Annotated in this window: 49 protein-coding genes and 1 riboswitch (2 of these 50 running past the window's edge); of the genes, 11 read left to right on the forward strand and 38 right to left on the reverse strand. The window is 73.2% G+C overall.

The genetic code is table 11. The features are described 5' to 3' along the window. On the reverse strand, positions 1-1,214 hold the 5' portion of the coding sequence (locus ACW69E_RS17610; RefSeq protein ID WP_457499198.1) for an acyl-CoA dehydrogenase family protein. The gene continues 703 nt to the left of window position 1, outside the view; the window shows 1,214 of its 1,917 coding nt (coding positions 1-1,214); the start codon lies at positions 1,212-1,214; its stop codon lies off the left edge, out of view. A gap of 261 nt (positions 1,215-1,475) precedes the next feature. Here ACW69E_RS17610 and ACW69E_RS17615 point away from each other — a divergent pair, with 261 nt between their 5' ends. Together ACW69E_RS17615 and ACW69E_RS17620 are read left to right on the forward strand one after the other, a co-directional pair. Further along, on the forward strand, positions 1,476-2,489 hold the full coding sequence (locus ACW69E_RS17615) for a LacI family DNA-binding transcriptional regulator (RefSeq protein ID WP_457499199.1): 1,014 nt from the start codon (positions 1,476-1,478) through the stop codon (positions 2,487-2,489). Between the two features lie 96 nt (positions 2,490-2,585). Beyond that, on the forward strand, positions 2,586-4,634 hold the full coding sequence (locus tag ACW69E_RS17620) for a glycoside hydrolase family 31 protein (RefSeq protein WP_457499200.1): 2,049 nt from the start codon (positions 2,586-2,588) through the stop codon (positions 4,632-4,634). Positions 4,635-4,730: 96 nt separating this feature from the next. Here the strand turns inward: ACW69E_RS17620 and ACW69E_RS17625 are convergent, their stop codons facing one another. From ACW69E_RS17625 to ACW69E_RS17640, 4 genes are all read right to left on the reverse strand, one after another. Beyond that, complete coding sequence (locus tag ACW69E_RS17625; RefSeq protein ID WP_457499201.1) at positions 4,731-6,791, reverse strand: beta-galactosidase; 2,061 nt, start codon at positions 6,789-6,791, stop codon at positions 4,731-4,733. A gap of 114 nt (positions 6,792-6,905) precedes the next feature. Continuing rightward, positions 6,906-7,787: a carbohydrate ABC transporter permease gene (locus ACW69E_RS17630; RefSeq protein WP_457499254.1), complete on the reverse strand. Its 882-nt coding sequence runs from the start codon at positions 7,785-7,787 to the stop codon at positions 6,906-6,908. Between the two features lie 44 nt (positions 7,788-7,831). Beyond that, positions 7,832-8,926 (reverse strand): ABC transporter permease, encoded by a 1,095-nt coding sequence (locus tag ACW69E_RS17635; RefSeq protein ID WP_457499202.1) that lies wholly within the window; start codon positions 8,924-8,926, stop codon positions 7,832-7,834. Positions 8,927-9,027: 101 nt separating this feature from the next. Beyond that, entirely contained in the window at positions 9,028-10,695 is a 1,668-nt protein-coding gene (locus ACW69E_RS17640; protein ID WP_457499203.1) for an extracellular solute-binding protein, read from the reverse strand. Positions 10,696-11,058: 363 nt separating this feature from the next. On the opposite strand from ACW69E_RS17640, the gene ACW69E_RS17645 reads away from it, so the two are divergent. Continuing rightward, positions 11,059-13,977, forward strand: a complete 2,919-nt coding sequence (locus tag ACW69E_RS17645) for a glycoside hydrolase family 3 C-terminal domain-containing protein (RefSeq protein WP_457499204.1) — start codon at positions 11,059-11,061, stop codon at positions 13,975-13,977. 103 nt (positions 13,978-14,080) lie between these two features. On the opposite strand, the gene ACW69E_RS17650 is transcribed toward ACW69E_RS17645, so the two are convergent. Then, a complete protein-coding gene (locus ACW69E_RS17650; RefSeq protein ID WP_457499205.1) occupies positions 14,081-15,535 on the reverse strand; it encodes an aldehyde dehydrogenase family protein in 1,455 nt (484 codons plus the stop codon). Positions 15,536-15,791: 256 nt separating this feature from the next. On the opposite strand from ACW69E_RS17650, the gene ACW69E_RS17655 reads away from it, so the two are divergent. Then, positions 15,792-17,123 (forward strand): M14 family metallopeptidase, encoded by a 1,332-nt coding sequence (locus ACW69E_RS17655; protein WP_457499206.1) that lies wholly within the window; start codon positions 15,792-15,794, stop codon positions 17,121-17,123. Between the two features lie 104 nt (positions 17,124-17,227). Here the strand turns inward: ACW69E_RS17655 and ACW69E_RS17660 are convergent, their stop codons facing one another. Together ACW69E_RS17660 and ACW69E_RS17665 are read right to left on the reverse strand one after the other, a co-directional pair. Next, positions 17,228-18,937, reverse strand: a complete 1,710-nt coding sequence (locus ACW69E_RS17660; RefSeq protein WP_457499207.1) for a PucR family transcriptional regulator — start codon at positions 18,935-18,937, stop codon at positions 17,228-17,230. Positions 18,938-19,127: 190 nt separating this feature from the next. After that, positions 19,128-21,242: an ATP-binding protein gene (locus tag ACW69E_RS17665; protein ID WP_457499208.1), complete on the reverse strand. Its 2,115-nt coding sequence runs from the start codon at positions 21,240-21,242 to the stop codon at positions 19,128-19,130. A 317-nt stretch (positions 21,243-21,559) separates the two neighbouring features. Between ACW69E_RS17665 and gabT the strand changes: the two genes are divergently transcribed. Both gabT and ACW69E_RS17675 read left to right on the forward strand, forming a co-directional pair. Beyond that, positions 21,560-22,912, forward strand: a complete 1,353-nt coding sequence (gabT, locus tag ACW69E_RS17670; protein ID WP_457499209.1) for a 4-aminobutyrate--2-oxoglutarate transaminase — start codon at positions 21,560-21,562, stop codon at positions 22,910-22,912. 363 nt (positions 22,913-23,275) lie between these two features. After that, on the forward strand, positions 23,276-23,911 hold the full coding sequence (locus tag ACW69E_RS17675; RefSeq protein WP_457499210.1) for a phosphatase PAP2 family protein: 636 nt from the start codon (positions 23,276-23,278) through the stop codon (positions 23,909-23,911). Here the strand turns inward: ACW69E_RS17675 and ACW69E_RS17680 are convergent. Further along, on the reverse strand, positions 23,908-24,558 hold the full coding sequence (locus ACW69E_RS17680; protein ID WP_457499211.1) for a DUF4190 domain-containing protein: 651 nt from the start codon (positions 24,556-24,558) through the stop codon (positions 23,908-23,910). The two genes, ACW69E_RS17675 and ACW69E_RS17680, sit on opposite strands and share 4 nt — an antisense overlap. On the opposite strand from ACW69E_RS17680, the gene ACW69E_RS17685 reads away from it, so the two are divergent. Next, positions 24,557-25,693 (forward strand): adenosine deaminase, encoded by a 1,137-nt coding sequence (locus tag ACW69E_RS17685; protein ID WP_457499212.1) that lies wholly within the window; start codon positions 24,557-24,559, stop codon positions 25,691-25,693. The genes ACW69E_RS17680 and ACW69E_RS17685 overlap by 2 nt on opposite strands. Positions 25,694-25,751: 58 nt before the next feature. On the opposite strand, the gene ACW69E_RS17690 is transcribed toward ACW69E_RS17685, so the two are convergent. Beyond that, a complete protein-coding gene (locus ACW69E_RS17690) occupies positions 25,752-26,354 on the reverse strand; it encodes a hypothetical protein (protein ID WP_457499213.1) in 603 nt (200 codons plus the stop codon). Positions 26,355-26,812: 458 nt separating this feature from the next. Then, positions 26,813-28,261, reverse strand: a complete 1,449-nt coding sequence (locus tag ACW69E_RS17695; protein WP_457499214.1) for a gamma-aminobutyraldehyde dehydrogenase — start codon at positions 28,259-28,261, stop codon at positions 26,813-26,815. A 297-nt stretch (positions 28,262-28,558) separates the two neighbouring features. Between ACW69E_RS17695 and ACW69E_RS17700 the strand changes: the two genes are divergently transcribed. Both ACW69E_RS17700 and ACW69E_RS17705 read left to right on the forward strand, forming a co-directional pair. Then, entirely contained in the window at positions 28,559-29,308 is a 750-nt protein-coding gene (locus ACW69E_RS17700; RefSeq protein ID WP_457499215.1) for an ABC transporter ATP-binding protein, read from the forward strand. Next, on the forward strand, positions 29,290-30,534 hold the full coding sequence (locus ACW69E_RS17705; RefSeq protein WP_457499216.1) for a hypothetical protein: 1,245 nt from the start codon (positions 29,290-29,292) through the stop codon (positions 30,532-30,534). The genes ACW69E_RS17700 and ACW69E_RS17705 overlap by 19 nt, the downstream gene beginning before the upstream one ends. Positions 30,535-30,602: 68 nt before the next feature. Here the strand turns inward: ACW69E_RS17705 and ACW69E_RS17710 are convergent, their stop codons facing one another. The 9 genes from ACW69E_RS17710 to rpsB all read right to left on the reverse strand — a co-directional run bounded on the left by ACW69E_RS17710 (position 30,603) and on the right by rpsB (position 40,582). Then, positions 30,603-31,640, reverse strand: a complete 1,038-nt coding sequence (locus tag ACW69E_RS17710) for an ABC transporter ATP-binding protein (protein ID WP_457499217.1) — start codon at positions 31,638-31,640, stop codon at positions 30,603-30,605. A gap of 2 nt (positions 31,641-31,642) precedes the next feature. Then, positions 31,643-33,337, reverse strand: a complete 1,695-nt coding sequence (locus ACW69E_RS17715; RefSeq protein ID WP_457499218.1) for an ABC transporter permease — start codon at positions 33,335-33,337, stop codon at positions 31,643-31,645. Beyond that, positions 33,313-34,407, reverse strand: a complete 1,095-nt coding sequence (locus ACW69E_RS17720) for a thiamine ABC transporter substrate-binding protein (RefSeq protein ID WP_457499219.1) — start codon at positions 34,405-34,407, stop codon at positions 33,313-33,315. The genes ACW69E_RS17715 and ACW69E_RS17720 overlap by 25 nt, the downstream gene beginning before the upstream one ends. After that, positions 34,402-34,535: riboswitch (TPP riboswitch) on the reverse strand. (Overlaps the previous gene by 6 nt.) A gap of 88 nt (positions 34,536-34,623) precedes the next feature. Beyond that, positions 34,624-35,730, reverse strand: a complete 1,107-nt coding sequence (gene rlmN, locus ACW69E_RS17725; protein WP_457499220.1) for a 23S rRNA (adenine(2503)-C(2))-methyltransferase RlmN — start codon at positions 35,728-35,730, stop codon at positions 34,624-34,626. A 115-nt stretch (positions 35,731-35,845) separates the two neighbouring features. Beyond that, on the reverse strand, positions 35,846-37,027 hold the full coding sequence (locus tag ACW69E_RS17730; RefSeq protein WP_457499221.1) for a phosphatidate cytidylyltransferase: 1,182 nt from the start codon (positions 37,025-37,027) through the stop codon (positions 35,846-35,848). Positions 37,028-37,048: 21 nt separating this feature from the next. Further along, entirely contained in the window at positions 37,049-37,606 is a 558-nt protein-coding gene (frr, locus tag ACW69E_RS17735) for a ribosome recycling factor (RefSeq protein WP_237876588.1), read from the reverse strand. 172 nt (positions 37,607-37,778) lie between these two features. Continuing rightward, positions 37,779-38,549 carry a UMP kinase gene (gene pyrH, locus ACW69E_RS17740; protein WP_206349040.1) on the reverse strand — a complete coding sequence of 257 codons (771 nt, stop codon included), beginning with the start codon at positions 38,547-38,549 and terminating at the stop codon, positions 37,779-37,781. 181 nt (positions 38,550-38,730) lie between these two features. Further along, positions 38,731-39,567: a translation elongation factor Ts gene (gene tsf / locus ACW69E_RS17745; RefSeq protein WP_457499222.1), complete on the reverse strand. Its 837-nt coding sequence runs from the start codon at positions 39,565-39,567 to the stop codon at positions 38,731-38,733. Positions 39,568-39,682: 115 nt separating this feature from the next. Beyond that, positions 39,683-40,582 (reverse strand): 30S ribosomal protein S2, encoded by a 900-nt coding sequence (gene rpsB, locus ACW69E_RS17750; RefSeq protein WP_457499223.1) that lies wholly within the window; start codon positions 40,580-40,582, stop codon positions 39,683-39,685. Between the two features lie 352 nt (positions 40,583-40,934). On the opposite strand from rpsB, the gene ACW69E_RS17755 reads away from it, so the two are divergent. After that, a complete protein-coding gene (locus ACW69E_RS17755) occupies positions 40,935-41,780 on the forward strand; it encodes a murein hydrolase activator EnvC family protein (protein WP_457499224.1) in 846 nt (281 codons plus the stop codon). Here the strand turns inward: ACW69E_RS17755 and ACW69E_RS17760 are convergent. The 17 genes from ACW69E_RS17760 to proS all read right to left on the reverse strand — a co-directional run bounded on the left by ACW69E_RS17760 (position 41,734) and on the right by proS (position 55,766). Beyond that, entirely contained in the window at positions 41,734-42,291 is a 558-nt protein-coding gene (locus tag ACW69E_RS17760; RefSeq protein WP_457499255.1) for a TetR/AcrR family transcriptional regulator, read from the reverse strand. The genes ACW69E_RS17755 and ACW69E_RS17760 overlap by 47 nt on opposite strands. Before the next feature lie 54 nt (positions 42,292-42,345). Then, a complete protein-coding gene (gene whiG, locus ACW69E_RS17765; RefSeq protein ID WP_457499225.1) occupies positions 42,346-43,188 on the reverse strand; it encodes an RNA polymerase sigma factor WhiG in 843 nt (280 codons plus the stop codon). Positions 43,189-43,457: 269 nt separating this feature from the next. After that, positions 43,458-44,588, reverse strand: a complete 1,131-nt coding sequence (gene dprA, locus ACW69E_RS17770) for a DNA-processing protein DprA (RefSeq protein ID WP_457499226.1) — start codon at positions 44,586-44,588, stop codon at positions 43,458-43,460. Further along, complete coding sequence (locus ACW69E_RS17775) at positions 44,585-46,195, reverse strand: YifB family Mg chelatase-like AAA ATPase (protein WP_457499227.1); 1,611 nt, start codon at positions 46,193-46,195, stop codon at positions 44,585-44,587. The genes dprA and ACW69E_RS17775 overlap by 4 nt, the downstream gene beginning before the upstream one ends. Before the next feature lies 1 nt (position 46,196). After that, on the reverse strand, positions 46,197-46,571 hold the full coding sequence (locus ACW69E_RS17780; RefSeq protein WP_457499228.1) for a YraN family protein: 375 nt from the start codon (positions 46,569-46,571) through the stop codon (positions 46,197-46,199). Positions 46,572-46,738: 167 nt separating this feature from the next. Beyond that, on the reverse strand, positions 46,739-47,062 hold the full coding sequence (locus ACW69E_RS17785; RefSeq protein WP_093662147.1) for a DUF2469 domain-containing protein: 324 nt from the start codon (positions 47,060-47,062) through the stop codon (positions 46,739-46,741). 13 nt (positions 47,063-47,075) lie between these two features. After that, complete coding sequence (lepB, locus tag ACW69E_RS17790) at positions 47,076-47,825, reverse strand: signal peptidase I (protein WP_457499229.1); 750 nt, start codon at positions 47,823-47,825, stop codon at positions 47,076-47,078. 71 nt (positions 47,826-47,896) lie between these two features. Further along, on the reverse strand, positions 47,897-48,835 hold the full coding sequence (lepB, locus tag ACW69E_RS17795; RefSeq protein WP_457499256.1) for a signal peptidase I: 939 nt from the start codon (positions 48,833-48,835) through the stop codon (positions 47,897-47,899). Continuing rightward, positions 48,762-49,829, reverse strand: a complete 1,068-nt coding sequence (gene lepB, locus ACW69E_RS17800) for a signal peptidase I (protein WP_457499230.1) — start codon at positions 49,827-49,829, stop codon at positions 48,762-48,764. Before lepB (ACW69E_RS17800) ends, lepB (ACW69E_RS17795) begins: the two co-directional genes overlap by 74 nt. After that, positions 49,822-50,463 (reverse strand): signal peptidase I, encoded by a 642-nt coding sequence (gene lepB, locus ACW69E_RS17805; protein ID WP_457499231.1) that lies wholly within the window; start codon positions 50,461-50,463, stop codon positions 49,822-49,824. The genes lepB (ACW69E_RS17800) and lepB (ACW69E_RS17805) overlap by 8 nt, the downstream gene beginning before the upstream one ends. Before the next feature lie 122 nt (positions 50,464-50,585). Further along, a complete protein-coding gene (gene rplS, locus ACW69E_RS17810) occupies positions 50,586-50,933 on the reverse strand; it encodes a 50S ribosomal protein L19 (protein WP_093850660.1) in 348 nt (115 codons plus the stop codon). Between the two features lie 129 nt (positions 50,934-51,062). Continuing rightward, positions 51,063-51,890, reverse strand: coding sequence for a tRNA (guanosine(37)-N1)-methyltransferase TrmD (gene trmD, locus ACW69E_RS17815; RefSeq protein ID WP_457499232.1), 828 nt, complete (start codon positions 51,888-51,890; stop codon positions 51,063-51,065). Beyond that, the gene (gene rimM, locus ACW69E_RS17820; RefSeq protein ID WP_457499233.1) at positions 51,890-52,495 is read right to left on the reverse strand and encodes a ribosome maturation factor RimM; all 606 of its coding nucleotides are present in this window, start codon (positions 52,493-52,495) and stop codon (positions 51,890-51,892) included. Before rimM ends, trmD begins: the two co-directional genes overlap by 1 nt. A 115-nt stretch (positions 52,496-52,610) precedes the next feature. After that, positions 52,611-52,850, reverse strand: coding sequence for an RNA-binding protein (locus ACW69E_RS17825; RefSeq protein WP_093850657.1), 240 nt, complete (start codon positions 52,848-52,850; stop codon positions 52,611-52,613). A gap of 2 nt (positions 52,851-52,852) precedes the next feature. Further along, positions 52,853-53,287 carry a 30S ribosomal protein S16 gene (rpsP, locus tag ACW69E_RS17830; protein ID WP_093662131.1) on the reverse strand — a complete coding sequence of 145 codons (435 nt, stop codon included), beginning with the start codon at positions 53,285-53,287 and terminating at the stop codon, positions 52,853-52,855. Positions 53,288-53,512: 225 nt separating this feature from the next. After that, a complete protein-coding gene (locus ACW69E_RS17835; RefSeq protein ID WP_237877732.1) occupies positions 53,513-54,163 on the reverse strand; it encodes a hypothetical protein in 651 nt (216 codons plus the stop codon). A gap of 187 nt (positions 54,164-54,350) precedes the next feature. Continuing rightward, complete coding sequence (gene proS / locus ACW69E_RS17840) at positions 54,351-55,766, reverse strand: proline--tRNA ligase (RefSeq protein WP_457499234.1); 1,416 nt, start codon at positions 55,764-55,766, stop codon at positions 54,351-54,353. 220 nt (positions 55,767-55,986) lie between these two features. Here proS and ACW69E_RS17845 point away from each other — a divergent pair, with 220 nt between their 5' ends. Beyond that, on the forward strand, positions 55,987-56,808 hold the full coding sequence (locus ACW69E_RS17845) for a methyltransferase domain-containing protein (RefSeq protein WP_457499235.1): 822 nt from the start codon (positions 55,987-55,989) through the stop codon (positions 56,806-56,808). Positions 56,809-56,859: 51 nt separating this feature from the next. Here ACW69E_RS17845 and ffh read toward each other — a convergent pair whose 3' ends face one another. Then, positions 56,860-57,089, reverse strand: the final stretch of a protein-coding gene (gene ffh, locus ACW69E_RS17850) for a signal recognition particle protein (protein ID WP_457499236.1). It continues 1,324 nt past the right edge of the window; only the last 230 of its 1,554 coding nucleotides appear in the window; its start codon lies beyond the right edge, outside the window; it ends in the stop codon at positions 56,860-56,862.

Here is a 57,089-nt window from a genome sequence, read left to right on the forward strand (position 1 = left end):
TGCTCGGCCGGTACGCCGCGCTCGCCGCGGGCGGCGAGGGAGTCGGCGGTCTCGAAGCCGCGCCCGCCGCGGATCTGGACCAGTTCGTCGGCCATCCGGTAGGCCGTCTCGGAGCCGTAGAGCTTGGCGAGGGCGGCCTCGATGCGGATGTCGTTGCGGTCGTCGTCGGCCATCTGGGAGGCGAGGTCGAGGACGGCCTCCAGGGCGAAGGTGGTGGCTGCGATGAAGGAGACCTTGCTGCCGACGGCCTCGTGGTGGGCGATCGGCTTGCCCCACTGCTCGCGGGCCGCGGACCACTCGCGGGCGACCTTCAGGCACCACTTGCCCGCCCCGGCGCACATCGCGGGCAGGGAGAGGCGGCCGGTGTTGAGGGTGGTCAGCGCGATCTTCAGTCCGGCGCCCTCGGGGCCGATCCGGTTGGCGGCCGGGACGCGGACGCGGTGGAAGCGGGTGACGCCGTTCTCGATGCCGCGCAGACCCATGAAGGCGTTGCGGTTCTCCACGGTGATGCCCTCGGAGTCGGCCTCGACGACGAAGGCGGTGATGCCGCCCCGGTGGCCCTCCGAGGCCGGTACGCGCGCCATGACCACCAGCAGGTCGGCGACGACGCCGTTGGTGGTCCACAGCTTCACGCCGTCCAGGATGTAGCTGTCGCCGTCGGGTACGGCGGTGGTGGCCAGGCGGGCCGGGTCGGACCCGACGTCCGGTTCGGTGAGCAGGAAGGCCGAGATGTCGCCCCGGGCGCAGCGCGGCAGGAACGCCTTCCTCTGCTCCTCGGTGCCGAACATCTTCAGCGGCTGGGGCACACCGATCGACTGGTGTGCCGACAGCAGCGCGCCGACGGCGGGGCTGGCCGATCCGGCCAGGGCCAGGGCGCGGTTGTAGTGGAGCTGGCTCAGGCCCAGGCCGCCGTACTCGGGGTCGATCTTCATGCCGAGCGCGCCGAGTTCCTTGAGTCCCTTGACCACCTCGTCGGGGACCAGGCCCTCGCGGTCGATGCGCGGGCCGTCGATCTCCGTCTCGCAGAAGGCCCGGAGCCTGGCGAGGAACTCCTCACCGCGCCGGGCGTCGGCGTCCGCGGGCCGGGGGTGGGGGTGGATCAGGTCGAGGCGGAAGCGGCCGAGGAACATTTCCCTGGCGAAGCTCGGCTTGCGCCAGTCCTGCTCCCTCGCGGCCTCGGCCACCTGTCGTGCTTCGCGTTCGGAGACTGCCATCGCGGTTCACCTCGCACTGCCGGGTACTGCGGAGGACTGCCGGGACTGCGCAACGGGTGCTGCGCGATGCGTGTACCCGTTGCGCACGGTACGTACCGTTTCCGGGGTGCGGTGCACTCGTATGCGGCTACTTGTTGAAGCGCTTCGACAACCCTTCGCGGAGCATCTGGACAGGCGGTCAGGTCGGGTTTAGGGTCGGTCCGCAGATCCTCTGTCGAAGCGCTTCACCTCAGCCGCTTCCCGCACCGCCCTGGAGAGCCCATGGTCACCCTCGCCGAGGTCGCCCGGCACGCCGGAGTCTCCGCCAGCACCGTGAGCTACGTCCTCAGCGGAAAGCGCTCCATCTCCGCCGCCACCCGCGAACGCGTCGAGCAGAGCATCCGCGAGCTGGGCTACCACCCCAACGCCGGTGCGCGGGCGCTGGCCAGCAGCAGGTCCAACATCATCGCCCTGATGATGCCGCTGCGCACCGACATGTACGTGCCGGTGATGATGGAGATCGCCCTGGCCGTCGCCACCACCGCCCGTGCCCACGACCACGACGTGCTGCTGCTGACCGGCGAGGAGGGCCCGGAGGCGGTACGGCGGGTGGTGGGCAGCGGGCTGGCCGACGCGATGATCCTGATGGACGTCGAGCTGGACGACGCCCGTCTGCCGCTGCTGCGCGACACCGGCCGCCCCGCCGTGCTCATCGGCATCCCCGCCGACCCGTCCGGGCTGAACTGCGTCGATCTGGACTTCACCGCCACCGGCGCGCTGTGCGTGGAGCACCTGGCCGAGCTGGGGCACCGCGACATCGCGGTGGTCGGCGAGGCGGCCGCCGTCTACGAGCGGCACACCGGTTTCGCCGAGCGCACCCGCGACGGGCTGCGCGCCCGCGCCGCCGAACTGGGCGTGCGGCTGCTGCACCGGCCCTGCGAGGGCAGCTACGCGGCGATGGCCGGGACGCTCTCGCGCATCCTCGACGAGCGCCCCGGCACCACCGGCTTCGTCGTGCAGAACGAGGCGGCCATCGACCCGCTGCTGAGCCTGCTGCGCCAGCAGGGCCGGGCCGTGCCCGAGGACGTCTCGGTGGTCGCCATCTGCCCCGACCAGGTGGCCGTCCAGGCGTCCGTGCGCCTGACCTCGGTGGCCATACCCGCCCACGAGATGGGGCGCCGCGCGGTGGAGCTGGTGATGGCCAGGGTGCGCGGCGAGCGCGGGGAGCACCTGGAACTGCTGCCTCCGCGGCTGACGGTGCGGGCCAGCTCCGGCCCGGCCCCCGTCGCCCGCTGACCCCCGCCCCGCCCGCAGTTCGCCCGCCGTCTCCCCGCCGCTCCCCGCTCTTCCCGCCCGACCGGTCCGCACACCGACGAGCCCCTCAGGAGCCCCGTGTCCACACCCGCCTTCTCCCCGCCCCCCTCCTCCCTGGCCCAGTCCTCCCCCACCCGCGGCACCTTCCGCGACCGCGACGGCGCGCTGGAGTGGCGCGGTCGGCAGGAGACCGTACGCGTCGAGCCCTGGGGGCCGGACGCCGTACGGGTGCGCGCCCGGCTGGGCGGCCCGGTCCTGGGCGAACTGCCCGGCGCCCTCCTGGCCGACCCACCGCCCGCCGGGTCCGGGCCGGACATCCGGATCGAGGACGACCACGCGCGGGTGACCTGCGGCGCGATCACCGCCGTGATGAGCGCCGACGGCATGCTCCGCTTCGTGCGCACCGGCGACGGCGCCGAGCTGCTGTCCGAGGACCGCGCGCACTTCTGGTGGCCCGGCTCCCGGCTGCACACCGCCACCGGCAACGGCTACCACCGCCTGGAGCAGCGCTTCGCCGCCTACTCCGGCGAGCGGCTGTACGGGCTGGGCCAGCACCAGCACGGGCTGCTGGACCACAAGGGCACGGTGGTCGACCTCGTCCAGCGCAACGCCGAGGTCTCCATCCCCGTGCTGACCTCCAGCCGCGGCTACACCCTGCTGTGGAACAACCCGGCCGTCGGACGGGTGGAGCTGGCGCACAACGGCACCCGCTGGGTGGCCGACTCCGCCCGCCAGATCGACTACTGGATCACCGCCGGCGACCCGGCCGACGCCCAGCGCCGCTACTCGGCCGCCACCGGCCGCAGCCCGATGCTGCCCGAGTGGGCGGCCGGTTTCTGGCAGTGCAAGCTGCGCTACCGCACCCAGGAGGAACTGCTGTCGGTCGCCCGGGAGTACAAGCGGCGCGGGCTGCCGCTGTCGGCGATCGTCTGCGACTTCTTCCACTGGACGCACCTGGGCGAGTGGAGGTTCGACCCGGCCGAGTGGCCCGATCCGGCCGCCATGGTCAAGGAGCTGGACGAGCTGGGCGTGAAGCTGGTGGTCTCGGTGTGGCCGTCGGTCTCGCCGCTGAGCGAGAACCACCGGCCCATGGAGCAGCAGGGCCTGTTCATCGGCACCGAGTACGGGCCGATGGCGCACGCGGACTGGCCGGACAAGGGGGTGGCCGAGCCCGTCCAGGTCGCCTTCTACGACGCCACCAACCCCGACGCCCGCGACTTCGTGTGGTCCCGCATCCGGGAGAACTACCTGTCGTACGGCATCACGGCATTCTGGCTGGACGCGGGCGAGCCGGAGCTCAAGCCCGGTTTCGCGGCCAATCTGCGCTACCACGCGGGCCCCGGGCTGGAGGTGTCCAACCTCTACCCGCGCGAGAACGCCCGTACCGTCCACGACGGTCTGGCCGCCGAGGGCGTCACCGAGATCGTCTCGCTGAACCGGTCGGCCTGGGCGGGCTCCCAGCGCTACGGCGCCGCCCTGTGGTCCGGGGACATCGGCACCGACTTCGCCACCCTGCGCCGCCAGATCGCGGCCGGGCTCAACACCGCGCTGTCGGGCATCCCGTGGTGGAACACCGACATCGGCGGCTTCCACGGCGGCGATCCGGACGATGCGGCCTACCGCGAGGTGATGGTGCGCTGGTTCCAGTTCGGCGCGCTCTCCCCGCTGATGCGGTTGCACGGCTTCCGCGACCCGGGGATGCCGCTGGGCCCGGACATGACCGGCGGGCCCAACGAGGTGTGGTCCTACGGCGAGGAGGCCGGGGAGGTCCTGGAGGCTTATCTGCGGCTGCGCGAGCGGCTGCGGCCTTACGTGCTGGAGCAGATGCGCACCGCCCACACCGAGGGACTGCCGCCGATGCGGCCGCTGTTCCTGGAGTTCCCCGGCGACCCGGCCGCCTGGGAGGTGGACGACGCCTATCTGTTCGGGCCGGATCTGCTAGTGGCGCCCGTGCTGGAGGCCGGTGCCCGGGAGCGCACCGTGCACCTGCCGGCCGGGGCGGAGTGGACGGACGCCTGGACGGGCGAGAGGTACCCCGGCGGCGGGCCGGTCACCGTGCCCGCGCCGCTGGAGCGGATCCCGCTGTTCCTGCGCGACGGCGCCCGGCTGCCGGTCCGCGAGGACTGAGGCGGCGGGCGGTACCCACCGCGCGGACGGCGCCGGCGGACGCGATCCGCCGGCGCCGTTCGCGCTGCCCGCTGCGTGCGGGGCCCGCCCGCCGTCCTATGCGGGCGGGTCCTCGCGCAGGACGGCGGCGCCGTGGCGGCCGAGGGTGATCGCGTGCTCGTGCCGCCGCCCGGTGAGCTCGTCGGTCGCCGGGACGGGCAGGGGGACGGTGGCCGGATCGCGCCGGTGGTTGAGGAGGAACAGCCGGGCGCCGCGGCGTACGGCCTCCACTCCCGTGGGCAGTCCGGGAAGCGGAGGCCGCAGCCCGGCCTCGCCGGCCGCGCGGGACAGCAGGGCGCGCAGCGCGGCGGGATCGGGGAGGGTGGACAGGTACCAGGCGGTGCCGTCGCCGAAGGGGTGACGGGTGATCGCGGGGCGGCCGTCGAGTTCGCCGCCCCGGTAGGCGGCGACGGTCTCGGCGCCGGGCAGGGGCTCGAAGTCCTCGCGCCACAGGGTGCCGGCGGGACCGGTGGCACCTTCCGCGCCGGCGTCCGCGCCGAGGACGTCCCCGCGGGCGGCGAGCGGCTGGGCCTCGCCCTCGTCCAGCGGCCACCACTCGTGCACGGTGCCGATGCCCAGCACCTCGCGCAGCCGGGCGTCCACACCGCCCTCGCGCACCCGGTCGTCGGCGTCGGCGACACCGGTGAAGAAGCCGCACACCAGGGTGCCGCCGCCGCGCACGTAGGAGGCGAGACCGTCCAGGGCGGTGTCGGTGAGCAGGTACAGATGGGGGACGGCGACCAGGGCGTAGCCGTCCAACTCGCTCTCGGGGTGGGCGAGGTCGCAGGTCAGATGGGACTCCCACAGGGCGCGGTGCCAGGCGCGCAGCGGCCGCTCGTAGGTGAGGAGGTCCGAGGGGCGGCCGGCGGACAGGGTGGCCCACCAGGCGTTCCAGTCGTGCAGTACGGCCGCCCGCGCGGTCACGGGCGAGCCGGTGACCGCCCCCAGGCGGCCCAGGTCGGCGCCCAGTTCGCGCACCTGCCGGAAGGTGCGGCCGTGCGGACCGGCGTGGGAGACCATCCCGGAGTGGAACTTCTCGCTGCCCTGCCGCGACTGGCGCCACTGGAAGAAGCAGATCCCGTCCGCGCCGCGCGCCACGGCCTGCAGTGACCACAGCCGCGTCAGGCCCTCGGGCCTGGGATGGTTGACGCCGCGCCAGTTGACCGGCCCCGCGGCCTGTTCCATCAGCAGCCAGGGGCCGCGTGCCTGGGAGCGGGTGAGGTCCTGCACCAGTGCTCCCCATGCCGCCCCGTCGTCTCCCTCCGGGTCGGCGGGGTCGGGATAGAGGTCGACGGAGACGACGTCCTCGCGCCTGGCCCACTTCCAGCCGTCCTGGCCGACGAACAGGGGCATGAAGTTGGTGGTGACGGGGATGTGCGGGGTGCGCTCCACCAGGGCGTCGCGTTCGGCGGTGAAGCACTCCAGCAGGGCGTCGCTGGTGAAGCGGCGGAAGTCCAGCTCCTGGGTGGGGTTGACCATGTACTGGGCGCGGCGCGGCGGGATGATCTCGCCCCAGTCGCCGTAGCGCTGGCTCCAGAAGGCCGTGCCCCAGGCGTCGTTGAGGGCGTCCAGGCTTTCGTAGCGGTCGCGCAGCCAGCGGCGGAAGTGGGCGGCGGTGGCATCGCACCAGCAGGCGGTGCCGTACTCGTTGTTCACGTGCCACAGCCGCAGGGCGGGGTGGCCGCCGTAGCGGTCGGCGAGGTCGGCGGTGATGCGCAGGGCGCGGTCGCGGTAGACGGGCGAGGAGGCGCAGAAGTGGTTGCGCGAGCCGTACCAGATGACCGCACCCGTCTCGTCGCGCGGCAGGGTCTCGGGGTGGCGGGCGCCCATCCAGGGGGGCGGCGAAGCGGTCGGGGTGGCCAGGCAGACCCCGATCCCGCCCGCGTGGAGCAGGTCCAGGACGCGGTCGAGCCAGCCGAAGTCGCGCTCGCCGGGACGGGGTTCGAGGCGAGCCCAGGAGAAGACGCCGACGGTGGCGAGGTTGACGCCCGCCTCGCGCATCAGCGCGACGTCCTCGTGCCAGACGGACTCGGGCCACTGCTCGGGGTTGTAGTCGCCGCCGTAGAGGATCCGGCCGCGGGTGACGTCGGCGAGGGTGGGTCTGGGCGGGGTTGTCACAGGGTGCCTTCCGTAGCGGGCGCCGCGGCCGCCCGTGTGCTGTGGCCGGTGGCCGGTGACCGGATCGGTCCGGGGGTGGCGGTGGCGGAGGTGGTGAGACGGCGGCGGGTGCGGTCAGCCCTTGACCGCGCCGATGAGCATGCCCTTCTTGAAGTGCTTCTGGACGAAGGGCGAGAGCACGGCGACCGGCACCAGGGCCAGCACCATCACGGCCATCTGCACCGAGAGGGTGTGGATCTGGCCGGTGTTGATGATCTGGGACATGCCCGCGGGCCGCTCGCCCTTGAGGACGATCTGGTTGAGCACCACCTGGAGCGGCATCTTGGTCTGGTCGTTGAGGTAGATGGAGGCGTTGAACCAGGCGCTCCAGTAGCCGACCGCGTAGAACAGCGAGATGACGGCCAGCACCGGTTTCGACAGCGGCATCACGATCTGCCACAGGATGCGGAACTCGCCGGCGCCGTCGATGCGGGCGCTGTCGATCAGCTCCGGCGCGGTGTTCATGAAGAAGGCCCGCAGCACCAGGATGTTGAACACGCTCACCGCGCTTGGCAGGATCAGCGAGGCATAGGTGTCGATCAGGCCGAGGGACTGCACCAGCAGATAGGTGGGGATCAGTCCGGCGCCGAAGAACATCGTGGCCAGCAGCGTCATCAGCATCGGGCGGTGGCCGAAGGATCCCGGGCGGGACAGGCCGTAGGCGCACAGCACCGAGACGGCCATGCTGAACAGCGTGCCGGTGACGGTGACGCAGACGCTGATGACGGTGGCCCGGGTGACCTGGCCGCCGGAGAGCAGCTCGCGGTAGGCGTCGAAGGTGATGCCGTCGGGCACTATCACCAGGCCGCCGGCTTCGCGGATGGTCTCGGCCGACGACAGGCTGGTGACGACCACGATCCACAGCGGGAAGAGGATCGCCAGGCAGGCGACGGCCAGCACCGCGCCCTTGGCCGCGGTGCCGACGCCGCTGGGCGGCTCCTCCCAGGCGGGGCGCATCCGGGCACCGGCGCCCTCCGTCTCGCGGTCCTCGGTCAGCACGCTCACTTCTTGTACACCCCCTGCTCGCCCAGCAGATGGGCGGTCTTGTTGGCGGCCAGCACCAGGCAGAGGCCGAAGATGCCCTTGACGATGCCGACGGCCGCCGCGTAGCCGAAGTCGCCGTTCTCCAGGCCGACGTTCCACACGTAGGTGTCCAGCACCTCGGCCGCGCCGGTGCCCACCGCCGTGCGCTGCAGGAGTATCTGCTCGAAGCCGACGGTGAGGGCGTCGCCGACGCGCAGCACCAGCAGCAGGGCGATCACCGGGCGCAGCGCGGGCAGGGTGATGTGCCACATCCGCCGCCACCGGCCCGCGCCGTCGGCGGCGGCGGCCTCGTACAGCTCGTGGTTGACGGCGGCCAGCGCGGCGAGGAAGACGATGATGCCCCAGCCGGCGTCCTTCCAGATGGCCTGGAAGGTGATCAGGAACTTGAAGAAGCCGGGGTCGGTCATCAGGTCGAAGCCGCCGCCCCAGCCCCTCTCGCGCATGGTCTGGGCGATGATCCCGGCGCCGCCGAGGATCTGCTGGAAGACGGTGATGACCAGCACCCAGGAGAAGAAGTGCGGCAGGTAGAGCACGCCCTGCGCCCAGGCGCGCACCCGGGGGCTGATGATGCTGTTGATCAGCAGGGCCAGCAGGATGGGGACGGGGAAGAAGAGAACCAGTTGGATGAGGAAGATCAGCAGGGTGTTCTCGACCGCCGACCAGAAGTAGGGGTCCTCCCACATCCGCTGGAAGTTCTCGCCGCCGGTCCAGGGGCTGAGGGCGAAGGACTCGGTGAAGGAGTCGCCGAGGTAGGGGTCGAACTCCTTGAAGGCGACGGCGTTGCCCAGCAGCGGTACGTAGGCGAAGACCAGGACCAGCAGCAGGGCGGGCAGCGTCATCAGGACCAGGGCGCGGTCGCGGCGCAGCCGGTGCCGACGGGTGATGCCGCCGGGGGGCGGGGATGCCTTGGGCCTCCCCCGGCCCCCGGCGCCGCGTCCGTCCGCGGTCGGCGAGCCGGCCGGGGCAGCCGGGGCCAGATGGGGGGCCGGGGCCATCCCGGTCGGTCCGGTGCCGCCGGCCGGTGCCTCGCCGGGGGCCGTGCTGTGGGACACGGGACTCTCCTCGTCAGCGTCGTTCCGGCCCCGGTCCGGTGGTGCGGCGCGGCGCGGCGGGCGCCGCACCGCCTGGCCGGGGGCCTGTGGGCGCGGGTGCGTCAGGCGGCGGACTCGCCGGCGTCCTCGATCAGCTTCCGGTACCAGTCGCGCAGGTCGTCGCCGCCGGCCCGGCGCCAGTCCTCGACGGCCTTCTGCATGTCGGAGACCTTCTTGCGGCCGCGCACCACGTCGTCCTCCAGGTCCTCGAACGGGTCGCTGAGGTTGGTCCAGCGGTTGGGTTCGCGCACCTGCATCCCGTACAGCAGCGGCTTCTTCATGAAGGCGCCCATCCGCTGCTGCCAGCCGCACCAGTCCCGCACCACCTGCGGGTGGTCGGGGAAGGCGGCGACGGCCTCGGCGCTGGCGGTGAAGAAGTAGGTGTCCTGGACTTCGGTGACGCCCTGCCCGGTCTTGGTGGGCACACCGTCCTTCAGCGTGTAGTGGGTGCCCTCCACTCCGTACCTGACCAGGCGGTTCTCCTTCGTTCCGTAGGGTGCGGCGGCGAAGTCGGCAATGGCCAGGCACTCCCGGACGGTCTCCTCGGATGCCTTGCGGCTGATGAAGGCCCAGATGCCGGCCGGGTTGGCGAAGTACAGCTGCGGGTCGCCGCCGTCGTGGCCGAAGATGTCCATGCCCTGGACTCGGAAGTCGGGGTTCTGCTCGCTCTGCTCGAAGGTCCAGCCGTACCACTTGGCGTTGCCGTCGTTCACGATCATCGACTGGCCGGCGGTGAAGCGGGTGCCTGCGTCGCCCCGGCCGGTCCTGGCGTCGGGGTGGACGACGCCGGCGGCGTAGAGCTTGCGGGTCCACTCCAGCGCCTCGAGGTAGTTGTCCGTCTCGATGCGGTGCACGAGCCTGTCCCCCTGCCGCTGCCAGCAGTACGGCTTGTCCGGCAGCACGCCGAAGACGTTGAACGCCGTCCACTTCATGTCCTCGCACGCCCACACCTTGGACCTGGGCGCGGTGATCTCCTTGGCGAGGTCCATGAACTCCTGCGGACTGGCGGGTACTTCCCAGCCCTTTTCCTCGAAGACGTCCTGGCGGTAGTAGGGGATGATGATGTCGACCGCACCGGACGGGATCGGCAGCCCCCTGAGCTTGCCGCCGAAGATGGACATCTGCCAGGCGGCGGTGGGGATCGCGGCGAGGTTGGGGTAGTCCTTGGCCTTGTCGCCCGACAGGTACGGGCCGAGGTCGGCGAAGCGGCTGCCGATGGCGCTGGGGATCTTGCCCTGCATCTCCCAGCTGGGGATCACCACCATGTCGGGGATGCCGCTGGAGGCGAGGACGGCGCCGAGCTTCTCGCCGTAGGTATTGCCGTCCTGGGTCTGCCAGTCGACCTTCACCCCGATGGCCTTGTCGACCGCCCGGTAGTAGGCGCAGTCCTTCTCGGGCGGGGTGCCCCACAGCGGGCTCATGACGGACACCTCGCCGCCCCTGCCCGTCTTCTCGGGGACGGAGGCGGGCAGCGCGTCGTACGGCTCGGCCTTGCCGATGAAGCCGGGGCGCGAGCCGTTCTCGCTGGGGATGTCCGGCTCGACGACCTTCGAGGCGGCGTACGCCGGGAGGATCCTCGCCGCGTCCTTCTTCGTCGTCGTGCCCTCGTCACGGTTGCCGCCGCCCTCGGAGGAGCACGCCGACAGCAGCGGCACGCCGCCCACCGCCGCGGCGGCGACGGCCGTCGAGGCGAGGAAGGTTCTCCGGCTGGGGCTGGTGGTCTGGGACATGGCGGCAACCCTTCGTGGCGGCGCGTCGGCGGGACGGGCGGGGCGGACGGCGTGCGGCCCCACCGGTCGGGCAGGTCGGTCGAAGCGCTTCGATGTTGCGCCGAGATTAAGTGCGAGGGTCATACCGCGCAAGGGCCGTGGCGAAGAAACATCGAGACCCCGGAAGCGGCCTGGGTACAGGCAGTTCACGGGCCCGGACGGCTGTCTCGCGTTCAGCTCCTTGACACCCGCCCTGCTGTCACCCCAGCATCGAAGCGCTTCGAAGCGTGTACCGCCACCCCACAGCACTCACCGCAGCACACCCCGCATCACGCACCGCCGCACGGTGGTGGCCGCCCATCTCCCCGAGGAGACCTTCCACACGTGAGCACCGACCAGCCGCCCTTCCGCGACCCGGCCCTGCCGTCCCGTGAGCGCGCCGCCGACCTGCTGGCGCGGCTCACGCCCGACGAGCGCGTCGCGATGCTGCACCAGTTCGCCCCGGCCGTGGAGCGTCTGGGCGTCGCCGCCTTCCGCACCGGCCAGGAGGCGCTGCACGGCGTGGCCTGGATGGGCCCGGCCACCGTCTTCCCCCAGGCCGTGGGGCTCGGGGCCACCTGGAACGACGATCTGGTGCGGCGGGTGGGCGAGGCCGTCGGGCGGGAGGTGCGCGCGATGCGGGCCCGCGATCCGCGCGTCGGGCTGAACGTCTGGTCGCCCACGGTCAACCTGCTGCGCCATCCGCTGTGGGGCCGCAACGAGGAGGGCTACTCCGAGGACCCTCATCTGACCGCCGCGATCGCCACCGCCTACACCCGCGGACTGCGCGGCGACCACCCCACCCGCTGGCGTACCGCCCCGGTGCTCAAGCACTGGCTGGCGCACAACAACGAGACCGACCGCGACACCTCCTCGGCCTCGGTGCGCCCGCGGGTGCTGCACGAGTACGAGCTGCCGGCCTTCCGCGGTCCCGTCGAGGCGGGTGCGGTGGCCGGGGTGATGCCCGCGTACAACCTGGTCAACGGCCGCCCCAACCACCTCTCGCCGCTGCTGGCCGAGCAGTTGCGCAGCTGGTGCGACCACGAACCGGTGGTGTGCTCGGACGCCGGCGCGCCCAGCAATCTGGCCGATTCCCAGGGCTACTTCGACACCCACGAGGAGGCCACCGCCGCCGCCCTGCGCGCCGGGGTGGACAGTTTCACCGACCACGGCGAGGACTCCTCGCGGATCACCACCCGGGTGCGCGGCGCTCTGGAGCGCGGGCTGATCGGGCAGGAGCACGTGGACGCGGCGGTGCTGCGGCTGCTGGCGATGCGCTGCTCGCTGGGCGAGTTCGACCCCGAACCGTTCGACGGGGACGCCGCGTTCGACACCCCCGGGCACCGGGATCTGGCGCGCGAGGCCGCCGAGCAGGCGATCGTCCTGCTGCGCAACGACGGTCTGCTGCCGCTGGCGGACGGGGTGCGGGTCGCGGTCGTCGGGCTGCTGGCCGACGAGTGCAAGCTCGACTGGTACAGCGGCACGCTGCTGCGCCGCTCCACCCCGCTGGACGGACTGCGAAAGCGGTTCGGCGCGGACCGGGTGGTGTACGCCGAGGGCGCCGACCGGGTGCGGCTGCGCTGCCCGGACGGGTGGCTGGCCGTGCCCGGGGCCGGCTCCGGCGAGCGGGGGCCCGGCGACCCGGCGGCCGCGGGCGCGCTGGACCCGGCGCTGCTGCGCGGCCGCACCGACCTGCCGCCGCTGACGGTGAGCGCGGGCGCCGGTGAGGAGTTCGCGCTGGTGGACTGGGGCGGCGGGGTGCTGACGCTGCGCGCGGGCGGCGGCCGGTATCTGTCGGTCGCCGACGACGGCCTCGTACGCGCCTCGGCCGAGCAGCCGGGCGGCTGGGTGGTCCAGGAGACCTTCGAACTGGAACCCCACGGCGGCGGACACCTCCTCAGACACCGGGGAACGGGCCGGTACGTGGAAGTCGCCGCCGACGGCGTCCGGGTTGCCGCCGAGGGCGAACCGGGCACGGTGTTCACCGTCGAGACCGTCCGGCGCGGCGAGGACGAGGTGCGGGCCGCCGCGCGGGAGGCCGACGTGGTGGTCGTCGTCGCGGGCAACGACCCGCACATCGGCGGGCGCGAGACCGAGGACCGCGTAACCCTCGCCCTTCCGCCGCAGCAGGACCGGCTGTGGCGGGCGGCCCGCGGCGCCAACCCGCGTACCGCCCTGGTGCTCACCTCGGCCTACCCGTACGCGGTGGGCGAGGCGGACACGGCGCTGCCCGCCCTGCTGTGGACCGCCCACGGCGGGCAGGCGGCGGGAGAGGCGCTGGCCGCCGTGCTGGCCGGCGACGTCTCACCGGGCGGGCGGCTGCCGCAGACCTGGTACGCCGCCGACGCCGATCTGCCCGGTCTGCTGGACTACGACGTCATCGGCTCGCGCGCCACCTACCTGTACTTCGACGGCACTGCGCTCTACCCGTTCGGCCACGGCCTGTCGTACACCTCCTTCGGTTACGGCGAGCCGGAGGTCTCCTGCGACGGCCGGGTACTGACGGTTCGCTGCGCGGTGACCAACACCGGCGCGGCGGCGGGCGACGAGGTGGTCCAGCTCTATGTGCGCGCCGTCGAGGTGGCCGGACGCCGGCTGCCCCGCCCGCACCGCGCGCTGGCGGCCCACCGCCGCGTCCGGCTGGAGCCGGGCGCGTCGCGGGAGGTGGAGTTCGCCGTCCCGGTCTCCCGGGCCCTGGGTCTGTGGGACGTGGCCCACGGCCGGTGGCGGGTGGCTCCGGGCTCCTACGCCGCCGACCTCGGCGCCTCCAGTGCCGACATCCGCCGCAGCGCGGTCTTCCGCGTCGACGGCGAGCCCGGTGCCCCGCGTCCGGTGGGCGAGATCCGGGCCTCCGACTACGACGGGCAGAGCGGCACCGAGCTGGTGGATCTGAGCCGGGAGCGCGGTGACGCGGTCGCCCCGGCCGGCCCGGGATCGGCCGAACTGGTCTTCCACGACTGCGACTTCACGGCCGATGCCGGATCCGGTGCCGGTTCGGTGACGGTGGAGGCGGCGCGCGCCGAACCGGGCGAGGCGGAGGTCGTCCTGCGCCTGGAGGGCGGCGGTGACGACGAGAGCGCCGGGGGCCGCGTTCTGGCGCGTCTCACCGTCCCGTGCACCGGCGACCGCTACACGTACACCACCGTGCGGGCCCGCCTGGACGCTCCGCCCTCGGGCGTACGCGATCTGCGTGTCACCCTGCACGGCTCCCTCAGACTGGCCCGCCTGGGCTTCGGCGGTCCCTCTTCCGCCGAAGCGACCTGACGCCGGGCGGGCCCGCGCCGCGGCCCGGCCCTCCTTCCGGGGCCGGGCCGCGGCGGCAGCCCGGCCCCGGACGGAGCGAACCGGGCGCGGGAAGCGGGAGGGCTTACAGGTCCAGGCCGGTGAGGACCATCACCCGCTCGTAGGTGTAGTCCTCCATGGCGAACAGCACGCCCTCGCGGCCGACACCGGACTCCTTGGTGCCGCCGTAGGGCATCTGGTCGGCGCGGTAGGAGGGGACGTCGCCGATGACCACGCCGCCGACCTCCAGGGCGCGGTGGGCGCGGAAGGCCGCCTGCACATCGTGGGTGAACACCCCGGCCTGCAGGCCGTACCTGGAGTCGTTGACCGCGGCGAAGGCGGCCTCCTCGCCGTCGACCGAGGTCAGCGTGAGCACGGGGCCGAAGACCTCCTCGCAGGAGACCGAGGCGTCGGCGGGCACGTCCGCGAGGACGGTGGGGGCGTACGTGGCGCCGTCGCGCTTGCCGCCGGTCAGCAGCTTCGCACCGGCCGCGACCGCCTCGTCCACCCAGGACTCCACCCGCTTGGCGGCGTCCTCGCTGATCAGCGGGCCGACGTCGGTGGCGTCGTCGGACGGATCGCCGGTGGCCAGCGCCTCGACGGCCTCGATCACCCGGGGCACCAGCCGGTCGTAGACCGAGGCGTCGGCGATGACGCGCTGGACGGAGATGCAGGACTGGCCGCCCTGGTAGTTGGAGAAGGTCGCGATGCGCTGCGCGGCCCGGTCCAGGTCGGAGTCGGAGGAGTAGTCGGCCAGTACGACGGCCGCGCCGTTCCCGCCCAGCTCCAGGGTGACGCGCTTGCGGGGCACGGTGTCCAGGATGGACCAGCCGACGGGGCCGGATCCGGTGAAGGAGATGACCGGCAGGCGCTCGTCGGCCACCAGGGAGGGCATGCGGTCGTTGGGGACGGGGAGCACCGACCAGGAACCGGCCGGCAGGTCCGTCTCGGCCAGCAGCTCTCCGATGAGCAGTCCGGACAGCGGGGTGGCCGGGGCGGGCTTGAGGATGATCGGCGTGCCGACCGCGATGGCCGGGGCGATCTTGTGGGCACACAGGTTGAGGGGGAAGTTGAACGGCGCGATGCCCAGCACCGGTCCGCGCGGGAAGCGCCGGGTCAGGGCGAGGCGGCCGGTCCCGCCCGCGTCGGTGTCCAGCCGCTGCGCGGTGCCGCCGTTGAAGCGGCGGGCCTCCTCGGCGGCCCAGCGGAAGACCGACACGCAGCGGCCGACCTCACCGCGGGCCCACTTCATGGGCTTGCCGTTCTCGGCGGAGATCAGCTCCGCGATCTCCTCGGCGCGCTCGGCCAGCCGCCGGTGGACGTGGTCCAGGGCGGCGGCGCGCACGTGCGCGGGGGTGGCCGCGAACTCGGCGGCCACCCGGGCCGCGGCGGCCACGGCCTGCTCGACCTGTGCCTCGGTGGGGACGCTGACGGTGCCGACGGTCCGGCCGTCCCAGGGCGAGGTGACCTCGAAGGTCTCGTCGCCGGTCGCCTCGCGGCCGGCGAGCCAGAACGCGTGTGGGGAAGTCGCTGTGGTCACTGCGTATCCCGGCCCTTCCGAAGTGGTGGAGCGGTGGAGGTGGTGGTCGGGGCCCGGCTGCTGCGCGGCCGGCTCCTGGGACCACCGTAGGGGCCGGGGCCGCACGGGACTCTTGTCCGGCACGTATCACTCGGGTTGTTGCGCGCACCTCTTTGTCGGAAAGGGCCCGGTTGCCCGCCCGTCGTTTTGCCGCGACCATGACACGGCACGGAACGCACCACCCCCACCCGTCGAACTGGACACCCCAGGAGACGCGATGCGTAGACGTCCTCACCGGCGGCGGACCCTCACCGCCGCCCTCATCCTCACCCTCGCACTGGCCGTTCCGCTCGGGGCACAGGCCACCGCCGCTCCTCCCGACGACGGCCCGCGGGCCACCCCCGCCGGCGAGCGGCAGTACGAGATCGCCGGGATCACCGGCGCCGAACAGCGCACGGCCATCGCCCGTACGGGTACGGCCATCGACGCGGTGCGCGAGCACTCGGTGGTGGTCACCGCCGACGCCGCGCAGGCCGAGAAGCTGCGGAAGGCCGGCCACCGCCTCACCGCCCTGCCCGCTCCCCCGCAGCGGGGCGCCGCGAGCGACGGGGTGAACACCCTCGACTACCCGCCGAGCGACTCCGGCTACCACAACTACGCCGAGACCATGGCGGCCATCGACGGGTACGTGCGCAAGTACCCCTCCATCATGGCCAAGAAGGTCATCGGCAAGACCTACCAGGGTCGCGACATCGTCGCCGTCAAGATCAGCGACAACGCCTCCGCCGACGAGAGCGAGCCGGAGGTGCTGTTCACCCATCACCTGCACGCCCGCGAGCACCTGACCGTGGAGATGGCGCTGTACGTGATCCGCGAGTTCGGCGAGCGGTACGGCAGCGACTCCCGCATCACCCGCATGGTCGACAGCCGCGAGCTGTGGGTCATCGCCGACGTCAACCCCGACGGCGGCGAGTACGACATCGCCTCGGGCACCTACCGGAGCTGGCGCAAGAACCGCCAGCCCAACTCCGGCTCCTCCTACGTCGGGACCGACCTCAACCGCAACTGGTACTACAAGTGGGGCTGCTGCGGCGGCTCCTCCTCCAGCCCCTCCAGTGCCACCTACCGCGGCCCGTCCGCCGGGTCCGCGCCGGAGGTGCGGGTCGTCGCCGACTTCGTCCGCAGCCGGGTGGTCGGCGGGCAGCAGCAGATCAAGGCGCACATCGACTTCCACACCTACAGCGAACTGGTGCTGTGGCCCTACGGCTACACCTACAACGACACCGCCCCGGGGCTCACCCAGGACGACCGGAACGCCTTCGCCGCCGTCGGCAGGGCGATGGCCGCGTCCAACGGCTACACCCCCCAGCAGTCCAGCGACCTGTACATCACCGACGGCACGATCAACGACTGGCTGTGGGCCGAACACCGCATCTTCAGCTACACCTTCGAGATGTACCCCGGCCCGAACGGGCGAGACGGCTTCTACCCGCCCGACGAGGTGATCGAGCGGGAGACCAGCCGCAACGAGGAAGCCGTCCTGCTGCTGCTGGAGAACGCCGACTGCATGTACCGCTCGATCGGCAAGGAGCAGCAGTACTGCTCCTGACGCCCTGACGGCGCCCCGACCGCGCCCGGTCCCTCCGGGGTCCGGCTCTTGGGAGGTTTGGCCCTTCCGGATCCCGGAGAGCCGGGCCGCGGCCCTTCGGGGTCTCAGGCCTTCCGGGGCCGCCCCTGGTCCCTGCGGACCGGGGGCACGGTCGCCGTCGCCTTGAGCGCCAGCCACAGCTCCATCCGCACGTCCGGATCGTCCAGCGACCGGCCGAGGATCTCCTCGACCCGCCGCATCCGGTAGCGGAGGGTGTGCCGGTGGACGCCGAGGTCGGCGGCGGCCGCGTCCCACTGCCCGTGCCGGGAGAGCCATGCGTGCAGCGAGGCGACCAGATCGCCGCGGCCGTGCGCGTCGTGCTCGTACAGCGCGCGCAGCATCCCGTCGGCGAAGGCGCGCACCGCCTCGTCGGCCAGCAGCGGGAGGACCGAGCCGGAGGCCACGTCCTCGTGCTCGACCAGCGCCCGGCCGCGCCGGCGGGCGACGGACAGCGCCTGCCCGGCCTGCTTGAACGCCGCGGCCACGGAGGCGAGTCCGGCGGGCGCCGAGACGCCGACGACCACCCCGTGTTCCGTGCCGGCGCCCGCCTGGCCGCCCCCGGCCGCCGTCTCGGTCCGGCTCGCGAAGTCCGCGCAGGCGGCCGCGGCGGCGCCGCCGTCCGCCACCAGCCCCACCAGTCGCCGGTCGTGCCGGACCAGCAGGACGGACTCCCCCGCCCGGGCGGCGGCCGATTCGGTCTTCTCAGCGAGCGCCTCCACCCCGGCGGGCAGGGCGCCCTCCGGCCCGCCCGCCTCCTCGCAGGCGCCGCCCGCGGCCCCGCCCGCAGCGGGCTCCCGGCCGTCCGCCGCCTTGCCCCGCGACGACGCGCCCTCGGCCACGATCACCCGCAGCGGCTCGTCCAGCAGCGTGCCGTAGAGCGAACCGGCGACCGCCCGGGCGTGGTCGGCCTCCCCCGCCAGCAGCATCCGCAGCACCGCCGCGCCCAGTCGCTGCTCGGCCTCCAGCAGGGCCCGGGACCGCTCGGTGGTCAACGTCAGCAGGGCCACGGCGGAGTTGACGGCGTAGCGCTCGGCGGTGCCCGGCGGGGCACCGGTGCCGACCGCGAGCACGGCCCTGACCCGGCGCCCGGAGCCGATCGACTGCAGCTCCACCCGGTCGCCCGCCCGGCCGCCGGTCCCGCTCACCACGGCGCTCGCGGTGGCGGAGCGGTCGCGCAGCCGCCGCACCTCGTCGGTCAGCTCGGCGGCCCGGCGGGAGGCCCAGGACGGGGCGGCGGCGACCAGCGCGCCGGAGACGTCGTAGAGCGCGGCCCAGCCGTCCACATGGGCCGCGAGCTTCGCCAGCAGACCGGATGTGCCGCGCGCGGAGAGTACCGCGCGGGTCATCTCCCGCTGGGCCTCGAACCCGGCCTTGACCGCGCGGTACTGCTCGGCGGCGCCCGCCGCCGAGACCGCCTTGACGATGGCCAGGAACGGAGTGCGCCGGGGCACCTCCAGCAGCGGGAAGCCCGCCTCGCGGGCGGCGTCCAGCAGTGCCGGGGGCACCGTGTCGTAGGCGACCCCGGCCGCGAAGCCCAGCCCGACCACACCGGCGGCGTCCAGCCGGGCGACGTAGCGGCGCATCGCCTCCGCGTCCTCGACGTCGAGCTTCATCGCCGTGACCAGCAGCAGCTCCCCGCCGTCCAGATACGGCACCGGGTCGGCCAGCTCACTGACGTGCGCCCAGCGCACCGGGGCGTCCAGCCGCCCCTCGCCCGCGAGGACGGCGAGCTTGAGGGAGGAGTTCTGGACCAGCGAGGCGAGGGTGATCGGCATGGCTGACCTGGGGCCCTTTCCGGCGTTCGACCGCTTGCCGGCGGCCCGCCGGGGCGGGAGAGGGGGGCAGCGGTTTTTGTCCGTGCGGTAGCAAGGATAAGGCCGCACCACTACCGACCGTACAGCCGTACGCGCCGTCGTACGCCCTCCCCGGGCCGTCCGCTCCGGACTTTTGGACCTCGCGCCCCGGCTACTCCCCGAGCCGGGCGAGGACCGGTGGGCTCGCCTCGCCCCGGACGGTGGTCAGCGACACCACCGCATGGCCCGGCGGCACCTTGTGCGCGAGGTCGGAGGCGGACCAGCGCTCGCGCTGGACCGTGCGCACGGTGACCGAGCGGGTGGTCGCCCGCACCCCGGTGAACAGGGCCCGGATCCCGCGCAGGGCGCGCCGGAGCGTGCCGCCGGAGAAATCGGGGTTGTGGGTGACGTCCTCGGTCTTCACCCACTCCCGGCCCCACGCCTGCGCGAACACCTCGCCGTCCCAGGTGCTCACCCCCGACAGCACCACCCGGCAGCCGACCGCCCCGACCGCCGCCGCACGCAGCGGCTCGGGCACCTCGTCCAGGCTGCGCAGCGCCAGCACCACCCCCGCGTTGGCCGTCCGCAGCCGCTGGACGGCGCGTACGGAAGCGGGCGTGAGGGTGTGCGCGGCGTCGTCGAGCACCAGGCAGGCGAACAGGGACCGCTCGCCGCGGTCCCGGACACAGGCGGTGAACTGGGCGAGCAGCAGCCGGGACAGCAGCCGGGACGCCTCGGCGTGACCGCGTTCGGGCAGGTCGATCCGTACCCGCAGCGGGTGCGCCAGATCGCGCATGGCGAAGGGGCGGGTGGTACCGCCAGTGGCGAAGAACCCGGCGAACGCGGGCCGGTCCAGCAGCGCGATCCGGTCCGCGAGCAGCGGTCCCGGATCGCCGGGCCGCCCGGACTGGCGCTCGCGGGCGTCCAGTTCGCGCAGGGCGGCGCCGTCCCCGGCGGCCTCGCACGCCTGGCGCAGCGCGGCGAGCGCGACGGGCACCCCGTCGAGCAGCTCGCGCAGCTCCGGCACGGACGGGAAACGGCCGTGGGCGGCCCGGTGGGGGCCGATGAGCCGGGCCAGGGCGGTGGCGGCGCGGCGGGTGTCGGCCTCACCTCCGAAACCGCCCGCGCCTCCGGGGCCCGCCGGGCCGCCGGGCGCGTCCCCGACCAGCGCCTCGGCCAGGACGGCGGCGGCCTCGTCCGGATCGTCGGTGCCGCCGTAGAGGTCGAGGTCGTGGGCGGACCCGGGGTCGCCGAGCCGGATGACCACGTCGTAGGCCTCGTCGGGGCCGAGCCCGGCGCCCGCCGTGCCCACGGCGACCACGGCGGCCCGTCCGGCGAGGGCCTGGAGGGCCAGGGACTCCACCACCGGCCGCATCACCCGGCTGGTCTTGCCCGCCGCCGACGGCCCCACCACCAGCATCGAGGTGCTCAGCAGCGCGGGCTCCAGCGCGAGACGGACACCCCGGTAGGCGTACGGGTTGCGCTCCTCGTCCGGCGCGGCGCCCAGCCGCACCTGCCCGGTCAGCAGGTCGTGCCGGGCAGCCCGGACGGGCAGGTCGCGGTCGCCGGAGGGGTGGGCGAAGGCGGCGGCTCCCCGGTCGAGCACGGCCTCGGTGAAGGCGGGCAGCTGCTCGTACCGCGCGCGTACCGCCTGCCAGGCACGGTCGATCCGGACGTAGTCGACGTCATTCATCCCGCCGCCGTGGACCTCGGCCGTCAGCCGGTCGGCCGCGGCATGCTCGCCCACGGCCCGCAGCTGGGGCCACAGCGCCGGATCGGCGGGCCCGCCGGGGGGCGCGGCCACCGGGGCGTCGGGCCGCCCCGCTCCTGTCCCGGGCCCCTCCGGCCCGCCCGGCCCGCGCAGCCGCGGGCGCACGTAGCGGCGCCAGATTTCCCTGCCCTGGGCCATCCAGATGACGGCCGAGAAGAAGACGACGGTGAACAGGTACTCGTAGATCTTCGCCGCCCGGACGAACGCCTCGTGGTCCCCACCCGGTTCACGCCAGGAATCGGGTGTGAACCACTCCAGCGGCTTCACCCAGAAATCGATGTAGCCGTTCCAGCACAACGACCACAGCAGCAGCCCGCAGAGCATCACCAGCGCCGCACCGCCCAGCAGCTGCCGGTCGTCCAGCCGGTCGGGGTCCTCCGGCGGCCTGGGCCGGTGCCCGTACCGCCAGATGCCGGGGCCCGCCTCGGGGCGCGGTGTGCGCAGCCACTCGCCCAGGGACGGCCCCGCCGCGGGTGCCTGCCGCGGCATCGGGGGCGCGGGCGGGGTCAGCGGCATCGCCGGCAGATCTCCCCGCCCGCCGCCCGCCCCGCGCGGGTCCCCTGGATCCCCTGCCTCCCATGCCCCGTGCGCCCCGCCGTTCACCATGCCCCGCCCAGCTCCTCGTCCGGCACGCCCTCGCCCGTCCACCGCCCCAATCTAGTCCCCGGCGAACGCAGTTGGCCGTCGTACACAACCGGCCATGTCCACCGCGGCCAACACGACACGGACACTTCTCCGCGGCGGTGCATGTCGACGGCCCCTCCCCCGCCCTAGCCTGCGAGAAACCACACCCATGAACACCCCTTCGCACCGATGAGCCCGAGGAGTCTGCCATGACCGAACTGTCCAAAGGTCCCGCTCTCCCCCAGGAGCGCCGCGTCGTCACCGCGATCCCCGGACCGAAGTCGCAGGAGCTGGCGGCCCGCAAGCAGGCGGCCGTGGCGGCGGGCGTGGGGGCGGTCATGCCCGTGTTCGCCGCCCGCGCCGGAGGTGGTGTCCTGGAGGACGTCGACGGCAACTCCTTCATCGACCTGGGCTCCGGCATCGCCGTGACCTCGGTCGGCAACAGCGCCGAGGCCGTGGTGCGCCGCGCCGCCGCCCAGCTGGAGCTGTTCACGCACACCTGCGTGATGGTGACCCCCTACGAGGGCTATGTGGAGGTCTGCGAGGAGCTGGCGAAGCTCACCCCCGGTGACCACGCCAAGCGGTCGGCGCTGTTCAACTCCGGCGCCGAGGCGGTCGAGAACGCCGTGAAGATCGCCCGCTCGTACACCGGACGCCAGGCCGTCGTCGTCTTCGACCACGGCTACCACGGCCGCACCAACCTCACCATGGCGCTGACCGCGAAGAACATGCCCTACAAGCAGGGCTTCGGCCCGTTCGCGCCCGAGGTCTACCGGGTGCCGGTCGCCTACCCCTTCCGCTGGCCCACCGGCCCGGACAACTGCGCCGAGGAGGCCGCGGCCCAGGCGATCGACCAGATCTCCAAGCAGGTCGGGGCGCAGAACGTGGCCGCGATCGTCATCGAGCCGCTGCTGGGCGAGGGCGGGTTCATCGAGCCCGCCAAGGGCTTCCTGCCGCGCATCGCCGAGTTCGCCCGCGACAACGGCATCGTCTTCGTCGCGGACGAGATCCAGTCGGGTTTCTGCCGCACCGGCCAGTGGTTCGCCTGCGAGGACGAGGGGATCGTCCCGGACCTGATCACCACCGCCAAGGGCATCGCCGGCGGCCTGCCGCTGGCCGCCGTCACCGGCCGTGCCGAGATCATGGACGCCGTGCACTCCGGCGGCCTCGGCGGCACCTACGGCGGCAACCCGGTGGCCTGCGCCGCGGCCCTGGGCGCGATCGAGACGATGCGCGAGCTGGACCTGAACGCGAAGGCCCGCCGCATCGAGGAGATCATGAAGCCCCGGCTGGAGAAGATGGCCCAGCAGCACGGCGTGATCGGCGAGGTCCGCGGCCGGGGCGCGATGATCGCCGTCGAGCTGGTGAAGCCCGGTACGAAGGAGCCCGACCCCGAGGCCACCGCCGCCGTGGCCAGGCACTGCCACCAGGCGGGTGTGCTGGTGCTGACCACCGGCACCTACGGCAACGTGGTCCGCTTCCTGCCTCCGCTGGTCATCGGGGAGGATCTGCTGAACGAGGGCCTGGACGTCGTCGAGGAGGCCCTGGCCGGCCTGGGATGACACCCGGGGCGATCGTCCCGGAACGAGGAGCCGCGTGAAGAACGTGTGCGAGGGCCATGGCCTTGCGGTGACACGCCTGTCCGCCGCCCGCCGCCTGCCGTACGGTCTTCCTCGGAAGAACGCGGTGTCCCGCCCGTGGGCCTCCGCGGACGGTACCGAGCCGGTGATTCCCCTCATCCGGCCCGGCTGTGCCCTCGCGCACACTCCTCACCGATCGGACGGCCGCCCGCCCCACACCCCCCGGGGCGAGCGGTGACCGGTCGCCACGGCGGCCCCGGAACCCTCCCCCCTGTTCCGGGGCCGCCGTTCCGCGTTCCCCGGCCGCTTCCGCCGTCGGCCGTACTCCTGACGGTGCTCTCGGCGGTGGTGCTCCCCCTGCTGCTCTTCGCCGCGGTCACCTGGCAGGTGACCGCCGGCGGGCCGCTGGCCGAGGAGGACGAGCGCCTGGCGCGCCGGATGCGCGAGGACGCCCCGCCGACCGCTCTCGCCGAGTTCCTCGCCGACCTGGGCAACATCGAGGTCGCGCTGCCCGTCCTGGCCGCCGCGCTGGCGTACGTGTGGGCGCACGGGCGCCGGCGCCGCCCGCCGCCGGCGGTCCTGGCGGCCGCCGCGGCGATGGCCGCCGTACCGGCTCTGGTGGCTCCGCTGAAGGCGCTGGCCGGCCGGCCCGGCCCGCTCGGCGGCACCGGCTACTTCCCCTCCGGTCACGCGGCGACGGCCGTGGTCGCCTACGGCGCCGCCGCGCTGCTGCTGGCCCGCGTCCGCGCGCGACCGCGGTGGGCCCGGCCGGTCCGGTGGGCGCTGCCGGCGGCGGCCGCGCTGCTGTGCGCCGCCGTGGGCGCGGGGCTGGTGTGGCGCGGGTACCACTGGCCGCTGGACGTGCTGGGCAGCTGGTGTCTGGGCGTGCCGCTGCTGGCGGCCGTCCTCGCCGCCTCCGGCGGGCCCGGGCGGCCCGGACCTCCCGGACAGAACCGCCCGGGCCCGCCGGGTGGCCGTTAGACCGCCCCGGCGGGCAGGCCGTACCCGCCGGAGGCGGGCGCCCGGTCCACCACCTGGGTGTGGTTGGTGTCCTCGTGCCACTCCTCCTCCGCCGGTTCGAACCGGTCGATGTTGAGGAAGAACCAGGTCCCCAGCGCGATGATCGCGGCCGAGGCCGCGAAGGAGACCGCCCCGAGGACGAGTCCGGCCGTCGCCTGGCCGCTGCCGTACGCCTGGCCCCGCTTGACCCTGCGGCGCGCCGCGATGCCCAGGCCGATGGCGACGGGACCGGTGACGACGGCCAGGACCGCGCCGTAGAAGGTCGTCACCAGCACCATGCTGACGATGCCGAGGACCATCGCCGCGGTGCAGATGCCGCTGGTCCGCGGTGGCGGCGGGGGCGGCGCCCAGCCGGGCACCTGGCCCGCCGGCCCGTACCCGTGGCCGGGCTGGGGCGCGGCCCCCGGCCACGGACCGCCGTACGCGTGCCCCTGCCCGGGCCACTGCCCGTACCCCTGTCCGGGCGGCTGCGGCTGTGTCCGCTGCGGCTGTCCGGCCGGCGGCGCGAACGCCGTCACGGTCGGCTGGTCGGCCGGCGGCGCGCCGGCCTGCTGTCCGCCGACCTTGCCCAGCGGTACGCCCTCCCCCGGGCCCGGGTTCTCCGGCATGTCCCCTCCTCTTCGAGTGTCGGGCCATCGTAGGCGTGTGTGCGCCGCGCCCGGCTCCCGCCTACCATGGCCGCGCTCTCGTCCATCTGGAGGAATCTTGTCCAGCCCCGGCAGCGGCGGTCTGTCCGCGTTCATCGCAGGCCTCCCCAAGGCCGAACTCCACGTCCACCACGTCGGATCGGCCTCCCCCCGCATCGTGGCCGAGCTGGCCGCCCGGCACCCGAACTCCGCCGTCCCGGCCGATGAGGACGCGCTCGCGGAGTTCTTCACCTTCAGTGACTTCGCCCACTTCATCGAGGTCTACCTGTCGGTGGTGGACCTGGTCCGCGACGCCGAGGACGTCCGGCTGCTGACCTACGAGGTCGCCCGGGACATGTCCCGCCGGAACATCCGCTACGCGGAGCTGACCGTCACCCCCTACAGCTCGACGCGGCGCGGTATACCCGAGCGTGCCTTCATGGAGGCCATCGAGGACGCCCGCCGGGCCGCGGCCGCCGAGCTGGGCGTCACCCTGCGGTGGTGCTTCGACATCCCCGGCGAGGCGGGTCTGGAGGCGGCCGAGGAGACCGCCCGGCTGGCCTGCGAGCTGCGCCCCGAGGGCCTGGTCTCCTTCGGGCTGGGCGGTCCGGAGGTGGGGGTGCCGCGCCCGCAGTTCAAGCCGTACTTCGACCGCGCGATCGCCGAGGGGCTGCACAGCGTCCCGCACGCGGGCGAGACCACCGGGCCGCAGACCGTCTGGGACGCCCTGAACTCGTTGCGGGCCGAGCGCATCGGGCACGGCACCAGTTCCGTGCGCGATGCGGAACTGCTGGCGTACCTGGCCGAGCACCGCATCCCGCTGGAGGTCTGCCCGACCTCCAACATCGCCACCCGCGCCGTGGCGTCGCTGGACGAGCATCCGATCGCGGAGATGGTCAAGGCGGGCGTGCTGGTCACCGTCAACAGCGACGACCCTCCGATGTTCGGCACCGACCTGTGCACCGAGTACGAGATCGCCGCCCGGCTGCTGGGGCTGGACGCGGCCGGGGTGGCCGAGCTGGCGAAGAACGCCGTGACGGCCTCGTTCGCGCCCGCCCAGGTCAAGTCGTCCCTGTCCGCCGAGATCGACGCGTACCTGGCCTCCTGGCGGGGCTGACCGGCGCCCGGACCGGACGGGCCCGGCGGTGACTGCGTCCGGCCGCCGGGCCGGTGCCTCAGCCGATCGGCTCGCGCACCTCGTCGCGGATGGCACCGACCCTCTCGGCGAAGGCGTCGAGGTCCACGTCCCCGGGGTCCGTTCCGGCGGTGTCGACACTGTTGTCCATGACGCTGCCCACCGTGCCGCGGCCGCCCCAGGCACAGACCGGAACGGTGGTCCGCGTACCGCTCTCGACCTTGACCAGCACCTCGCACACCAGCGGTTCGTCCGAACCGGCCGGGGTGATCTCCCGGCGCGGCACGGCGAGTTCGCTGGAAGGGTTGTCCTCCATCCCGTCGAGCAGACCGTTCCTCGACCGCTCGGGACTGCCGATTTCCCCGTGGTAGCCCATGAACACCAGCCGATCGCGGCCGGAGGCGGCGTGGTAGCGCCCGGCCACCACCGTCAGGCCCGGGTCGGAGACAGCGGGCCGGAAGGTGTCGCCGAGGTCCTCGGCCAGGGGCAGCCGGCCGTCCTCGACCGCGTCGGGCAGTGTGAGGGTGTACTCGGGCGGCGGAGCGGCGGCCCGGAGGGACGGCGCGTTCCAGCCCTGGACCTCGGCGAACGCCCGGAACAGCATGAAGGCCCCGATCAGCGCGGCGGCGACGATACCGATCACCTTGCCCGCGCCGCCCCGCCGCGGCGGCGGCCCCGCCGGAGGCGGCCCGTACGGCCCGGGGTGCCCGTACGGGCCCGGCTGCCCGCCGTGGGGCCCGGGCCGCCATCCGTACGGCGCGGGCGGTGGTGGTGCGGGCGGAACCGGCGGTCCGGCGTACGGCTGCGGGCCGGCGGGCTGCTGCGGCTGGTGGTGGTACGGCGGCGGGGGCGTGGTCACGTTCTCGGGCGCTCTCCGGTCTGCATGGCTGCGTGGTCTGCGCGCCGTCCGTCGCGGTGCCGGACCGCGGCCGTGCGCACGGAGACCGGACCGCACGGCCGCGCCGTGCCCGCTCCCCCGTTCGGTCGCCCCACGTTACCAGCCGGCTACACACGCCCTTCGTGCGGACACCACGCCACCGGGCCCCCACACCCGAGGGGTGTGGGGGCCCGGTGGCGTGGCGTGAGGGCCGGGCGGGCGCCTCAGAGCGCCGTCATCACGTGCTTGACGCGGGTGTAGTCCTCCAGGCCGTACGCGGAGAGGTCCTTGCCGTAGCCGGACTTCTTGAAGCCGCCATGCGGCATCTCGGCGACCAGCGGGATGTGGGTGTTGATCCACACGCAGCCGAAGTCCAGCGCCCTGGACATCCGCATCGCGCGGGCGTGGTCCTTGGTCCACACCGAGGACGCCAGGGCGTACTCGACGTCGTTGGCGTGGCGCACGGCCTCGGCCTCGTCGGTGAACTTCTGGACGGTGATGACCGGGCCGAAGACCTCGTTCTGGACGATCTCGTCGTCCTGCCGCAGGCCGGAGACCACCGTCGGGGCGAAGAAGTAGCCCTTGTCGCCGATGCGGTGGCCGCCGGTCTCGACCTTGGCGTGGTCGGGCAGGCGCTCGATGAAACCGGTGACCTTCTCCAGGTGGGTGGGGTTGTTCAGGGGGCCGTAGAAGCAGTCCTCGTCGCCGAGGTCACCGGTCCTCACCTCGGCGGCGGCCTTGGTGAGGGCCGCGACGAACTCGTCGTGGACCGACTCGTGGACCAGTACGCGGGTGGCCGCGGTGCAGTCCTGCCCGGCGTTGAAGAAACCGCCGTCGCGGATGCCCTCGACGGCGGCCGGGATGTCGGCGTCCTCGAAGACCACGCAGGGGGCCTTGCCGCCCAGCTCCAGGTGGACCCGCTTGACGTCCTTGGCCGCGCTGCCGGCCACCTCCATGCCCGCGCGGACCGAGCCGGTGATGGAGGCCATCGCCGGGACGCGGTGCTCGACCATCAGCCGGCCGGTGTCGCGGTCGCCGCAGACGACGTTGAAGATCCCGGCGGGCAGGTCCAGCTCCTTCAGCACCCCGCCGATGATCTCGGCGAGCAGGACGGTGGAGGCCGGGGTGGTGTCCGACGGCTTGAGGACGACGGTGTTGCCCGCGGCCAGCGCCGGGGCGAACTTCCACACGGCCATCATCATCGGGTAGTTCCACGGCGCGACCTGGGCGCAGACGCCGACCGGCTCGCGCCGCACGAAGGAGGTCATGCCCTCCATGTACTCGCCGGCGGACTTGCCCTCCAGCATGCGGGCCGCGCCGGCGAAGAAGCGGATCTGGTCGAGCATCATCGGCAGTTCCTCCTGCCGGGTCAGCTCCAGCGGCTTGCCGGTGTTCTCGCACTCGGCCGCCAGCAGTTCGTCGGCGCGCCGCTCGATCGCGTCGGCGATCTTGAGTACGGCGGTCTGGCGGGTGCCGGGGGTGGCGTCGCGCCAGGCCGGGAAGGCGGCCTCGGCCGCTGCCATGGCGGCGTCGACGTCTGCGGCGGCGGACAGCGGCGCCGTCGCGTACACCTCACCGGTCGCCGGGTTGACGACCTCGGTGGTGCGCCCGTCGGCGGCGTCCCGGAACTCCCCGTCGATGTAGTTGCGCAGCCGACGCAGTTCGGTGCCCATCTTCGCGCACTCCTGCTCTGTTGTCCGATGAGTAGACACCCACCCTAACCATCGAAGAACGTGTTGGACACACCCACCTGTCCGGGATTTCTTCCGCTTCGGACACCCGAATGGCGGAAATACTGGGGGGCGACTTCTCGAAGGACCATTCGGAGGAAACTGGACGGCTCCCGCGCCCGCCGCCGTCCCGGCCGCGGCCGCGGTCCGTACCGTGCCAGTGACCGATCCCCCCTGGCGCTCGTTGTACCCCGTCGGGGAGGAGGCACGACCCGAAGGCGAGGAGCGGAGGTGCCCGTCATGGTGGCTGCACCCGAGGACCTGCTCTGGGCACGTGGGCTGCACCACGAGCACGAGGGCTCGCCCGCGTTGCTGGACGTGTGCGTCGGGGTCCGCGAGGGCGAGGTCCTGTCCGTCACCGGACCGCGCGGCTGCGGCAAGTCCACGCTGCTGGGCTGCCTGTCGGGGCGGCTGGTGCCGGCGCGGGGCGAGGTGTGGTTCGACGGCGTCCCCCTGCACACCCTTCCCGCACCGGCCCGTGAGCGGCTGCGCCGTGACCGCTTCGGCTGGGTCGGCAGCGAACCGCACCTTCTGCCGGAGCTGACGGTGTGGGAGAACGCCGCGCTGCCGCTGCTGCTGTCGGGCGCCGGGCGGCGCCGGGCCCGCCGCACGGCGTGCGAGTGGCTGGAGCGGCTGGACGTCGGGCACTGCGCCCGCAGCCGGCCGGGCGCGCTGATGCAGGCGCAGCGGCAGCGGGTTGCCATCGCCCGCGCGCTGGCGCACTCCCCCGCGGTGGTCTTCGCCGACGAGCCGACCGCACCGCTGCACCAGGCGGACCGCGCCCAGGTGCTGCGGACCCTGACCACCGCGGCCCGCTCGCACGGGATCACGGTGGTGCTGGCCAGCCACGACACCCGGGTGGCGGGCGTGGCGGACCGCGCGGTCACGCTCGTGGACGGCCGCCGGGTCGGCGCCGACGCCCCGCCGCCCACGGACACACCCGTGCGGCCCGGTCCGGAGGGCAGGGCAGCGTGCTCGCTCTCCGCCTAGTACGCACCTTTCGTCCCTCGGCGCTGGCGCGGCGGGCGCTGGTCGCCTGCGCCGCCGGGGCCGTGGGGTTCCTGCTGCTGAGCGCGCTGGGCCACGCCGTCGCCCACCCCGAGCGGCCCGGCGCGGCGGCGGCCCGGCTGCTGTGGTGCGCGGTGCCGCTGGCCGCCTGCACTCATCTGGCCGTCACCGCCGTCCGCAGCGATCCGGGCGTGCGCCCCCGGGCCGGACTGGACGCGGTCGGGGTGGGGTCCGCGCGGCTGCCGCTGCTGGCGGCGCTCACCACGGGCCTGTACTGCGCGCTGGGGTGCGCGCTGGCCCTGCCGGTCTTCCTCCATCTGCGCGGCGGACTCGCCGGTGTGCTCGGCGGTGTGCTCGGCGGCACGTCCAGCGGGGCGTTCGAAGGGGTGCCGCTGGCCGGGGCGGCGGGCGAACTGCTGGGCGCCGGGCATCCGCTGCCGCGCGCCGCGGCTCTGACGCTGCTGGCCGTGCCGCCGCTGGCCGCCGCCGGGGCGAGCGCGGCGGCCGCGCGGCTGCGGGTGGCACCCCGCGGCCGTCTGGTGGAGCCACCCGCCGTCCTCCCCCACCGGCCGCCGCCGGTCCCCGCCGGGCTGCCCTGGGGTGTGGCGGTCACCGCGGCCGGTCTGGCCCTGGAGGCCTACGCCGCCGAACGGTTCATCGCCTCCGCCGGCCCGGGGGCGCTGCTGCCGGGCCGGCCGGAGGCTCTGGGGCCGGGGATCGTGGCCGGCTGGCTGCTGATCGCCGCGGGGCTGGTGCTGGCCGGTCCTGGTCTGGTCCATCTGTGCGGACTGCTGCTGGCGGTCGGCCGGCCGGGAGTGCTGCGGCTGCTGGCGGGCCGGGTGCTGCGTGAGGAGGCGCCGCGCGTGGGCCACCCGGCGGGGGTGCTGTGCGCCGTCACGGCGGGGGTGCTGACGGCGGTCCGGCCGCACGGGCCGGGCGCGGTCCTCGGCGGCGGGGAGGCGACCATGGGGCCGCTGGCCGCGCTGGGGGCGGCGGTGGTCGTGGTGTGCGCGGTGGCGGGCGCGCTGAGCGCGGCGTCGGAGTTCCGCACGGCCCGCGCCCCCGCGAACGACGGGCTGCGGCGGCTGGGCGTGCCGCACCGGCTGCTGCGCGCCGCCGCCGCACTGCGGGTGGTGGCGCTGCTGGGTGTGCTGGGGTCGGCGGCCTGGCTGGTGGCGGAACTGGCCTCGGTGCCGCTGGTGCGGTGAGTGCGGGCCTCCCGCACTCACCGCACCGCCCGTTCCCCCTTCCCCGGTCTTCCGTTCCCCGTTCGCGCTCACCGCGCGGGCAGGACGACCACCTCGGCCGCGTCGAAGGCGGCGGACACGACGGCGCCCGGGTCGGGCGCCGTGTGCAGCGGGCAGGACGCCTCCAGTTCGGGGCCGCGCTCGGGTGCGAGCAGCAGGGAGATCTCCGAGGAGCCGCCGCCGCGCAGGGTGCGGGCGGTGACGGTGCACGGCAGTCCCTCACCGGGGTCGGTGAGCCGCACCCCGGCGGGGCGTACCAGCAGGGTGCACGGCCCCTGCGGCGCGCCGGGCGGTACGGGCACCGCGCCCCAGGGGGTGTCCGCGCTCGGCCCCCGCACGACCGCCGCGGCGAGGTTGGTGAAGCCCAGGAAGCGGGCGACGAACTCCGAGGCGGGGCTCAGCCACACGTCCACCGGGCTGCCGGTCTGGGCAATCCTCCCGGCCTCCATCACCACCACCCGGTCGGCGAGCGCGAACGCCTCACCCTGGTCGTGGGTGACGGCCAGCACGGTGGTGCCCAGGCGGCGGAAGAGCTGCCGCAGCTCCACCACGAGCCGCTCGCGCAGGGAACGGTCGAGCTGGCCCAGCGGCTCGTCCAGCATCAGCAGGCCAGGGCTGGGCGCGAGCGCGCGGGCGAGTGCGACGCGCTGCTGCTCGCCGCCGGAGAGGGCGGACACGGGCCGCTTCTGCGCTCCGGGCAGGCCGACCATCTCCAGCAGTTCGGCGACCCGCTCCCCGGTCGTCGCGCGCGTCTCGCCGCGCATGCGCGGGCCGAAGGCGACGTTGCCGCCGACATCGCGGGTGGGGAAGAGCTGGTGGTCCTGGAACATCAGCCCCACCCCGCGCCGGTGCGGGGCCACACCCCGCTGGTCGCGGCCGGCGAGCAGCACCCGCCCGGAGTCCGGCTCCGTCAGTCCGGCGACGGTCCGCAGCAGGGTGGACTTGCCGCTGCCGGAGGGGCCGAGCACGCAGACGATCTCGTGCTCGGCGACGTCGAGGTCGACGGCGTCCAGGGCGGTGCGCTCACCGAAGCGCACGGTGACGCCGTCCAGTCGCAGCGAGGCCATCCCTACAGCTCTCCCGATCGGTCGGTGCGGACGCCCTCCAGCGCCAGCAGGGTCGCCGCACACAGCAGCATCAGAATCGTGCTGAGCGCCATGGCCTGGCCGTAGCTGGCCTCTCCGGCCCGGCCCAGCAGGCGGGCGACGGCCACGGGCAGGGTGGGCGCGTCGGCGCGGGCGATGAAGACGGTGGCGCCGAACTCGCCCAGGGAGACGGCGAAGGCGAAACCCGCGGCGACCAGCAGCGCCCTGCGCACCAGCGGCAGGTCGACCTCGCGCCACACACGCGGCGGCGAGGCGCCCAGAACCGCGGCGGCCTCGCGCAGCCGGGTGTCCACGGCCCGCAGGACCGGCAGCAGGGTGCGCACCACGAAGGGAATGCCGACCAGGGCCTGGGCCAGCGGGACCAGGATCCACGAGGAGCGCAGGTCCAGCGGAGGGGCGTCCAGGGCGATGAGGAACCCGAAGCCGACGGTGACCGCCGAGGTGCCCAGCGGGAGCATCAGCAGCGCGTCCAGGCCGCGCGGCAGCCGTCCTGCCCGGCCTCCCGGGCCGGGCAGGGTGAGGGCGACCGCGGCCGGGACGCCGACGGCCAGGGCGACGGCGGTGGCGGTGGCCGCGTAGGCCAGGGAGTTGCCGACCGCCTCCAGCGGGGCGACGGTGAAGGTGCCGCCTGCCGCGTCGGCCGAGCCCAGGGCGCGGTAGTGGTGCAGCCCGTAGCCGTCGGGTCCGCTCAGGGAGCGCTCGGCGAGCACGGCGAGCGGGGCCAGGAGCAGTACGGCGATCTGGAGCAGCACCCCGGCCAGCAGCGCCCGCTGGCCGGCCCCCCGGGGGCGGCGGGCGGTGCGGGCTGCGTCGACCAGGCCCAGGGCCGTCCCGCGGCGGCGCAGGAGGCGGGAGTGGAAGGCCATCAGGGCGGCGACCGCGGCGAACTGCAGCAGTGTCAGGACCGCGGCGGTGGGCAGGTCCAGCAGCTGGGCGGTCTGCCGGTAGATCTCCACCTCCAGGGTGGCGTAGCGGGGGCCGCCGAGGATCTGGACGACGCCGAAGGAGGTGAAGGTGAACAGGAAGACCATCAGTGCGGCGGCGGCCACCGACGGGAGGAGCGCGGGAAGGGTCACGGTGCGCCAGGCGGTCCACCGGCTCGCGCCGAGCACCCGCGCGGCCTCCTCCTGGCGGGGGTCGAGCTGCGCCCACAGGCCGCCGACGATCCGGACGACCACCGCGTAGTTGAAGAAGACGTGGGCCAGCAGGATGGCGGTGACGCCGGTGTCCAGCCGCACCCCCCACCACTGGTCCAGCAGACCACCGCGGCCGAGCAGGGCCAGGAAGGCGGAGCCGACGACGACGGTGGGCAGCACGAACGGTACGGTGACCGCCGCCCGCAGCACCCGCCTGCCGGGGAAGTCCAGGCGCGCGAGCACATACGCGCCGGGCAGCGCCAGCAGCAGGGTGAGCACGGTGGAGGCCGCCGCCTGCCACAGCGTGAACCACACCACGCCGGTGATGTCGGGATCGGTGAGGACGGCGGCGATACGGTCCGGACGCCACCGCCCGCCGTCGTACAGCCCGCGGGCGGTGATGGCGGCGACGGGATAGGCGAAGAACAGCGCGAGGAAGACGGCCGGCACCGCCGCCGGCGCGAGGCGCGCCGCCGTCCCCGCGCGTATGCCCGTCCTCACCTCACGACGGCCGAGGTCCACGCCTTGACCCACGCCTCGCGGTTCTCGGCGATCTTCTCGGGCGCCATGGTGCGGGGCTCATCGATCGTCTCGCCGTAGCGGGTGAAGACCTCGGGCAGCTTCGCGTCCTCGCGCACGGGGTTGACGAACATCTGCAGCGGCAGGTCCTCCTGGAAGGACCGGCCGGTCATGAAGTCCAGCAGCGCCTTGCCGCCGGCGGGGTTGTCCGCGCCCTTGAGCAGTCCGGCGAACTCGATCTGACGGAAGCAGGTGCCGGTGGCCACCCCGGTGGGGGCCTGCTCGGGCGCGGGGTCGGCGCCCAGGACCTCGGCGGGCGGGCTGGAGGCGTAGGAGACGACCAGCGGCCGGTCGCCCTTGCCCTTGCCGCCGGAGGAGCCGGAGAAGCGGTCGTAGTACGCCTGCTCCCAGCCGTCGACGACCTCGACGCCGTTGGCCTTCAGCTTCTTCCAGTACTCCTGCCACCCCTCGCCGTACTCGGCGACGGTGGCCAGCAGGAAGCCCAGGCCGGGCGAGGAGGTGGCGGCGTTCTCGGTGACCAGCAGGTCCTTGTAGGCGGGCTCGGCGAGGTCGTCGAGGGTGCTGGGCGGGGCGATGCCGCGCTCCTCGAAGTAGGCGCGGTCGTAGTTGACGCAGACGTCGCCGGAGTCGACGGGAGTGACGCGGTGCTCCTGTGCGTCGAGCTGGTACCGCGCGGGTATCTTCGCCAGGCCCTCCGCCTCGTACGGCGTGAACAGGCCGTTGTCCAGGGCGCGGGAGAGCAGGGTGTTGTCCACGCCGAAGAGGACGTCGCCCTGCGGGTTGTCCTTGGACAGGATCGCCTGGTTGAGGGAGGAGCCGGCGTCGCCGCCGCGCAGCACCTTCACCTTGTAGCCGGTCTTCTCGGTGAACTCCTCCAGCACGGCGTCGGAGGCCGCGAAGGAGTCGTGGGCGACCAGGGTGACCGTCTCGTCCTTCCCGTCCTTCCCCCCGCCGTCCCCGGAGGACTGCGAGCCGCCGCACGCGGTGAGGGCGGAGAGGGTGAGCGTGCCGAGGACGGCCGCGCCCAGGGCGCGGCGGAGCTTGGTGTGCACTTTCTTCTGACTCCCTACGCCGGTACTAACCGGATCAGGTCCGAGGGTCTGCGGCTCCCCGGGCGGCCTCTCGGCTGCTCCGGCGACACCGCACTCTCAGCGCTGTACGCGCTCCCCTGTCGGTTCGCTGTTTCGATGCCTGTGTTCGCTACTGGCGTTTCGCTACTGTGTGCGACCGCCGAGGTCCCCGCCACCGTACCAGTGGCGGGCCGGTCCTCAGCGCTCGGTGGCGGCGAGCTGGCCGCAGGCGCCGTCGATCTCCTGCCCGCGGGTGTCGCGGACGGTCACCGGCACGCCGTGCGCCTCCAGTCCGGCGACGAACGCGCGCTCGTCCTCGGGCCGGGACGCGGTCCACTTGGAGCCGGGCGTGGGGTTGAGGGGGATGAGGTTGACGTGCGCCCGCTTGCCCGCCAGCAGCCGGCCCAGCAGGTCGGCGCGCCACGCCTGGTCGTTGATGTCCCGGATGAGGGCGTACTCGATGGAGACGCGGCGGCCGGACTTCTCGGCGTACTCCCAGGCCGCGTCGAGGACCTCGCGGACCTTCCAGCGGGTGTTGACCGGCACCAGGGTGTCGCGCAGCTCGTCGTCGGGCGCGTGCAGGGAGACCGCCAGCCGGCACTTGAGCCCCTCGTCGGACAAGCGGTGGATCGCCGGCACCAGTCCGACGGTGGAGACGGTGATGCCGCGCTGGGACAGGCCCAGGCCGTCGGGCTCGGGGTCGGTCAGCCGGCGGATGGCGCCGATGACCCTCTTGTAGTTGGCCAGCGGCTCGCCCATGCCCATGAAGACGATGTTCGACAGCCGCGCGGGGCCCCCGGGCACCTCGCCGTCGCGCAGGGCGCGCATGCCCTCGACGATCTGGTGGACGATCTCGGCGGTGGACAGGTTGCGGTCCAGCCCGGCCTGGCCGGTGGCGCAGAAGGGGCAGTTCATCCCGCAGCCGGCCTGGGAGCTGACGCACATGGTGACCCGGTCCGGGTAGCGCATCAGCACCGACTCCACCAGCGTCCCGTCGTGCAGCCGCCACAGCGTCTTACGAGTGGTGTCGTCGTCGCAGCTGACGTGCCGCACCACGGTCATCAGCTCGGGCAGCAGCTCGCCCGCCAACCTCTCGCGCACGGCGGCCGGGATGTCGGTCCAGGCGGCGGGGTCGGTGGCGTACCGGGCGAAGTAGTGCCGCGACAGTTGCTGGGCGCGGAACGGCTTCTCGCCGATCGCGGCGACGGCCTCGCGCCGCTCGGCCGGGGCGAGGTCGGCGAGGTGCCGCGGCGGCCTGGCGGCCCCGCGCGGCGCGACAAAGGTGAGTTCTCCGGGTGCAGGCATAACCCCTCCAGTGTCGCAGATCAACTCCGGCACCCCGGGCCGCGGCCGTCGCGGGGCCTGCCTCCGGGCCGGAGCGAACGCCGCCGCGCCGGAGCGCGTAACCACCCGGCCTCCGTCAGCCCGCGCCGACGAAGACGGTCAGCAGCAGCCAGACCACGGGGGCGGTGGGCAGCAGGGAGTCCAGGCGGTCCATGATGCCGCCGTGGCCGGGCAGCAGGGTGCCCATGTCCTTGATGCCCAGATCCCGCTTGATCATGGACTCGCCCAGGTCGCCCAGGGTGGCGCTGACGGCGACGGCCAGCCCCAGCAGCAGCCCCTGCCACCAGACGCCGCCGTCGATGAGGAAGTGCATGCACAGCGCGCCGGCGGCCATCGCGAAGGCCACCGCCCCCAGCAGGCCCTCGCGGGTCTTGCCGGGGCTGATGCGCGGTGCGAGCTTGTGCGTGCCGAAGCGCCAGCCGACCGCGTACGCCCCGGTGTCGCTGACGACGGTGAGCAGCAGGAAGGTGAGCACCCACTGCGGGCCGTCGTCGGCGGCGAGCATCATGGCTACGAAAGTGGCCAGGAAGGGGACGTAGAAGGCGGCGAAGACACCGGCGGTGACGTCCCGCAGGTACTCCGTCGGGTCCTCCGTCATCCGCCACACCAGTACGGCCAGCGCGGTGAGCGCGGTGGCCACCCAGGCGCCCTCCGCACCGCGGACGTAACCGGCGACGACCATCGCTGCGCCGCCGACGGCCAGCGGCACCAGCGGCGCCCTGATCTGCTTGCGTTCGGCGAGACGGGAGGTCAGTTCCCACAGCCCGACCACGACGGCGGCGACGATCACGCCGACGAAGACGTGCTTGTAGACGAAGAGCGAGGCGATGATGACGGCGCCCAGCCCGAGACCGACCCCTATCGCGGCGCGCAGGTCGCGGCCCGCCCGCTTGCGCCCCGAGGAACGGCCCCGGGGCGAGGGCGTGGCAGGCTCCGTTCCGGGACCGGTCCGCGGTTCGGGTCGGCCGTCATCACCGGGGACGGGGCCGCCGAACGGCCGCCCCGCCGCCCGGCCGTCACGATCGTCCTGGTCACCGCCGGGGGCGTCGGGCACGATGGGCATACGCCGAGTCTGCGACGCCTCGGCGTCCTCGTGCGTGTAACCCGCCGGGGCCTGGGCCACCTCTGCGCGAAGCGGGGAGGAGAAACCCTGTTCGGGGGTGCTCCGGTATCCGAAGTGGCCGGGATGGGCAGGGTGGCCGGGGCGACCGGAGGGCCCGGCGCCCGACGGTGGTGCTCCCCAGGATGAGTCGTTCACGAAAATCGCAGCCTCGAAACCTCAGACCTCGAGAAGCTCGGCTTCCTTGTGCTTGAGCAGTTCGTCCACCTGTGTGACGTACTTGGAGGTGGTGTCGTCGAGCTCCTTCTCCGCGCGGCGGCCCTCGTCCTCACCGATGTCACCGTCCTTGACGGCCTTGTCGATGGCCTCCTTGGCCTTGCGGCGGACGCTGCGGATGGAGATCTTGGCGTCCTCGGCCTTGCCCTTGGCGACCTTGATGTACTCCCGGCGGCGCTGCTCGGTCAGCTCCGGGAAGACGACGCGGATGATGTTGCCGTCGTTGGAGGGATTGACGCCGAGGTCGGAGTCACGGATGGCCTGTTCGATGTTGCGCAGCGCGCTCTTGTCGAACGGGGTGATCACGGCCATACGCGGCTCGGGCACCGAGAACGACGCGAGCTGGTTGATCGGGGTCATCGCACCGTAGTACTCGGCCACGATCTTGTTGAACATCGCCGGGTGCGCACGGCCGGTGCGGATCGCGGCGAAGTCCTCCTTGGCGACGACGACCGCCTTCTCCATCTTCTCCTCGGCCTCGAGGAGGGTCTCTTCGATCACCACGTGCTCCTGGTTCGATGAATTGAGCCGGAAAGCCCTGATTCCTGCACGGTGTCCGACCGGCAGGCTGTTGTCCATCCCCGTACCGTGCCCATCGTGCGGCACGGGGTTGCCGTACGGTGCCGTGTGCGGCGACTCCCGTACGGACGTCGTTTCACGTCCGCCGCGGGCGTCAGGCCCGGGAGCCCTGGTCGCTCACCAGCGTGCCGATCTTCTCACCCCGGACCGCCCTGGCGATATTCCCCTCGGCCAGCAACTCGAAGACGAGGATCGGAAGCCTGTTGTCGCGGCAGAGGGTGATGGCGGTGGCGTCGGCCACCCTCAGCTCTCGGGCGATGACCTCGCCGTACTCCAGGGCGTCGAACTTCACCGCGTCGGGGTTGGTCGCCGGGTCGGAGTCGTAGACGCCGTCCACACCGTTCTTGCCCATCAGCAGCGCCTCGGCGTCGATCTCCAGGGCGCGCTGGGCGGCGGTGGTGTCGGTGGAGAAATACGGCATGCCCATGCCGGCACCGAAGATGACCACGCGCCCCTTCTCCAGATGCCGCACCGCCCTCAGCGGAATGTACGGCTCGGCGACCTGCCCCATGGTGATGGCGGTCTGCACACGGGAGTCGATGCCCTCCTTCTCCAGGAAGTCCTGGAGGGCGAGGCAGTTCATGACCGTGCCGAGCATACCCATGTAGTCGGACCGGGCCCGGTCCATGCCTCGCTGCTGGAGCTCGGCACCGCGGAAGAAGTTGCCGCCGCCGATGACGACGGCGATCTCGGCGCCGTCACGGACCACGGCTGCGATCTCGCGGGCGACCTTGTGCACGACGTCGGGGTCGACTCCGAGCCCTCCACCGCCGGCGAACGCCTCGCCGGAGAGCTTCAGCAGGAAGCGGCGGCGGTCGTGGTCCTTGTCGGAGGCTTTGCCTCCGGGGTCGTTGCCCTGTTTCATGCGGATCTCCTCGTGCACACGCGTGAGGAGGCCATTGCCGGTGGTTCCTCTCGGTCCCCGAAAGCGGCAATGGCCTCCTCGTCACAACTGCGGTCGTCCGGTCCGTACACGCCTGCGCTCAGTGCGTCACGCACCGGGACGGGCCCCGTAACCCGACCCTAACCGGGAGCAGGTCTACGGATCAGGCGCCGACGCGGAAGCGGGCGAAGCGCTTCAGCGTGACACCGGCCTCGCCCAGGATCTTCTGGACGGACTTCTTGTTGTCCTTGGCGAAGGGCTGGTCCAGGAGGCAGTTCTCCTTGAAGAAGCCGTTCACCCGGCCCTCGACGATCTTGGGCAGGGCCTGCTCGGGCTTGCCCTCCTCGCGCGCGGTGGCCTCGGCGACGCGGCGCTCGTTCGCGACGGTCTCCTCCGGCACGTCCTCGCGGGAGAGGAACTTCGGCGCGAACGCGGCGATGTGCTGCGCGACGTCCTTGGCGACCTCGGCGTTCTCCTGCTCCAGCTCGACCAGGACGCCGACCTGCGGGGGCAGGTCCGGGCTGGTGCGGTGCATGTAGGCGGCCACGTAGCCACCGGAGAACTGCGCGAAGCGGTCGAGGACGATCTTCTCGCCGAGGGTGGCGTTGGCCTCGTCCACGTACACCTGGACGCTCTTGCCGGACTCGATCTCGGAGGCGAGCAGCGCCTCAATGTCGGCCGGGGAGGTGGCGGCGACGTGGGCCGCGATGGCCTCGGCGACGGCGAGGAACTTGTCGCCCTTGGCGACGAAGTCGGTCTCGCACTTGAGCTCGACCAGCACACCGGACTTCTTGTCGTCGGCGATCAGGGAGACGACGGCGCCGTTCTCGGCGGTGCGGGACTCGCGCTTGGCGACGCCCTTCTGGCCCTTGACGCGGAGGATCTCGACGGCCTTGTCGACGTTGCCCTCGGCCTCGTCCAGCGCCTTCTTGCAGTCCATCATGCCGGCGCCGGTGAGCTCGCGGAGCTTCTTGACGTCAGCGGCGGTGTAGTTCGCCATGGTCGGTGAATCTCTTCTCGGAAGGTCGATGAGGATGGATCGATCTACGGGACGGGCATGCGGCCGGGGGCGGCGCTCATGGCACTGCCCCCGGCCGTACCACCTGCGGCGTCGGTCAGGCCTGCTCGGCCGGCTTCTCGCCCTCGGCGGGGGCGGCCTGCTCCTCGGCGGCCGGAGCCTCGGCAGCCGGAGCCTCGGCGGCGGCCGGGGCCTCGCCCTCCTTGGACTCGGCGGCCTTCTGGGCGTCGCCCTCGAGCAGCTCGCGCTCCCACTCGGCGAGCGGCTCGCCCGCGGCCTTCTCGCCCTTGCCCTCGCCGGCGGCGCCGGAGCGGGCGATGAGGCCCTCGGCGACGGCGTCGGCGATCACGCGGGTGAGCAGGGTGACGGAGCGGATCGCGTCGTCGTTGCCCGGGATCTTGTAGTCGACCTCGTCCGGGTCGCAGTTGGTGTCGAGGATCGCGACGACCGGGATGTTGAGCTTGCGCGCCTCACCGACGGCGATGTGCTCCTTCTTGGTGTCCACGATCCAGACGGCGCTGGGCACCTTCTGCATGTCGCGGATACCGCCCAGGGTCTTCTCCAGCTTGGCCTTCTCGCGGGAGAGGACCAGGAGCTCCTTCTTGGTGAGGCCGGAGGCGGCCACGTCCTCGAAGTCGATCTGCTCGAGCTCCTTCAGGCGCTGCAGGCGCTTGTGGACGGTCGAGAAGTTGGTCAGCATGCCGCCGAGCCAGCGCTGGTTGACGTAGGGCATGCCCACGCGCGTGGCCTGCTCGGCGATGGCCTCCTGGGCCTGCTTCTTGGTGCCGACGAACATGATGGAGCCGCCGTGGGCGACGGTCTCCTTGACGAACTCGTAGGCGCGGTCGATGTACGACAGCGACTGGAGCAGGTCGATGATGTAGATGCCGTTGCGCTCGGTGAAGATGAAGCGCTTCATCTTCGGGTTCCAGCGGCGGGTCTGGTGCCCGAAGTGGACGCCGCTCTCCAGCAGCTCCCGCATCGTGACGACGGCCATGGCCGTATCTCCTTGGATCACTCGGTTGTACACGGCGGCCGGACGGCCGCCGCTCCTGACGCCCCGATGCGCTTGCCTGCGAAGTCGACGGCTCGAAGGCCGTCTTCGAGGACCGAGGTGCGCTGCCGCCTGTGGAGGCCGGCGGGGCGTGCGAAGTCGATCCGGTGACCCGGATCGCACCAGAAGTGTACGGGACCGGGGAAGCGGCGGGCGACACACATGGGGGCGGGTGCCGCCGCGGCGGGAGGTGCCGTCCCCGGACCGGGTGACGCGGTTGTCCACAACCGGCCGGTCTTCCACAGCCCTCACCCGGGACCGCCTCCGCCCCGTGCTTTCACGCCACGCTGTGCCCATGGGACGCCGACTCCGCGCCGCGCTGCCGCGCCGCACGCCCTTCCGCACGCCGCTCCGCCTGCCTCTTTCCCTGTCCCTTCTCCTGCTGTCCTGCCTGCTGCTGCCGCTCCTCACCGCGGGGGCGACCGCGGCCCGTGCCGCTCCCGGGGACGGCCCGTCCGGCTCCGGCCGGGTCAGACCGGTGCCGGGGGCGGTCGGACGCGGCTGGGAGCCCCCGCCCGAACGGTGGTCGGCCGGCCACCGCGGTGTGGACCTGGCGGCCCGCCCCGGGGAGCCGGTGCGCGCGGTGGCCGCGGGCCGGGTCTCGTTCGCGGGGGAGGTCGCCGGACGCGGGGTGGTCTCGGTCGAACTCACGGGCACGGGCTCCCCTCCGCTGCGCACCACGTACGAGCCGGTCGGCGCGCGGGTGCGCGAGGGCGACCGGGTCGCGGCGGGGGATGTGGTGGGCGTGCTGGAGGCGGACGGCTTCCACTGCCCGGCGGGGTGCCTGCACTGGGGGCTGCGCCGCGGTGACACCTACCTGGATCCGCTCTCCCTTCTCGACCGCGGCCCCTCCCGGCTCCTTCCGGTACTGGGGGTTCCGCTTCCGGGGGAGACGGAGAGCGGGCGGGGTGGCGCGATACGGACGGCGGCCTCCCGGAACTCCTTGTCCGCCGGTTCGCCCGGGGCGGGGACGGCACTGGGCCTGGCGGTGGCCGTGTTCTGGGCCCGGCGCCGCCACATCCGGCTTCGCGCGGAGATCCCCTCGGGCGGAACGCAGCGTTCGGTGACCGGACGGGGCGGCCGGAGGAAAGGGCTCAGCCCGCGACTCCGTGGAGCGCCATCGACACGGCGGCCTGCGTGATCCGGTCCGGGTCCTCGGCGGCACCCAGCTCGATACGGCGGACCGCGGCGTCCACGACGCCCTGCAGCAGGGTGGCCGTCAGCCGCGGCTCGTCGTGACCGAGGGCCGCGAGAGCGTCCACCACCATGGTGATCAGTCCGCCGTGGGCCGCGCGGATCTTCTCCCGGGCGCCGGGGTCCAGTTCACCGGCCGAGATGGCCACGACGGCCCGGTGGCGCCGGTCGCCGGCCAGCGCGAGCTGCCGCCGCACATAGGCCTCCACCTTCGCCTGGGGGGTGCCGGCCCGCTCCATGGCGTCCTCCACCTCCGCTGCCCAGACGGGGAAGTCGACGGCGCACAACTCCTCGACGACGGCGGCGCGGGAGCGGAAGTACTCGTAGACGGAGGAGCGCGCCAGTCCCGTGCGGGCCGCCAGCGCGGGGAAGGTCAGCGCCTCCGTGCCGCCCTCGGACAGCAGGGATCGTGCTGCCTCCAGCAGGGCGTCGCGCTGCATCGTCCGGTGCTCGGCCACGGAGGCCGCTCGAATCCTGGGCACGGGTCCCACTGTAGGGAGGGCGGTGCCGGTTCAGCGACCGACATCGGCAAGCTTGGCCCGAAGCTGCAGTACGGACTTGGTGTGGATCTGGCTGACCCGGCTCTCCGTGACTCCGAGCACCTGCCCGATCTCGGCGAGGGTGAGCCCTTCGTAGTAGTAGAGGGTCACCACGGTCTTCTCGCGTTCGGGCAGGGTGTTGACCGCCCGGGCCAGCAACTGCCGCAGTTCGCGGTCCTCGGCGATCTCGACGGGGTTGTCGGCGGCCGTGTCCTCCAGGGTGTCCATGAGACTCAGCCGGTCGCCGCCCTCCGCGCCACTGTGGAGCACCTCCTCCAGGGCGACCACGTTGGCCAGCGGAAGCCGGCTGAAGATCCCGTGGAGTTCCTCCAGCGGGATTCCCATCTCGTCCGCGATCTCGGCCTCGGACGGCGTACGCCGCAGCGCCGCTTCCAGCGCGGCATGGGCGCGCTCGAACGCGCGGGCCTTCTGCCGCACCGAGCGGGGGATCCAGTCGAGCGCCCGCAGTTCGTCGATCATGGCTCCGCGGATGCGGGTGATGGCGTAGGTCTCGAACTTGACCGAGCGGCTCGGGTCGAACTTCTCGATGGCGTCGATCAGTCCGAAGACCCCTGAGGAGACGAAGTCGGCCTGCTCCACGTTGGCGGGCAGGCCGACACTGACACGTCCGGCCACGTACTTGACCAGGGGCGAGTAGTGGAGGATTAGCTGTTCCCGCAGCCGCTCGTCGCCCGTGCACTTGTACGACCGCCACAGTTCGTCGAGCGATCTGGGCGGGGCAGGGCGCGCAGCGCCGTCGGCTGCGGTCGGTTCTGCCGTGGCCGTGCGGTCGGGCCCGGGGATGTGATGGGGCATGCGTCGTCTTGAGCCGTTCTGCCGTGATCTGTGCGCTGACGCCGGTGAGGGGCGTACGAAGGGGCCGGGAACCTTGGGAGCGTAGCGTGACTGCGGCGTCGCTCAGTGCGAGTGGCGATGGGCAGGGCATGCGCAGATACGTTCCGCTGCCCGCACCCCGGAGTTACCCCGGTGGCCGGAGCGGCGCGGCCGGGCCATGCGGAATGAAGCGTTCAGCGATCATGCCTCTCACCTTTTCACTCGATCGTCCCAGGTCAAGGACCGCCTCGTCACCTGTTGGTGTGTTGGTTGGCTGATCTGGCCAACTGCCAGTAGTCACCGATGCGTTCGAGGAACCCGAGCGACCGCAGTTCCTGGAGGCGGACGAGCGCGCGGTCCTCCGCCAGAGCGGCGGCGCGCGCCACCGCCTCGACGCCGAGCGCACCCCGGGCGGGCAGCGCCTCCAGAACGCGCGCCGCCTCCGGGGACAGCAGGTCGCGCGGCACCATGGGCCCGCGTTTCTCGGGGGCCAGTTCGCCGATCGCACCGACCAGCTCGACGATCTCGGCGGCGTCGGTGACGACGATGCCCTCACCTCGCAGGAGCTGGTGGACGCCCGCCGACAGTCCGCTGGTCACCGGGCCGGGCACACCCATGGTGAGCCTGCCCAGCCCGAGGGCCCGCCGCGCGGTGACCAGCGAGCCGCTGCGCAGTTCCGCCTCCACCACCACGGTGCCGCGGGTGAGGGCCGCGATCACGCGGTTGCGCAGGACGAAACGGCTGCGGGTGGGGTGGTCGCCGGGCGGCAGTTCGGCGACCAGCAGTCCCTGCTCCCCGATGCGCCGGATCAGCTCGCCGTTGCCCGGCGGGTAGGCCACGTCGACTCCGCAGGCCAGGACTGCGACGGTCGCTCCCTCCACCGCCAGAGCCCCGCCGTGCGCGGCGCCGTCCACTCCGTACGCCGCGCCGGAGACCACCGTCCAGCCGCGGGAGGCCAGGCTGGAGCCGAGGGTCGCGGCCATGTGGGCGCCGTAGTCCGTGCACGCCCGGGAACCGACGACGGCGACCGAACGCAACGCCCACATCCGCAGCGAGGCCCCGCCGCGCACCCACAGGCCCACGGGACGCCCGTCGCCCAGGTCGTCCAGCTGGCTCGGCCACTCGGTGTCATCGGGACACACGAAGCGCCCGCCCAGTGCGCCGATCGCGGCGAGGTCGGCCTCGGGGTCGAGCCCTCGCGCGCGCTGCCGCAGCCCGGCCCAGCGGGTCCGGGACGCGCCGGGCAGCGGGGAGTCGGATCCGAACGCCTTGAGTGTCTCCACCGCCCCGTACCGGTCGAGCCACCTGTTCATCGCCTCGTCACCGGGCTCCCCGATCCTGGTGAGCGCCGCCCGGGCCACGCGTTCCTCGCGGCCGGTCACGCCCGAGCTCCGGCGAGTGCCGGGCCACGCCGTACCCCGGTGCGCAGCTCCAGCGCGCCGTCCACGTCCTCGGCGGTGGGCCGGTCTCGACCGCGGAGGTCGGCCAGAGTCCAGGCGACCCGCAGGACGCGGTCCAGGCCTCGTGCGGTGAGCAGGCCGCGTTCCATGTCCTCCTCGGCCCGGCCGAGCGCTCCCGGGCTCCCGGGCCATCTGGTCCGCAGTTCGTGGCCGGGGACCTCGCTGTTGGTGTGCCAGGGCGTGCCGTCGTAGCGGGCGGCGGCGCGCTCACGTGCGGCGAGCACGCGGGCGGCCACGGTCTCGGTGGACTCCGGCCGGGCGCCGGGGGCCGTCAGCTCGGAGCGGGTGACGGGTTCGACGGTGACCCGGAGGTCGACACGGTCCAGCAGCGGCCCTGAGAGCCGTGCCCGGTAGCGTCTGACCGATGAGGGCCTGCACTCGCAGCCGCCGCCCCGGGAGCCGTGTCTGCCGCAGGGGCACGGGTTGGCGGCGAGGGCGAGCAGGAAGCGGGCGGGCATGCGCATCATGCCCTGGGCCCGGGCCACCACGACCTGCCCCGACTCCAGCGGCTGGCGCAGGGCGTCGAGCACCCGGGCGCTGCACTCGGCCGCCTCGTCCATGAAGAGCACGCCGTGATGGGCGAGGGAGACGGCCCCGGGCCTGGGCAGACCGCTGCCGCCGCCCACCAGGGAGGCGGTGGTGGCCGAGTGGTGCGGGGCGCAGTAGGGGGGCCGCTCGACCAGCGGCTGTCCGGGTGGCAGCGCCCCGGCGACGGAGTGGACGGCCGTGACCTCCAGCGCCTCCTTCGGGGTGAGCGGCGGCAGCAGCCCGGGGAGCCGTTCGGCGAGCATGGTCTTGCCCGCACCCGGCGGCCCCTTGAAGAAGATGTGGTGGCGCCCCGCGGCGGCCACCTCCAGGGCTCTGCGGGCGGCTTTCTGGCCGGCGACCTCGGCGAGGTCCACCCGTCGTTCGCCGCCCAGCCCCGCGATCCCCCCGCCCGCGCCGGGCACGGTGAGGCCGGCGAGCATGGTGGCCTCGGTGCCGTGCCCGTCCGGGCACTCCTCCTCGGGGACGGGTGTGTCGGTGAGGACGGCGACGAGCTGGCGCAGGGAGCGGACGCCGAGGACGGAGACGCCGGGGACCAGTGCGGCCTCGGACGCGGTCTGCTCGGCGACGACGACCTGGCGGTAACCGGCGTCCGCGGCGGCCAGGACCGCGGGCAGGACGCCGCGGACGGGCCGGACCCGCCCGTCCAGGCCCAGCTCGCCGATCATCACGAGTCCGGTGAGTTCGCGGGGATCGATCCGCTCGGCGGCTCCGAGCACCGCGCATGCGACGGCGAGGTCGAATCCACTGCCGCTCTTGGGCACCGAGGCGGGACTGAGCCCGACGGTGAGTTTCTTCTGGGGCCAGTCGACACCGGAGTTGACGACCGCGGCCCTGACCCGGTCGCGGCTCTCCACCAGGCTCTTGTCGGGCAGGCCGACGAGGGTGAAGGTGGCCAGCCCCGGTTCGAGGTCGGCCTGGACCTCGACGACCACGCCCTCGACGCCCACGAGGGCGACCGAGCAGGTGCGGGCGAAGCCCATGTCAGGCCACCCCCCTGACGTGCTGCACCCGGGGGGCGCCCCGCTCGGGCAGGACGACGCCGACGAGGTCGATGCGCACGCCTCCGGTCGGCGGGCGGCCGTAGCGGGCGAGCCAGCGTTCGCTGAGCCACTGGGAGGCGAGTCTGCGCAGCCGCTCGGCCTTGCGCGGGGTCACGGCCGACATCGGGTGCCCGTACGGGCCGGCCCGGCGCGTCTTGACCTCGCAGACGACGAGTGCGTCGGCGTCCCGGGCGACGATGTCGATCTCGCCGGCCCGGCAGCGCCAGTTCCGTTCGAGGACGGCCATGCCCGTCTCGCGCAGCCGTCGGGCGGCCAGGTCCTCGCCGTAGCGCCCGAGTGCGTTCCTGCTGTTCATCGGTACCACCTCCGGCGCCGACTGTGGCGGCTGGAGAGGCGGTTTGGGTGATCATGGTCCGATCCAGTGGACTACCTGCCGGTTGTGGATATCTCGCTCACCCGTACGAGGGATTCCACAGGTTCGGCGTTGACGGGAGCGGTGGGAAGCGGCGGCCCGTCCCGGGCTCACCTCTTGAAGTCGGAGTCCTCCGGCAGATCCAGATCGCTCTTGTTCAGCTCCTCGATGTTCACGTCCTTGAAGGTGAGCACCCTCACCTGTTTGACGAAGCGGGCCGGCCGGTACATGTCCCACACCCAGGCGTCGGCCATCGAGACCTCGAAGAAGACCTCCCCCTGAACCGAGTGCACCTGCATCTCGTAGTCGTTGGTGAGGTAGAAGCGGCGTTCGGTCTCGATCACGTACCTGAACAAGCCGACGACGTCCCGGTACTCCCGGTAGAGCTTCAGCTCCATCTCGGTCTCGTATTTCTCGAGGTCCTCGGCGCTCATGGCGTGTTCCCCTTCAGCCGTGCGTTCCCCCATTGTGCGTCAGTTCCGCGCGCTTGCCGCGGACCGGGCCGATCGCCCCGTACCCGGCGCCGCCGAGGATCAGCAGGGCACCGGCCCCGATCACGCCCAGGGCGGGACCCAGCGGCCCCGGCCGGGAGATCCCGCCGGGCAGATCCGCGAAACCGGCCGGGCGCTCGACCATGCCCGCGCGGCCCAGCGGCCAGACGGTGGCGTCGATCCGCCCCGTCACCGCCTCCCGGGGCACGGAGCCGTTGTTGGCGTCCTCCAGGTGCGTGCGCGAGTCCAGTGACCCCTCCCGGTGGTCGCCGAGGAGGAAGAGCTGCCCCTCGGGCACGGATGCCTCGAAAGCGGAGAAGGAGGCCCGCTCCTCCTCCAGCCGGTACGGCTCGTCGACGGGATCGCCGTTGACGGTCAGCTTCCCCTGCTCGTCGCAGCACTCCACGGTGTCGCCGCCCACGCCGACGACCCGCTTGATCATCGGCATGTTGCCCCACAGCGGATCGAGGAAGACGACGACGTCGCCGCGCCGGACCTCGTCGCCGTCGATGCGCTCGGCCAGCACCCGATCCCCGGCCTCGACGGTGGGCGCCATGGAGTCGGTGGGCACGGCGTAGGGCTGGTACAGCACCGCGGCCCAGACGAAGCCGCCCAGGAAGAGGACGCAGCCGATCGCCACGGCCGCCGACGACAGCGCCTGGCCCACACGGCCGCGGCCCTTCCCGGTACGTTCGGCTCTGCTCACTCGCGCTCCCGGAAAAGGTCTGGGTCCACCGGCGGTCTGCGCCGCACCCTACCCCCGGGTACGCTTCCGGGTCAGCCCTCGGCCCGCCCGCCCGTCCCGCTCCCGGCGCCAGACGCCGTCCCGGGCGCCGCGGCGGCCTCTTCCGCGCTCCCCGTCACGGCCCTCGCCCTCAGGCGCCGCCGCCACATCACCAGCGGCACCGCGCCCGCCAGCCCCAGTGCCGCGGGGGCCGCGGCCAGGCCCTGCTCGGCGAAGGTGTCGGGCACCGGGAGGGTGCCCCAGCGGTCGATCGGCCACGCCTTGACCACGGCCCGGCCCACGACCTCGTCCACGGGCACCGTCCCCTGTCCGGGGAGCTGCTGGTGGAAACGGGAGTCCAGCGAGTTGGAGCGGTGGTCGCCCATCACCCAGATCCGGTCCTCGGGGACCTTGACCGGGCCGAAGCCCTCGCCGCCGCAAGGGGCGTCCCCGGGGTAGACGTAGGACCCCTCCTCCAGAGCCTTGCCGTTGACCGTGACGGGGCCGTTCTTCTCGCACGCCACGGTGTCGCCACCGACCGCGATGACCCGCTTGATCAGGTCCTGCTCCTCGGCGGAGGGCATCAGGCCGATGAAGCTCATGAAGTCCTGGAAGACATTGGTGTCCTGCTGGACCGACGGATCGAGCCAGCCGCCCGGGTCGTGGAAGACGACGACCTCGCCGCGCTCGGGTTCGGCCCCGAACCAGGGCGTCAGCTTGTCCACCAGCACCCGGTCGCCCCGCTGGAGGGTGTTCTGCATCGAGTCGGAGGGGATGGAGAACGCCTGCAGCAGGAACGTCTTGATCCCCAGGGCCAGCAGCAGCGCGATGCCGATGAGGATGGGCAGTTCCTTCAGGAAGGAGCGTTGCTTCTTTTCCGTCACTCTCTCTCCGCTGTCCGGGCCCGCGGCCGTTTCCTCACCGCGCTCCACGGGCTCGCCTTCGGCCCGTCGCTCGGGCCCGTCCGCGTCGGAGCGCGCTCCGACCGCCACGTCCCCCACATCCACTCCTCACACCGATACCGCTCTTACCGCGCTGCAGCCCGCGCCTCAGCCGGTGCAGACCCACGCCTGCCACTCCCATAACGAGCGGGAGTTCCGCAGGGCTCGGTATGTGCACCATGTCTTCGCCCCCGACATTGTCGGCGCCCGCGGCCGCGGAGGCGGTCTCGCCGCGCGGGTCCGGCACCGACGCGTAGGTCTCGGGCTCCTCCAGCCGTCGCCAGTGGGAGTAGGGCCAGGCGATCACCACGGCCTTGCCCACCACCAGACTCTCGGGGATGGTCCCCCTGCCCGGGTCCTGCAGGTGGTAGCGGGAGTCGGCGGAGTTCGAGCGGTGGTCGCCCATCACGAAGATGCGGTTCTCGGGCACCTTCACCTCGAAGTCCATCTGCGAGGGCGCGTTGCCCGGGTGGAGGTACGGCTCGTTCAGCGGTGTGCCGTTGACCGTCACCCGGCCGTCCTCGTCGCAGCACACGACGGTGTCCCCGCCGGTGCCGATGACCCGCTTGATCAGGTCCTGCTCCTCGGCGGAGGGCAGCAGGCCGATGAAGGTCAGGAACTGCCTGCCCTGCTTGATGCCCACGGGGTCGTCCCGCTCCGGCTCCTCCCCAGGGGGCAGCCAGCCTCCTGGATCCTTGAAGACCACCACGTCGCCGCGTTCGGGGCGCGAGCCGAACCAGGGCGTCAGCTTGTCCACCAGCACCCGGTCGTCGATCCTGATCGTCTGCTCCATCGAACCGGAGGGGATGACGAACGCCTGGACCAGGAACGTCTTGAGCACCAGCGCGATCAGCAGCGCGACGCCCACCAGGACGGGGATCTCCTTGGTCACCGACAGCCGCCGGCGCCGCCTGATCCGCTTGGCGGCGCGCCGCCGGTCGGCCCGTCCCTCGCCGGGCCCGCGCAGCGTGGTCCCGGGCTCCGGCGGGACGCCGCCGCGGACGGCCGCCCGCCGGTCGCCTCGCGGCCGTCCGCGCCTACCCATCCCGGCCCCGCAGAGAGGTCCAGCGGCCGGCCGGCCAGACGATCCAGTCGGCCCGGCCGATCACCCTGTCCACCGGTACGGTGCCGCCGCCGGGGGACCCGAGGTGGTCCCGGGAGTCGCTCGACCGGGAGCGGTGGTCGCCCATCACCCACAGCCGCCCCCCGGGAACCGCGATGTCGAACGGGACGGCCGAGGGCCGGTCGCCGGGATGCAGATAGGTCTCGTCCACCGGTTCGCCGTTCACCTCGATCCTCCCCCGTTCGTCGCAGCACCTGACCCTGTCGCCGCCGACTCCGACGACCCGCTTGACGTAGTCGGTCCCCCGCGACGGCTCCCGGTCGAACGAACCGGTCCCGTCGAACACCACAACGTCTCCGCGCTCCGGAAGGTTGCCGAAACGGTACGCCAGCTTGTTCACCAGAACGCGGTCTCCCGCTTCGAGGGTGTTCCCCATCGAGCCGCTCGGGATGCGGAAGGGTTCCGCCACGAACGTGTGGACCAGCAGGAGCAGCACGGCGGCCGCGGCCACCGCGGCCCCCGGACGCACGAAACGCGACCGCCGCCTCCCGCCCCGTACGGGGTGGGAGGAGCGGTCGCGCTCCATGGGTCGCGTGTGCTGTTCGTCGGTGTTCATCGAGCCGAGAGCCTAACCCGGCGCGGCGGACACCGGTGCGGACAGCGGCGCGGGGACCGTGCCTCACGGGCGGCGCCGGACGCCGGGGCGCCCGGCGCTCCACCACGCCGACCGGCCGCGGATCAGCGCTCGCGCTTCTCCTTGATCTTGGCGGCCTTGCCGCGCAGCTCGCGCAGGTAGTACAGCTTGGCGCGGCGGACGTCACCGCGGGTGACGACCTCGATCTTCTCGACGACCGGGGTGTGCACCGGGAAGGTGCGCTCCACGCCGACGCTGAAGCTGACCTTGCGGACGGTGAAGGTCTCGCGGACGCCGGAGCCCTGGCGGCGGATGACGACACCCTTGAACTGCTGCACACGGGAGCGGTTGCCCTCGATGACGCGCACGTGGACGTTGACGGTGTCGCCGGGGCGGAAGGTGGGGATGTCGCTGCGCAGCGAGGCGGAGTCGACGCTGTCGAGAAGGTGCATGACCGTCTGCTTTCCTCGCCGATGCCACAGGTCATCGGCGGAATCGTTCGTTGGGTTCGGTGAGCCGCCGTACCGGTCGGGCGTTGGTCCCCCTGTGGCAGGGTCGCGCGCCGGACGCGAGGCAGCGGCCTATTCTTCCACGCCCCGGGCCGCGGGCCCAAATCGGCCGTCGGGACGCTCGGCCCAGCCCAGCTCGGCCAGGAGCCTGCGGTCCTCGGCATCCAGCGCGGCGGGGTCGCACCTCTCGATCAGGTCCGGGCGGTGGCGCACTGTGCGGCGGAACGCCTGGTCGCGGCGCCAGCGGGCGATCCTGCCGTGGTGGCCGCTGAGCAGCACCTCGGGGATGTCCCGGCCGCGCCACACCGGAGGCTTGGTGTAGACGGGGCCTTCCAGCAGATCGGCCATGGCGCCGGGCGCGAAGGAGTCGTCGCGGTGGGACTCGGCGTTGCCCAGGACCCCGGGCAGCAGCCGGGCGACGGCCTCCACCATGACCAGCACGGGCGCCTCGCCGCCGGCCAGCACGTAGTCGCCGATGGACAGCTCTCGCACCCGCAGGCGCTCGCCGTACTCCTCGACGACGCGGCGGTCGATGCCCTCGTAGCGGGCGGGGGTGAAGACCAGCCACGGCTCGGCGGCCAGTTCGACGGCCGTCCGCTGGGTGAACGGGCTGCCGCTGGGGGTGGGGACGACCAGGACCGGCCCTCCGTCCTGTACCTCCCCGTCCCCGCCCGAGGCGATGACCGAGTCCAGCGCCTCACCCCACGGCCCGGGCTTCATCACCATGCCGGGACCGCCGCCGTAGGGGGTGTCGTCGACGGTGTTGTGCCGGTCGTGGGTCCACTGCCGCAGGTCGTGGACGCGTACGTCGAGCAGGCCGCGGGCGCGCGCCTTGCCCACCAGGGAGACGTTCAGCGGCTCCAGGTACTCGGGGAAGATCGTGACGACGTCGATCCGCATCAGGCGCCGTCCTCCGTGTTCCCGCCGTCTTCTCCGTCCCTGTCCACCGCACCGTCCCGAGCACCGTTCCCGGTGCGGGATCCGGCGATCTCGGCTCGGTCGTCGATGAGTCCCGGCGGCGGATCGATGACGGCCCGCTGCCCCTCCAGGTCGATCTCGGGGACGATCTCACCGACGAAGGGGACGAGCACCTCGCCGCCGTCGGGCCCGCGCACCACGAGCAGGTCCTGGTGGGGCAGGTGGGCGATCTCCTCGATCCGGCCGACGGGCGTTCCGTCGAGGGTGACGACGTCGAGGTCGATCAACTGGTGGTCGTAGTACTCGTCGGGGTCCTCGGGGGTCTCCTCCGGGTCGACCTCGGCGATCAGCAGGGTGCCACGCAGCGCCTCGGCGGCGGTGCGGTCCCTCACGCCCTTAAAGCGCAGCAGCAGCCGGCCGCTGTGGACGCGCCCGGACTCGATGGTCAGGGGGCCCGCGGAGGCGGGGTCGGTGCCGAGGACGGCGCCGGGGGCGAGGCGCACCTCGGGTTCATCGGTGCGCACCTCCACCGTGACCTCGCCCTTGATCCCGTGGGCACGGCCGATGCGCGCGACTACCAACTGCACTGCTCGTCACTCCAGGTTCTCGCCGGTTCCCGTACGCCGGCGGTCACGGCACGGGCCGGGAGCGGCGGTGCCGCTCCCGGCCCGTGCCGGTGCTCTGCGTTGTCTGCTGCGGCCCTCAGCGGACCTGGTCCACGTCGACGAGGTCGACGCGGACGCCCCGCCCGCCGAGAGCGCCCACGACGGTGCGCAGCGCGCGTGCGGTGCGGCCGTTGCGGCCGATCACCTTGCCGAGGTCGTCGGGGTGGACCCGGACCTCCAGCACGCGCCCGCGACGCAGGTTGCGGGCGGCGACCTGCACCTCGTCGGGGTGGTCGACGATGCCCTTCACCAGATGGTCGAGGGCCTCTTCCAGCATGGTCACGCCTCGGTCGACTCGGCGGCGGCCTCGGCCTCGTCCGCCTTCTTGTCGGCCTTCTTCGCCTTCTGGGTGATGGCCTCACCCTTGGGCTCGTCCGCCGACTCCTTGGCGGCGGCCTCGAAGAGGGCGCGCTTGTCGGCCTTGGGCTCGGCGACCTTCATCGGCTCCGGGGCCGGCAGGCCCTTGAACTTCTGCCAGTCGCCGGTGACCTTCAGGATGGCCAGGACCGGCTCGGTCGGCTGCGCGCCGACGCCCAGCCAGTACTGGACGCGCTCCGAGTCGACCTCGATGCGGGAGGGGTTCTGCACCGGGTGGTACAGACCGATCTCCTCGATGGCCCGGCCGTCGCGACGGGTACGGGAGTCGGCGACGATGATGCGGTAGTGAGGCGAACGGATCTTGCCCAGTCGCTTCAGCTTGATCTTGACTGCCACGGCTGTGGTGTCTCCTGGTCTTTGGCGTGGTTGGACACGGCGGGATGCCACGTGGGGTTGTGGTACCCGAGTGTCCGAGTGGACGCGTCAGCCGGAGGAGAGAGGGGTCCTGTGCGGCTGTCGAGTACAGCCGCCCATTGTGCCACACCTCTTGTGCCGCGCCCCGCGGGGGCAGCCGGTGCCCCGCCTCCCCCGGCCCCCGGCCCGGCGCGGATCCGTGGCGCCTCAGCCCACCCCGACCGCCTCCTTCTCCTTGTCCGGGATGCGGAACGGCTTCCCGCAGGCCCCGCACATGATCGGCGCCTGGGCCAGCACGGACGGCACGACCCTGACGTTGCGCCCGCAGTCGCACACGGCCTTGACCCGCACCCCGCCGCCCGACGAACCGTGCCGCGCGGCGGGGCCGCGGAAGGCGCGGGAGGTGTCGGTGGCGGTGGCGGCGCTGTGGGCGCGCAGGGCGCGCTGCAGCTTCTCGATGGTCGGCCGGTAGCGCCTTCTGGTCTCGGGCTTCATCACGACCAGCGAGAAGCCGCTGCTCGGATGCGGTTCCTCCGAGTGCTCCAGGCCCAGTTCCTCGGCGATCGCCAGGAAGCGGCGGTTGTGGTAGCGGCCGGCACGCGAGGTGTCCCGGACTCCGCGGGCGGCGGCGATCCCGTGGACGGCCTCGTGGAGCAGCCGTTCGAAGGAGAGTTCGGCGCCGCAGGCGGACGACGACTCCCCGATCAGCGATTCGGGCGCGGCCAGGTCGGGCAGCTCCGGGTGGTGCCGTTGAATGTCGGCCCAAGCGAGTGCCAGCTCGGCGGCGAGTACAGGTGGTGTCGTGCTCACGTCGTGCACAACGAGCCAGAGTGTCCCGGTGTTCCGATTACGGGGCATCCCAAATAATTTGCACCTACCCGCCGGTTCGGGTTGATGCGCGCCGACGGGACGGGTATTGCCGATCCGGGAGGAGTCGCCCGGGCGGGGCGGCCGGGCGGGGGCCGGCCGGTCCGCGGGCGGAGCGCCCCGCCGGACCCCGCGCGGCGCCGCGGAGCGCTCTCCGGCGCCCCGGCACCTGGGTGCCTCAGTAGGCGCGGGCGACCACGGCCACCGTACCGGGGGCGTCGTCGGACTCAGGTACCGACCCGTCCTCGCCGACCAGGCAGCGCACCGTGACGCCCTGCTCGGCGAGCCGCGCCTCGCCCTCCGGGCCCAGGTCGGCCCAGGGGATGCGGGCCCAGCCGCCTCCGGCGGCGGCCTCGGCCGCCTCCTCCACCGTCCGCACGTCCGCGGTGCGGGCCTCGCGGCGCTCGCGGGAGAGGCGCAGCAGCAGCGCCTGGTCCTCCTCCAGGATCCTCGGGCACAGCTCGGCCAGGGCGTCGACGGCCACCGGCTCCTTGCCCCCGGCGATCCGGCGTACCAGCATCGCGGTGCCGCCCTCCAGGTCGCGCGGGCCGATCTCGAGGCGCAGCGGCACGCCCTTGAGCTCCCAGTCCACCGCCCGCCGGCCGAAGGGGGTGTCGGTGCGGTCGTCCACGCGCACCCGGACACCGGCCGCGGCGAGCCGGTCGCCGACCTCTCGGACCCTGGCCAGCACCGCGTCGTCGCCCTTGATGGCCAGGACGACGGCCTGGACGGGTGCCAGGCGCGGCGGGATCCGCAGGCCGCCGTCGTCGCCGTGCATCATGATCAGGCCGCCGACCATCCGGGTGGAGGTGCCCCAGGAGGTCTGCCAGACCAGCTCCCGCCCGCCGTCCTTCGACAGGTAGCGGGTGTCGAACGCCTTGGCGAAGTTCTGGCCCAGCTCGTGGCTGGTGCCCATCTGCAGGGCCTTGCCGTCGCCCATCATGCCCTCCAGGGTGAGGGTGTTGACGGCGCCCGCGAAGCGTTCCCGGGGCGTCTTGCGGCCCAGTACGACGTCCATGGCCAGGACGTTCTCCATGAAGTCGGCGTAGACCTCGCGGTGGATGCGGGCGGCGTAGTCGCGCGCCTCCTCGTAGGTGGCGTGGGCTGTGTGCCCCTCCTGCCACAGAAACTCACTCGTTCGCAGGAAGACCCTCGGACGCATTTCCCAGCGCACCACGTTGGCCCACTGGTTGATCAGCAGAGGCAGGTCCCGGTAGCTCTGCACCCACTTGGCGAAGTACTCGTTGACGATCGTCTCGGAGGTCGGCCGGACGACCACCGGCTCCTCCAGCTCCTTGCCCCCGCCGTGCGTGACCACGGCCAGCTCGGGGGCGAAGCCCTCGACGTGCTCGGCCTCCCTGGTCAGGTAGGACTGGGGGATGAACAGGGGGAAGTAGGCGTTGTCGGCGCCCGCGGCCTTGATGCGGGCGTCCATCTCCTGCTGCATCCGCTCCCAGAGCCCGTACCCGTACGGCCGGATGACCATGGTGCCGCGCACCGGCCCGTTGTCGGCCAGCCCGGCCTTGTTGATCACGTCCTGGTACCAGCGCGGGAAGTCCTCCGCCTGGGGGGTGAGCACGGGAGCCTTTGCCATGCCGCGCATGTTACGGCGGTCTGCTGCGGATGCGTGAACCGGACCGCCGGGGGAACGTAGGAGTGCGCGCGGGCAAGCGTGGTGGAAACACCCCGGCGCCCCTCTGGACTCGGGGACAGATGCGCAGTTCCCTGGCTTTCGGGAACTTCCAGGACCTCATCAAGGGACGAGACGGCGGCCGGTTATCCGGCGATCCTTCCATCGGAATGGGGATGTTGCGATGGCACCCACGCTCGCACAGCGGCACCTCCCGCGGCCCGCCCGGGACTGGGCGGAGATTCAGGAACGGATGCTGGTTCCGCTCTACGAGGCGGTATACGAGCGGTTCGAGGTCGGACGGCACTCCCATGTGCTGGGCCTGGGCTGCGGCTCGGGCCTGGCGCTGGTGATGGCCGCGGCCCGGGGCGCGACCGTCACGGGGACGGACACCGACGAGGCACGCCTGGAGCTGGCCCGGCAGCGGCTGCTGCCCGAGCCGCAGTGGGGCGCGCGGCACTGGACCGCGCGGGTGCTGCCGGGCGGTCCGGACGGCGGACCGGACGGTGCGGCGCTGCGCGAGGGACCGCCGCCGACGCTGGTGACCGCCTTCGACGCCCTGCCGGAGGCCGCCGTGCTCGCCCGGGTGGCCCAGACGGCCGGCCGGGGGGTGCCGGTGGTGCTGGCGGGCTGGGGGCCGGCCGAGCGGTGCGCCGCGGCCCCCGCGCTGCGGGTGGCGCAGCGGCTGGCGCAGCGGCCGGCCGAGCCGGAGCGTGCGGCGGGCCGGTGCTGGCGGCCGGGCGGCCGGGACGATCTGGAGGATCTGGCGCGACGGGCCGGGCTGCGCCCCGACGGCTCGGGCCGGGTCGCGTGCCCCTTCGGCTACGCCGATCTGGACAGCGCGGTGCGCGGGCTGGTCTCGACCGGGCTGTACGACGCGGCCGTCCGGGCGACGGACGAGGAGCAGGTCGCCAAGGAGCTGGCCGAGGCGCTGCGCCCGCACGTACGGCCGGACGGCACCGTGTGGATGCAGAACCTGTTCCGCTACGTGGTCGCCATGACCTGAGGGCGCCGCCGGCACGCGGCGGGCGGCGCCCCCTGGCGGTCGTCCGCGCGGTCACTTGGGCGGGAGCATGTCCTTGAACTCCTGGGGCAGCTCGAAGTCCTCCGGTCCCTGGCCGCCGGGCAGCCCGAATGCGCCGCCCTGGCCCGCGGCGCGGCGCTCGGCCACGGCCTGCTCCTCGGCCTTGCGCTTCATCGGGTTGCCCGAGCGCTGCTTGCCCTTGGCCTTCTTCTGCTGCTTGCCCTTCTTCCGGGCGCCGCCCATGCCCGGCATGCCCGGCATCC

It is taken from the genome of Streptomyces sp. SS8 (genome assembly GCF_054072955.1).

Bases quoted from the DNA above. Each gene is read 5' to 3' on its own strand.
- ACW69E_RS17615 (WP_457499199.1), top strand. From the start codon at position 1,476: ATGGTCACCCTCGCCGAGGTCGCCCGGCACGCCGGAGTCTCCGCCAGC.
- ACW69E_RS17630 (WP_457499254.1), bottom strand. From the start codon at position 7,787: ATGCGCCCCGCCTGGGAGGAGCCGCCCAGCGGCGTCGGCACCGCGGCC.
- ACW69E_RS17640 (WP_457499203.1), bottom strand. From the start codon at position 10,695: ATGTCCCAGACCACCAGCCCCAGCCGGAGAACCTTCCTCGCCTCGACG.
- ACW69E_RS17655 (WP_457499206.1), top strand. From the start codon at position 15,792: ATGCGTAGACGTCCTCACCGGCGGCGGACCCTCACCGCCGCCCTCATC.
- ACW69E_RS17660 (WP_457499207.1), bottom strand. From the start codon at position 18,937: ATGCCGATCACCCTCGCCTCGCTGGTCCAGAACTCCTCCCTCAAGCTC.
- ACW69E_RS17665 (WP_457499208.1), bottom strand. From the start codon at position 21,242: ATGCCGCTGACCCCGCCCGCGCCCCCGATGCCGCGGCAGGCACCCGCG.
- gabT (WP_457499209.1), top strand. From the start codon at position 21,560: ATGACCGAACTGTCCAAAGGTCCCGCTCTCCCCCAGGAGCGCCGCGTC.
- ACW69E_RS17685 (WP_457499212.1), top strand. From the start codon at position 24,557: ATGTCCCCTCCTCTTCGAGTGTCGGGCCATCGTAGGCGTGTGTGCGCC.
- ACW69E_RS17680 (WP_457499211.1), bottom strand. From the start codon at position 24,558: ATGCCGGAGAACCCGGGCCCGGGGGAGGGCGTACCGCTGGGCAAGGTC.
- ACW69E_RS17695 (WP_457499214.1), bottom strand. From the start codon at position 28,261: ATGGGCACCGAACTGCGTCGGCTGCGCAACTACATCGACGGGGAGTTC.
- ACW69E_RS17700 (WP_457499215.1), top strand. From the start codon at position 28,559: ATGGTGGCTGCACCCGAGGACCTGCTCTGGGCACGTGGGCTGCACCAC.
- ACW69E_RS17710 (WP_457499217.1), bottom strand. From the start codon at position 31,640: ATGGCCTCGCTGCGACTGGACGGCGTCACCGTGCGCTTCGGTGAGCGC.
- rlmN (WP_457499220.1), bottom strand. From the start codon at position 35,730: ATGCCTGCACCCGGAGAACTCACCTTTGTCGCGCCGCGCGGGGCCGCC.
- pyrH (WP_206349040.1), bottom strand. From the start codon at position 38,549: ATGAAACAGGGCAACGACCCCGGAGGCAAAGCCTCCGACAAGGACCAC.
- tsf (WP_457499222.1), bottom strand. From the start codon at position 39,567: ATGGCGAACTACACCGCCGCTGACGTCAAGAAGCTCCGCGAGCTCACC.
- rpsB (WP_457499223.1), bottom strand. From the start codon at position 40,582: ATGGCCGTCGTCACGATGCGGGAGCTGCTGGAGAGCGGCGTCCACTTC.
- ACW69E_RS17755 (WP_457499224.1), top strand. From the start codon at position 40,935: ATGGGACGCCGACTCCGCGCCGCGCTGCCGCGCCGCACGCCCTTCCGC.
- whiG (WP_457499225.1), bottom strand. From the start codon at position 43,188: ATGCCCCATCACATCCCCGGGCCCGACCGCACGGCCACGGCAGAACCG.
- ACW69E_RS17775 (WP_457499227.1), bottom strand. From the start codon at position 46,195: ATGGGCTTCGCCCGCACCTGCTCGGTCGCCCTCGTGGGCGTCGAGGGC.
- ACW69E_RS17780 (WP_457499228.1), bottom strand. From the start codon at position 46,571: ATGAACAGCAGGAACGCACTCGGGCGCTACGGCGAGGACCTGGCCGCC.
- ACW69E_RS17785 (WP_093662147.1), bottom strand. From the start codon at position 47,062: ATGAGCGCCGAGGACCTCGAGAAATACGAGACCGAGATGGAGCTGAAG.
- lepB (WP_457499230.1), bottom strand. From the start codon at position 49,829: ATGGGTAGGCGCGGACGGCCGCGAGGCGACCGGCGGGCGGCCGTCCGC.
- lepB (WP_457499231.1), bottom strand. From the start codon at position 50,463: ATGAACACCGACGAACAGCACACGCGACCCATGGAGCGCGACCGCTCC.
- rplS (WP_093850660.1), bottom strand. From the start codon at position 50,933: ATGCACCTTCTCGACAGCGTCGACTCCGCCTCGCTGCGCAGCGACATC.
- trmD (WP_457499232.1), bottom strand. From the start codon at position 51,890: ATGCGGATCGACGTCGTCACGATCTTCCCCGAGTACCTGGAGCCGCTG.
- ACW69E_RS17825 (WP_093850657.1), bottom strand. From the start codon at position 52,850: ATGCTGGAAGAGGCCCTCGACCATCTGGTGAAGGGCATCGTCGACCAC.
- ACW69E_RS17835 (WP_237877732.1), bottom strand. From the start codon at position 54,163: ATGCCCCGTAATCGGAACACCGGGACACTCTGGCTCGTTGTGCACGAC.
- proS (WP_457499234.1), bottom strand. From the start codon at position 55,766: ATGGCAAAGGCTCCCGTGCTCACCCCCCAGGCGGAGGACTTCCCGCGC.
- ACW69E_RS17845 (WP_457499235.1), top strand. From the start codon at position 55,987: ATGGCACCCACGCTCGCACAGCGGCACCTCCCGCGGCCCGCCCGGGAC.